48 protein-coding genes (1 of these 48 running past the window's edge) are annotated in these 57671 nt (G+C 70.3%); 20 read left to right on the forward strand and 28 right to left on the reverse strand.

Features of this window, described 5'->3' with window-relative positions; all coding sequences use genetic code 11:
- From JSX79_RS08900 to JSX79_RS08950, 11 genes are all read right to left on the reverse strand, one after another.
- On the reverse strand, positions 1–1017 hold a 1017-nt coding region (locus JSX79_RS08900), incomplete at its 3' end, for a hexose kinase (protein WP_229085920.1).
- A gap of 29 nt (positions 1018–1046) precedes the next feature.
- Complete coding sequence (locus JSX79_RS08905; RefSeq protein WP_070417069.1) at positions 1047–1835, reverse strand: DeoR/GlpR family DNA-binding transcription regulator; 789 nt, start codon at positions 1833–1835, stop codon at positions 1047–1049.
- Positions 1836–2158: 323 nt separating this feature from the next.
- Entirely contained in the window at positions 2159–3097 is a 939-nt protein-coding gene (locus tag JSX79_RS08910; protein ID WP_229085866.1) for a carbohydrate ABC transporter permease, read from the reverse strand.
- A complete protein-coding gene (locus JSX79_RS08915; protein WP_083295087.1) occupies positions 3094–4104 on the reverse strand; it encodes a carbohydrate ABC transporter permease in 1011 nt (336 codons plus the stop codon). Before JSX79_RS08915 ends, JSX79_RS08910 begins: the two co-directional genes overlap by 4 nt.
- A gap of 3 nt (positions 4105–4107) precedes the next feature.
- On the reverse strand, positions 4108–5433 hold the full coding sequence (locus JSX79_RS08920) for a sugar ABC transporter substrate-binding protein (protein ID WP_229085867.1): 1326 nt from the start codon (positions 5431–5433) through the stop codon (positions 4108–4110).
- Positions 5434–5632: 199 nt separating this feature from the next.
- Positions 5633–6187 (reverse strand): DUF2231 domain-containing protein, encoded by a 555-nt coding sequence (locus tag JSX79_RS08925; RefSeq protein ID WP_229085868.1) that lies wholly within the window; start codon positions 6185–6187, stop codon positions 5633–5635.
- A 146-nt stretch (positions 6188–6333) separates the two neighbouring features.
- On the reverse strand, positions 6334–8502 hold the full coding sequence (locus JSX79_RS08930; RefSeq protein ID WP_083403134.1) for an ATP-dependent Clp protease ATP-binding subunit: 2169 nt from the start codon (positions 8500–8502) through the stop codon (positions 6334–6336).
- Positions 8503–8550: 48 nt separating this feature from the next.
- The gene (locus tag JSX79_RS08935; protein WP_071294415.1) at positions 8551–9969 is read right to left on the reverse strand and encodes an MFS transporter; all 1419 of its coding nucleotides are present in this window, start codon (positions 9967–9969) and stop codon (positions 8551–8553) included.
- Positions 9970–10099: 130 nt separating this feature from the next.
- Positions 10100–10375 (reverse strand): twin-arginine translocase TatA/TatE family subunit, encoded by a 276-nt coding sequence (gene tatA / locus JSX79_RS08940; RefSeq protein WP_306577014.1) that lies wholly within the window; start codon positions 10373–10375, stop codon positions 10100–10102.
- 206 nt (positions 10376–10581) lie between these two features.
- Positions 10582–12069, reverse strand: a complete 1488-nt coding sequence (locus JSX79_RS08945) for a sugar transferase (RefSeq protein ID WP_229085869.1) — start codon at positions 12067–12069, stop codon at positions 10582–10584.
- Between the two features lie 107 nt (positions 12070–12176).
- Positions 12177–14924 carry a glycoside hydrolase family 2 protein gene (locus tag JSX79_RS08950; protein WP_229085870.1) on the reverse strand — a complete coding sequence of 916 codons (2748 nt, stop codon included), beginning with the start codon at positions 14922–14924 and terminating at the stop codon, positions 12177–12179.
- Positions 14925–15142: 218 nt separating this feature from the next.
- Between JSX79_RS08950 and JSX79_RS08955 the strand changes: the two genes are divergently transcribed.
- On the forward strand, positions 15143–15541 hold the full coding sequence (locus tag JSX79_RS08955) for a pilus assembly protein CpaE (protein ID WP_070417075.1): 399 nt from the start codon (positions 15143–15145) through the stop codon (positions 15539–15541).
- Positions 15542–15623: 82 nt separating this feature from the next.
- On the forward strand, positions 15624–16454 hold the full coding sequence (locus tag JSX79_RS08960; RefSeq protein ID WP_229085871.1) for an aldo/keto reductase: 831 nt from the start codon (positions 15624–15626) through the stop codon (positions 16452–16454).
- Between the two features lie 77 nt (positions 16455–16531).
- Here the strand turns inward: JSX79_RS08960 and JSX79_RS08965 are convergent, their stop codons facing one another.
- The gene (locus JSX79_RS08965) at positions 16532–18844 is read right to left on the reverse strand and encodes a hypothetical protein (RefSeq protein WP_229085872.1); all 2313 of its coding nucleotides are present in this window, start codon (positions 18842–18844) and stop codon (positions 16532–16534) included.
- A 283-nt stretch (positions 18845–19127) separates the two neighbouring features.
- Between JSX79_RS08965 and dnaK the strand changes: the two genes are divergently transcribed.
- The 5 genes from dnaK (at position 19128) to JSX79_RS08990 (ending at position 24395) form a co-directional block, all read left to right on the forward strand.
- Positions 19128–20990 carry a molecular chaperone DnaK gene (gene dnaK / locus JSX79_RS08970; protein ID WP_070417079.1) on the forward strand — a complete coding sequence of 621 codons (1863 nt, stop codon included), beginning with the start codon at positions 19128–19130 and terminating at the stop codon, positions 20988–20990.
- A gap of 2 nt (positions 20991–20992) precedes the next feature.
- Entirely contained in the window at positions 20993–21652 is a 660-nt protein-coding gene (locus tag JSX79_RS08975) for a nucleotide exchange factor GrpE (protein WP_229085873.1), read from the forward strand.
- 23 nt (positions 21653–21675) lie between these two features.
- Positions 21676–22680, forward strand: a complete 1005-nt coding sequence (locus JSX79_RS08980) for a DnaJ C-terminal domain-containing protein (RefSeq protein ID WP_229085874.1) — start codon at positions 21676–21678, stop codon at positions 22678–22680.
- A 126-nt stretch (positions 22681–22806) separates the two neighbouring features.
- Entirely contained in the window at positions 22807–23217 is a 411-nt protein-coding gene (locus tag JSX79_RS08985) for a heat shock protein transcriptional repressor HspR (protein WP_070419260.1), read from the forward strand.
- Between the two features lie 35 nt (positions 23218–23252).
- Positions 23253–24395, forward strand: coding sequence for a class I SAM-dependent methyltransferase (locus JSX79_RS08990; protein WP_229085875.1), 1143 nt, complete (start codon positions 23253–23255; stop codon positions 24393–24395).
- 6 nt (positions 24396–24401) lie between these two features.
- Here the strand turns inward: JSX79_RS08990 and JSX79_RS08995 are convergent, their stop codons facing one another.
- Positions 24402–25784: a hypothetical protein gene (locus JSX79_RS08995; RefSeq protein WP_229085876.1), complete on the reverse strand. Its 1383-nt coding sequence runs from the start codon at positions 25782–25784 to the stop codon at positions 24402–24404.
- Positions 25781–25996, reverse strand: a complete 216-nt coding sequence (locus tag JSX79_RS18655) for a glycoside hydrolase family 55 protein (protein WP_229085877.1) — start codon at positions 25994–25996, stop codon at positions 25781–25783. Before JSX79_RS18655 ends, JSX79_RS08995 begins: the two co-directional genes overlap by 4 nt.
- Positions 25997–26282: 286 nt before the next feature.
- Here JSX79_RS18655 and JSX79_RS09005 point away from each other — a divergent pair, with 286 nt between their 5' ends.
- The 5 genes from JSX79_RS09005 (at position 26283) to JSX79_RS09025 (ending at position 31793) form a co-directional block, all read left to right on the forward strand.
- Positions 26283–26699 (forward strand): DUF3060 domain-containing protein, encoded by a 417-nt coding sequence (locus JSX79_RS09005; RefSeq protein ID WP_229085878.1) that lies wholly within the window; start codon positions 26283–26285, stop codon positions 26697–26699.
- A 66-nt stretch (positions 26700–26765) separates the two neighbouring features.
- Positions 26766–28073, forward strand: a complete 1308-nt coding sequence (locus tag JSX79_RS09010; protein ID WP_229085879.1) for a hypothetical protein — start codon at positions 26766–26768, stop codon at positions 28071–28073.
- On the forward strand, positions 28070–29335 hold the full coding sequence (locus JSX79_RS09015; protein ID WP_229085880.1) for an oligosaccharide flippase family protein: 1266 nt from the start codon (positions 28070–28072) through the stop codon (positions 29333–29335). The genes JSX79_RS09010 and JSX79_RS09015 overlap by 4 nt, the downstream gene beginning before the upstream one ends.
- Before the next feature lie 55 nt (positions 29336–29390).
- Positions 29391–30845: a polysaccharide biosynthesis tyrosine autokinase gene (locus JSX79_RS09020; protein ID WP_267484245.1), complete on the forward strand. Its 1455-nt coding sequence runs from the start codon at positions 29391–29393 to the stop codon at positions 30843–30845.
- A gap of 51 nt (positions 30846–30896) precedes the next feature.
- The gene (locus tag JSX79_RS09025; RefSeq protein ID WP_229085882.1) at positions 30897–31793 is read left to right on the forward strand and encodes a hypothetical protein; all 897 of its coding nucleotides are present in this window, start codon (positions 30897–30899) and stop codon (positions 31791–31793) included.
- A gap of 62 nt (positions 31794–31855) precedes the next feature.
- Here the strand turns inward: JSX79_RS09025 and JSX79_RS09030 are convergent, their stop codons facing one another.
- The 7 genes from JSX79_RS09030 to JSX79_RS09060 form a co-directional block, all read right to left on the reverse strand.
- Positions 31856–33043 (reverse strand): glycoside hydrolase family 1 protein, encoded by a 1188-nt coding sequence (locus JSX79_RS09030; protein WP_374475186.1) that lies wholly within the window; start codon positions 33041–33043, stop codon positions 31856–31858.
- An 8-nt stretch (positions 33044–33051) separates the two neighbouring features.
- On the reverse strand, positions 33052–33924 hold the full coding sequence (locus JSX79_RS09035; RefSeq protein ID WP_229085883.1) for an alpha/beta fold hydrolase: 873 nt from the start codon (positions 33922–33924) through the stop codon (positions 33052–33054).
- Entirely contained in the window at positions 33921–35705 is a 1785-nt protein-coding gene (locus JSX79_RS09040; protein ID WP_229085884.1) for an ABC transporter ATP-binding protein, read from the reverse strand. The genes JSX79_RS09035 and JSX79_RS09040 overlap by 4 nt, the downstream gene beginning before the upstream one ends.
- Positions 35702–36634: an ABC transporter permease gene (locus JSX79_RS09045; protein ID WP_070417090.1), complete on the reverse strand. Its 933-nt coding sequence runs from the start codon at positions 36632–36634 to the stop codon at positions 35702–35704. Before JSX79_RS09045 ends, JSX79_RS09040 begins: the two co-directional genes overlap by 4 nt.
- Positions 36631–37611 carry an ABC transporter permease gene (locus tag JSX79_RS09050; RefSeq protein WP_070417091.1) on the reverse strand — a complete coding sequence of 327 codons (981 nt, stop codon included), beginning with the start codon at positions 37609–37611 and terminating at the stop codon, positions 36631–36633. The genes JSX79_RS09045 and JSX79_RS09050 overlap by 4 nt, the downstream gene beginning before the upstream one ends.
- Positions 37608–39338: an ABC transporter substrate-binding protein gene (locus tag JSX79_RS09055; RefSeq protein WP_229085885.1), complete on the reverse strand. Its 1731-nt coding sequence runs from the start codon at positions 39336–39338 to the stop codon at positions 37608–37610. Before JSX79_RS09055 ends, JSX79_RS09050 begins: the two co-directional genes overlap by 4 nt.
- Positions 39339–39622: 284 nt before the next feature.
- Positions 39623–40729, reverse strand: coding sequence for a LacI family DNA-binding transcriptional regulator (locus JSX79_RS09060; RefSeq protein ID WP_070417092.1), 1107 nt, complete (start codon positions 40727–40729; stop codon positions 39623–39625).
- Between the two features lie 208 nt (positions 40730–40937).
- Between JSX79_RS09060 and JSX79_RS09065 the strand changes: the two genes are divergently transcribed.
- Positions 40938–41093 (forward strand): hypothetical protein, encoded by a 156-nt coding sequence (locus tag JSX79_RS09065; RefSeq protein ID WP_156794780.1) that lies wholly within the window; start codon positions 40938–40940, stop codon positions 41091–41093.
- Between the two features lie 81 nt (positions 41094–41174).
- Here the strand turns inward: JSX79_RS09065 and JSX79_RS09070 are convergent, their stop codons facing one another.
- Entirely contained in the window at positions 41175–41876 is a 702-nt protein-coding gene (locus JSX79_RS09070; protein ID WP_229085886.1) for a GntR family transcriptional regulator, read from the reverse strand.
- A 107-nt stretch (positions 41877–41983) separates the two neighbouring features.
- Between JSX79_RS09070 and JSX79_RS09075 the strand changes: the two genes are divergently transcribed.
- Complete coding sequence (locus JSX79_RS09075) at positions 41984–43129, forward strand: MFS transporter (protein ID WP_229085922.1); 1146 nt, start codon at positions 41984–41986, stop codon at positions 43127–43129.
- A 68-nt stretch (positions 43130–43197) separates the two neighbouring features.
- Here the strand turns inward: JSX79_RS09075 and JSX79_RS09080 are convergent, their stop codons facing one another.
- Positions 43198–44361: a Vms1/Ankzf1 family peptidyl-tRNA hydrolase gene (locus JSX79_RS09080; protein ID WP_071303435.1), complete on the reverse strand. Its 1164-nt coding sequence runs from the start codon at positions 44359–44361 to the stop codon at positions 43198–43200.
- A 193-nt stretch (positions 44362–44554) separates the two neighbouring features.
- Between JSX79_RS09080 and JSX79_RS09085 the strand changes: the two genes are divergently transcribed.
- The 5 genes from JSX79_RS09085 (at position 44555) to JSX79_RS09105 (ending at position 53011) form a co-directional block, all read left to right on the forward strand.
- A complete protein-coding gene (locus tag JSX79_RS09085; RefSeq protein WP_229085887.1) occupies positions 44555–45919 on the forward strand; it encodes an extracellular solute-binding protein in 1365 nt (454 codons plus the stop codon).
- On the forward strand, positions 45916–47013 hold the full coding sequence (locus tag JSX79_RS09090; RefSeq protein ID WP_071294396.1) for a carbohydrate ABC transporter permease: 1098 nt from the start codon (positions 45916–45918) through the stop codon (positions 47011–47013). The genes JSX79_RS09085 and JSX79_RS09090 overlap by 4 nt, the downstream gene beginning before the upstream one ends.
- On the forward strand, positions 47010–47945 hold the full coding sequence (locus tag JSX79_RS09095) for a carbohydrate ABC transporter permease (RefSeq protein WP_092384698.1): 936 nt from the start codon (positions 47010–47012) through the stop codon (positions 47943–47945). The genes JSX79_RS09090 and JSX79_RS09095 overlap by 4 nt, the downstream gene beginning before the upstream one ends.
- The gene (locus tag JSX79_RS09100) at positions 47942–50956 is read left to right on the forward strand and encodes a glycoside hydrolase family 2 TIM barrel-domain containing protein (RefSeq protein WP_229085888.1); all 3015 of its coding nucleotides are present in this window, start codon (positions 47942–47944) and stop codon (positions 50954–50956) included. The genes JSX79_RS09095 and JSX79_RS09100 overlap by 4 nt, the downstream gene beginning before the upstream one ends.
- A gap of 90 nt (positions 50957–51046) precedes the next feature.
- Positions 51047–53011: an Ig-like domain-containing protein gene (locus tag JSX79_RS09105; protein WP_229085889.1), complete on the forward strand. Its 1965-nt coding sequence runs from the start codon at positions 51047–51049 to the stop codon at positions 53009–53011.
- A gap of 272 nt (positions 53012–53283) precedes the next feature.
- Here the strand turns inward: JSX79_RS09105 and JSX79_RS09110 are convergent, their stop codons facing one another.
- On the reverse strand, positions 53284–53703 hold the full coding sequence (locus JSX79_RS09110) for a DUF3151 domain-containing protein (protein ID WP_071294394.1): 420 nt from the start codon (positions 53701–53703) through the stop codon (positions 53284–53286).
- Positions 53704–53991: 288 nt separating this feature from the next.
- On the opposite strand from JSX79_RS09110, the gene JSX79_RS09115 reads away from it, so the two are divergent.
- Positions 53992–55566 carry an ABC-F family ATP-binding cassette domain-containing protein gene (locus tag JSX79_RS09115; protein ID WP_229085890.1) on the forward strand — a complete coding sequence of 525 codons (1575 nt, stop codon included), beginning with the start codon at positions 53992–53994 and terminating at the stop codon, positions 55564–55566.
- A 90-nt stretch (positions 55567–55656) separates the two neighbouring features.
- Here JSX79_RS09115 and JSX79_RS18235 read toward each other — a convergent pair whose 3' ends face one another.
- The 4 genes from JSX79_RS18235 to JSX79_RS09130 all read right to left on the reverse strand — a co-directional run.
- Complete coding sequence (locus tag JSX79_RS18235; protein WP_267484246.1) at positions 55657–55788, reverse strand: hypothetical protein; 132 nt, start codon at positions 55786–55788, stop codon at positions 55657–55659.
- Positions 55788–56816, reverse strand: a complete 1029-nt coding sequence (locus JSX79_RS09120) for a hypothetical protein (protein WP_229085891.1) — start codon at positions 56814–56816, stop codon at positions 55788–55790. The genes JSX79_RS18235 and JSX79_RS09120 overlap by 1 nt, the downstream gene beginning before the upstream one ends.
- Positions 56817–56885: 69 nt before the next feature.
- Positions 56886–57581 (reverse strand): SDR family oxidoreductase, encoded by a 696-nt coding sequence (locus JSX79_RS09125; RefSeq protein ID WP_071294492.1) that lies wholly within the window; start codon positions 57579–57581, stop codon positions 56886–56888.
- A gap of 10 nt (positions 57582–57591) precedes the next feature.
- A protein-coding gene (locus tag JSX79_RS09130; protein ID WP_229085892.1) for a DedA family protein crosses the window boundary here: on the reverse strand, positions 57592–57671 show its 3' portion. The gene runs 403 nt beyond the window's last position; the window shows 80 of its 483 coding nt (coding positions 404–483); its start codon lies beyond the right edge, outside the window; it ends in the stop codon at positions 57592–57594.

Below are 57671 nucleotides of genomic sequence, written 5' to 3' on the forward strand. Positions count from 1 at the left end.
CCTCATCAGCGTCCAGCTCGTCGGTCTCGACGAGGACCTCGGCGCCACCTCGAGCGCTCGGACCTCGATGCCCGACGGGTCGGTGTGGTCGAGGGCGGGGACGTCGCTGCCGGGGAGGGCGGCGGCTGCCGCTCCGGTGGCGACGGCCTGGGCGAGGCGCTGCTCGGGCGACTGCCCGGCGACCTCGGCGAGCAGGTAGCCGGCGAGGGAGGAGTCCCCCGCGCCGACGGTCGAGCGCGCCACGATCCGGGGTGCTGCGGCCGCGTAGCTCCCGTCCTCCGTCACGAGGACGGCTCCGGCGCTGCCGAGCGTGAGGAGCACGGTGCCGACGTTCTTGTCACGGAGGCGCTGCGCCGCGATCGCTGCCGCGTCGACGTCCCGCTCGAACTCGTCCGGGTCGCCGCCGACGACCTCGGCGAGCTCCTCGGCGTTCGGCTTCACGAGGTCGATCCGCTCGCCCGACTGCAGCAGCGCGGTGAAGGGGACGCCCGAGGAGTCGACCGCGATCCGGACGTCGTCGCCGTGGCGCTGCCGGACGGCTCGGACGAGGACCGCGAGGGCGTCGTCCGGGAGCCCAGGGGGCAGGGAGCCGGCGAGGACCACCCAGCGTGCGACGGGTCCGGTCGCGGTGGCACCGGCGGTGTCGGCGACGAGTGCCGCGAGGTCCTCGAGGCGACCCGCGAGCGATGGACCGGGCTCGTTGAGCTTCGTGGTCGTGCCGGTCGGCTCGGTCACCGTGACGTTCGAGCGGAGCGGTGCACCGATCGGGAGTGCCGCGGTCGGGATCCCGCGCGTCGCGAGGCCGAGCAGCACCGGGTCGAGCTCGTCGCCGGGCAGCACCGCCACGGTGTCGCCGCCGCTCGCGACGACGACCCGGGAGACGTTGACGCCCTTGCCGCCGGGCTCGGCCGTGGAGCGGGTGGCGCGCTGGACGGCGCCGCGCTGGAGTTCGCCGGCGAGCTCGATCGTGCGGTCGAGGCTCGGGTTCGGGGTGACCGTGACGATGCGGGTGCTCATGGCGCTGCGTGTCGTGTTCGTGTTCGTGGTCATGCGACGACCACCTCGACGTCGGCTTCGGCGAGCGCTCCGGCGAGGTCGGCCGGCGGCTCCTGGTCGGTGACGATCGTGTCGATCTCGTCGAGCCGGGCGAACCGCATGAGCGCCTCGACCCCGTGCTTCGCCGCGTCCGCGAGCACCACGCTGCGCCGGGCCGCGAGGACGTACGCCCCCTTCACCGCCGCCTCGTACTCGTCCGGTGTGCTCAGGCCGAAGCCCGCGGACAGGCCGTTCGTCCCGACGAAGGCGATGTCCGGACGCAGCGCGCCGATCTGCTCGACCGTGGCCGTCCCGACGGCGGCGCTCGTCACCCCGCGGACACGGCCGCCGAGCAGGTGCAGCTCGACGTGCTCGCTGTGCTGCAGGGTCGCGGCGATCGGCACCGAGTTCGTGATGACCGTGAGGGTCGCCCCGGCCGTCGCGGGCTCCCACCGGGCGAGCTCGGCGGCGACCGCGGCGCAGGTGGTGCCGGCGTCGAGGGCGATCGAGCCGGTGAAGGTCGGCGGGACCAGACGCATCGCGGCCCGGGCGATGGCGGACTTGGCGGAGTTGTGCTGCCCCTCGCGCTCGGCGACGGAGAGTTCGACGACGCTCGATCGTCCGACCGGGACCGCTCCCCCGTGCACGCGGCGCAGGAGGCCGGCGGACTCGAGGGCGTCGAGGTCACGCCGGACGGTCTCGGTCGTGACGTCGAAGTGCTCGGCGAGGTCGGCCACGGACACGCGGCCGGCGTCCTGCAACGCTGCTGCGATCGCGTCGTGCCGCTCGGTTGCGTACATGCCCGAACTCCTTCGTTCCCGTGGGTTTCGAGAAGAGTACGTCCCGATGCCACACAAACGCAACCGTTCCGTGCCGGAACCAACACGGCCGCAGGTCGGCCCGCCCGCGGCCCGCCCGGGCGCGCCCACGGCCGAGGTCGCACGAACTGCCGCCCGCACGCCCCCCGAACGGCACATCGTGCGACCTCGGCGGAACGCAGACGGCAGGTCGTGCGACCTCGGCGCCGCCCCCATCCCCGCGCGCCCGACACACACCCTGGACACGACGACGCCCCAACCCGCCGAGGCAGGTCGGGGCGCGGTCGTCCCGGACGTCGAGCGCGTCAGCCCTTGACGGCCCCCGCGGTCATCCCGCTCACGAGCCGCCGCTGCACGATGAGGAAGAACACCACCACCGGGATCGAGAACAGCACACTCGCCGCCATGAGCCCGCCGAAGTCCGTCCCCTTGTTCGTCGAGAACCCCGCGAGCCACACCGGCAGCGTGTACATCCCCTGGTCCTTGAGCATCACGTACGCCGTCAGGTAGTCGTTCCACGCAGCGATGAACGCGAACACACTCGTGGCGATGACCCCCGGCATCACCAGCGGGAACAGCACGCTCCACAGGATCCGGAACGTCCCCGCACCGTCGACCTTCGCGGCTTCCTCGATCTCGACCGGCACCGCGACGAAGAACCCGCGCATGACCCAGATCGAGAACGGCAGCACGCTCGCGACGTACGCGAGGATCAGCCCGATGTAGCTGTTGAGCAGCCCGAGCGACTGGAACGACAGGAACAGCGGGATGAGCAGAGCACCCGACGGGATCATCTGCACGAAGAGGATCGCCACGAGGATCGCCCGCCGGCCACGGAACCGGAAGCGCGACAGCGCCGCCGACGCCAGGAACCCGACGACGATCGACAGCAGCACGGCCGCCACGACCACGATCGCGGAGTTCCGCAGGTACACGAGGAACCCGTCCTGCGTCAGCGCCCGCGTGAAGTTCTCGAGCGTCGGCCGCAGCGGCAGCCAGATCGGCGTGAGGGTCGTCACTTCGTCCGACGGCTTGAACGCCGTGTTCACCATCCAGTAGATCGGGAACACCCAGACCAGGCAGAAGACCACCGCGATCGTGTTCGCCACGACCCGCGGCTTGCGTCGGCGCGCGCGCACCGGCGCGATCGGACCAGGCCTGGAGGCGCGCCCCGCCCCCGTCACGTCGGGTTGCGCCTCGGAAGCGGTCGCCCCGGTGACACCGGGCGTGGTCGTCGTCGTCACAGGTCTTCCTCCCCGCTCCGGACCAGCCGGCGGATGTAGTAGCTGGTGAGCGCCCCGAGGATCAGCGTCGAGATGACCGCGATCGCCGCGCCCTGCCCGTACGCGTTCGACACGAAGGACTTCACGAACGTCCAGATGCCGAGGGTGAGCGTGGTGTCCTCGGGCCCGCCCTTGGTGAGCAGCCAGATCTGGTTGAAGACGTTGAAGTCCCAGATCACCGAGAGGATCGTCACGAGCAGCAGCGTCGGCACGAGCGCCGGCAGGGTGATCGAGCGGTACATCGCCCACGCGGACGCCCCGTCGAGCGCCCCCGCCTCGTAGTACTCGGGCGCGATCTGGGACTGCGCGGCGTAGAGCGTCAGGGCGACGAACGGCACCGCCTGCCAGATCACGAGCGAGAGCACGATCGTCAGCGCCTGCCCGGGACTCGACGCCCAGTTGTCCTGCGTGTGGTCGCCGAACACCCCGAGCTGGGTGATGAGCCAGTTGAGCACGCCGTAGAAGGGCTGGAAGAGCCACTGCCAGACCAGGCTCGACGCGACGTTCGGCATCGCCCACGCCAGCACGAGCACGACGCTCACGACCGTGCGCATGACGACACCGAGCCGGGTCAGCAGCTGGGACACCGCCATGCCGATGCCGATGGTCCCGATCACCATCGCGCCCGTGACGAGCACGGTGCGCAGCATGACCGGCCAGAAGCTGGCGTCGGTGAGGACGTTCGTGTAGTTCGTGAAGCCGGCGAAACCGGCCTGCCCGGTGAAGATCGCCCGCAGCCCGTAGTCCTGGAAGGAGATGACCACCAGGCGGACGAGCGGGTAGACGACGAGCGCGAGGAGCAGCAGCGCAGCCGGTGCGAGCAGGACCAGCGGCGCTCGGGACGAGGTGAGCGATCGACGTCCTGCGCGACCGCCCGGGCCGGTGGGACCGCGACGCCCCGTCGACCCACGCCGGGTCCCCGGCTCGGCCTGCGCCGAACCGGGGACCCGCTCCGCAGTGGAGGTCATCGACTACTGCTGCGCGTTGAGCGCGGTCGTGAGGTGCTCCGAGAAGCCCTCGGCTGCCTGCTTCGGCGTCTTCCGACCCGTGGCGACGTCCGCGAACATCGTCTGGAACGTCGAGTCGCCCTCGATCGTCGCCCAGCCCGGGGTCGCCGGCGTCGGACGGCTGGTGGAAGCGGCCTCGAAGTACGGCTTGTGGAGCTCGTCCACGTCACCGGCGACCGCGTCGAGCAGCTGCGTGGAGTTCGGCTCCCAGCCGTCGACCCCGAACACCTGGTCCTGCTGGAACTTCTTCGAGGTGAGGATCTTCGTGTAGTACAGCGCGAGGTCCTGGTTGGCGGACTTCGACGGGATGCCGAGGTCGGAGCCACCGAGGAACACCGGCTGCGTCTTGCCCGCGGTGCTCGACGGCATCGCGAAGGTGCCGATCTGGTCCTTGAGCTCGGGCTTCGCCGTGGTGATCGAACCGATCTCCCACGCGGACCCGAGGATCGCCGAGGTGTTGCCCTGCGCGAAGACGTCGGACTCGGCCGGCTTGTCGGTGTTGATGTCCTGCGTGGACTTCGCCGAGTACGAGTTCTGGAAGTCCTTCCACGCGGTGAGGCCCTTCACAGCGTCGGCGGAGTCGATCGCGCCCTTCCACTTGCCGTCCTTCTCGGTGGCGATCTGCCCACCGGCGTCCCACACCCACTGCAGCCCGCCGTACCAGTACTGCCCCGGCATGTAGAACGCCGAGAAGTCCGCCTGCGGGTTCTTCGCCTTGACCTTGTCGAGGTCGGCCGTGAGCTCGTCGTACGACTTCGGGACGTCGGTCACCCCGGCGTCGGCCCACATCTTCTTGTTGTAGATCACCGCGCGGTTGCCGGCGAAGAGCGGGGCGCCGTACAGCTTGCCGTCCACGGTCGCCGGGCCCTCGAGCCCGGAGAGCCACGTCTGCCCGTCGGCCAGCTCGTCCTTAGACGGCGAGAGGTCCATCAGGCCACCCGTCGCCGCGTACACCGGCACCTGCGTGTTGCCGAGGTCGACCACGTCCGGCGCGTCCTTCTGCGCGAGGGCCGTGGTGAGCTTCGTGGTGATGCCGTCCCACTGCTGGAGCTGCAGCTTCACCTTGGCGCCGGTGGCCTTGGTGAACTGCTTCTCGGCGACGTCGAGGATCTTCGGGCTGAGGTCGCCGTTCATGATCCAGACGGTGAGGGTCTTGCCCTTGCCATCGGGTGTGCCGATGGACTTCGTGCCGCCGTCGGAAGCTCCGTTGCTTCCGGCGGAACACCCGGTGAGGGCGAGCGCGCCTGCGAGGGCGAGCGCACCGAGTGCGGCGAAACGCGTGCGTGTCACGTTGACTCCCTTGGTCCGACCTTTATGAAAGGACGTTGCGTAATGGTGAGTAAAGACCCATCACGCGGGGATGTCAACCACGAATCGGCAGGCTGTGGACAATCGCGATCCGCATGTTTCCGGGGGATCACGGATGTGGAACGGATGATTGACGGCGCTTGACGAACTGGTCATGACCAGGCATGATCAGCACCCACGCTCAGGCGTCGAACGGCACCTCGCCGTGCTGGCTCACACCCGCACGCTGCCGGTAGGCAAGGTGCCCACCGAGGTACCCGCCGACGCCGACGACCGCGAGCCCCGCGAACCCGAGGAGCTTGCCTGCCCCGTGGTTCCCGGACTTCCGTTGCATCCACGACAGCCCGTACAGCGAGATGCCCACCCAGTTCACGGCCTGGTGCACCCAACCGGTGCGGAGTTGCTCACGATCGAGCTCCGACCAGTCGACGTAACCGGCCACCGAGGCGCTGCCCGACGACACGAGCCCCACACCGACGAGGGTCTTCGCCGCCCGCGCGTTCCCCTTCCCGCCGATCAGGTCGAGCACCGCCGCCGAGATCCACGCACCCAGCGGCACCTGCACCATGAGCGGGTGCAGCGGGTGCCCGAACGGCACGCCGTGGAGCAGCTGGCGCAGTGCCTTCGGCTTCGCGAGGGCGTTCACCACGGAACGATCGATGTCGACGGCCTTGTCGAGCACGCTCGCGTGCTCGACGGCGTCGGTGAGGAGACGGAACGCTCGGATCTCAGGCATGCCCTGGACCGTAGGCCGGGCGAGACCGGAGCGTTCACAGCGCGCCAGCGCTGTGCTCCGGTCTCGCCGAGCGAGCCCGCGAGCGAGGCGGTACCGGTCCCAGGAACCGGCACCGCACCTCCAGGTCGTCACGTTCAGTGCGCCGCCTACTCCTCGACGATCTCCGCGAGTTCGAACGGCTCCACCGTCAGCTCGTCGCCGCCTGCTGCGACGTCGACGCGGACGGTGTCCCCGTCACGCACGTCACCGGCGAGGATCGCCCGCGCCAACCGGTCGTCGATCTGCCGCTGCATGAGCCGGCGGAGCGGACGCGCTCCGTACACCGGGTCGTACCCGCGCTCGGCGAGCCAGGCCCGGGCGTCCGGGGTGACGGCCAGCTCCAGTCGGCGGTCGGTCAGCCGGCGTGCGAGCCGGTCGACGTAGAGCGACACGATCTGGCCGAGGTCCTCTTGCGTGAGCGCCTGGAACACCACGATGTCGTCGAGACGGTTGATGAACTCGGGCCGGAAGGCCTGCTGGACGAGCTCGCGGACAGCCTCCTCGCGCTGCACGTCGGTGATCGACTGGTCGGTCATGAACTGCGACCCGAGGTTCGACGTCAGGATGAGGATCGTGTTCCGGAAGTCCACCGTCCGGCCCTGACCGTCGGTCAGGCGGCCGTCGTCGAGGACCTGCAGGAGCACGTCGAAGACCTCGGGGTGGGCCTTCTCGATCTCGTCGAGCAGCACCACGGAGTACGGGCGACGCCGGACGGTCTCGGTGAGCTGCCCGCCCGCCTCGTAGCCGACGTACCCGGGCGGGGCGCCGATGAGCCGCGCGACCGAGTGCTTCTCGCCGTACTCGCTCATGTCGATCCGGACGAGTGCCTTCTCGTCGTCGAACAGGAACTCGGCGAGCGCCTTGGCCAGCTCGGTCTTGCCGACGCCGGTGGGGCCGAGGAACAGGAACGAGCCCGTCGGACGGTCCGGGTCGGAGATGCCCGCGCGGGTGCGACGGACCGCTTCCGACACGGTCGAGACGGCAGAGCGCTGCCCGATGATCCGTCGGCCGAGTTCGTTCTCGAGGTGCAGGAGCTTCTCGGTCTCGCCCTGCAGCAGGCGCCCGAGGGGGATGCCCGTCCACTGCGCGATGACGGCGGCGATGTCCTCGTCGGTGACGCTGTCGTTCACCATCCGGTCGGCCTGCTCAGCTTGTTCGGCGGCGGCGAGCTCGGCCTCGATCCGGGGCTTCTCGCTGTACTCGATGCGCGACACGAGTTCGTAGTCGGCCTCGCGCTGTGCCCGCTGGGAGCGCATGTTGAGGTCGTCGAGCTGCTGCTTGAGTTCACCGATGCGGTTGAGACTGGCGCGTTCGGCCTGCCACCGCTGCTCCAGCTCGCCGAGCAGGGTCTCGCGGCTCGCGAGCTCGGCCCGCAGCGTCTCCAGCCGGGCCTTCGACGCGTCGTCCTTCTCCTGCTTCAGCGCGAACTCCTCGACGCGCAACCGGTCCACCGTGCGCTTGAGCTCGTCGATCTCGACCGGGCTGGAGTCGATCTCCATCCGGAGCCGGCTCGCTGCCTCGTCGATGAGGTCGATCGCCTTGTCGGGCAGCTGCCGCCCGGAGATGTACCGGTTCGACAGGCTCGACGCGGCCACGAGCGCGGAGTCGTTGATCGTGACCTTGTGGTGCGCCTCGTAGCGCTCCTTGAGGCCGCGGAGGATCGCCACGGTGTCCTCGACGCTGGGTTCCCCCACGAAGACCTGCTGGAAGCGCCGTTCGAGGGCCGCGTCCTTCTCGATGTACTCGCGGTACTCGTCGAGCGTCGTCGCGCCGATGAGCCGGAGTTCGCCGCGCGCGAGCATCGGCTTGAGCATGTTCGACGCGGCCACGGAGCCTTCGCCCCCACCGGCGCCCATGAGCGTGTGCAGCTCGTCGATGAACGTGATGACCTGCCCGTCGGAGTCGTTGATCTCCTTGAGCACGGCCTTGAGCCGCTCCTCGAACTCGCCACGGTACTTCGCGCCGGCGATGAGGGCGGACATGTCGAGCGACACGAGCCGCTTGTCCTTGAGGGAGTCGGCGACGTCACCCGCGACGATCCGCTGGGCGAGTCCTTCGACGACGGCCGTCTTGCCGACGCCGGGTTCCCCGATGAGCACGGGGTTGTTCTTGGTGCGACGCGTCAGCACCTGGGAGACGCGCCGGATCTCGGCGTCCCGCCCGATCACCGGGTCGAGCTTGCCGTTGCGGGCGATCGCCGTGAGGTCGACGCCGTACTGCTCGAGGGCGGTCTTCTGTCGCTCTTGCGAGTCAGGAGCGCCCTGGAGGTTCGCCATGCGTTCCGTCCTTTCGTTGCGGTGGTCCTGTAGTTGAGTCTACTCCACTCAACTTGCGTTCGCAGCGGGAGATTCCCGCCGCGGGTTCCGGATGCCGACGGCACTCACGAGTGCGCCGGCGAGGAGCAGCAGCGCCATCACGACCATCGCGCGGTGCAGTCCCTCGACGCTCACGGCACCGCCGAGGACGATCCCGGCGAGCGCGACCATGACGAGCCCGGCGATCCGCGCGATCGCGTTGTTGACGGCCGAGCCTGCACCCGCCTCGGACTGCGGGACCGACCCGAGGACCGCACTCGTCAGCGGCGTCACCATCAACGCGATCCCCGCTCCGACGAGCACCAGACCGGGGAGCACCGACCACCAGTACCCGATCGGCTCGTCACCGGCGAAGAGCAGCAGGAGCGCCCCGACCGCGGCGATCGCGGGACCGGCGGCCATGAACCACCGCGGACCCCAGCGGCCGGCCAGCGACCCGACCGTGGTGGAGAGGAGCAGGAGCATCACGGTCGGGGGCAGCGTCGCGAGGCCGGCGAGCCAGGCCGGGAACCGCCAGACCTCTTGCAGGAACAGCGTCACGACGAAGAACACCATCCCGAGGGCCCCGTAGATCGACAGCGTCGCGAGGTTGCCGACGGTGAAGTTCCGCGCACGGAAGAGCTCGAGCGGGACCAGGGGTGCACCGTGCCTGCGGGTGACGCGGAGCTCCCACGGCACGAACGCCACGAGCGCGGCCCCGCCGAGCACCAGCGCAGCGAGGACGACCGGCGCGCCCCACCCGAGGCGCTCCTGCTCGATCAACCCGAGCACGACACCACCGACGCCCACGACCGCCAGCACCGCGCCGACCACGTCCACGTGCGCCCGCGGCCCCACCCGGACGTCCGCCGAGATCCGTGACACGAGCGGGATCGTCACCGCGATCGGCACGGCCGTCAGCACGAAGATCCACCGCCAGCCGATGCCGTCCACGACGAGGCCGCCGACGACCGGACCGAGGATCGTCGCCGCGCTCGACCATGCCGTCCACGTGCCGATCGCCTTCGCCTGGGCCGCACCGCGGAACGCCGCCACGATGAGCGCGAGGGCACTCGGGGTCACGAGCGCACCACCGACGCCCTGCAGCGCCCGGGCGACGATGAGGACCTCGCCCGTGGGGGCGATCGCACACACGATCGAGGCGATCCCGAAGACCACGAGGCCCCACGTGATGATGCGGACGCGGCCGAACAGGTCGGACAGACTGCCGGCCACGAGGATGAGCGAACCGAGCGTCACGAGGTACGCGTCCACCGTCCACTGCTGCACGACCAGTCCCCCGCCGAGTTCGTCGCGGATGGCAGGGAGCGCCACGTTCACGACGCTCGAGTCGAGTCCCACGACGAAGGACGACAGGATCGCGACGACGAGCACGACACGGCGGTCGTCGCGGAGCGGGGCCGTGGCCGCCGGGGCTGGGGTCGTCATGTGCCCATCCTCCGCCACCGCGCGCGGTCCCGCCTGCCCCTGGGAGGACCTGTGGACAACTCGCCGGACACGACGAAGCCCCCGCGACCGATGGGGTCGCGGGGGCTGCCGACAGGACGGGGCTGGGGTCCTAGTTCCTGGAGTCTGAGTTCGGCTGGACCGACGGGCCGGGGTTGACGACCGGCTGCGGAGCCGGCTCGGCCGCGGTGTTCGTCACGGTCGTGGTCTGCACGCCGGGGTCGGTGCCCTTGGCCTTCTTCTCGTCGTCGCCCATCTCCTTCTTGAAGATGTTGATCGACTGCCCGAGGCCCTTGGCGAGTGCCGGGAGCTTGGTCGCACCGAACAGCAGGATGACGATCCCGAGGATGATCAGCAGGTGTACGCCACCGAGGTTTCCGAGCATCATGACTCCTTGGTATCTGGATCTGGTCGCCGTCTCCGAGTCACCGTCGACGCGTGCGGCGGAAGTCCGTCGTGCACCCATCGTAACTCGCACCGGTCGGGAAACCCAGGCCGGGCACCCGAACGGACACCGTTCGCACAGGCAGCACCCCCGGACTGCCGTTGCAGCCCGGGGGTGCGCGTGCCGGTCGCGGGTCAGGCGCGACCGGGTCAGTAGGCGCCTCGGGAGCGCAGCACGGATGGGATGGTCCGGGCGAGGATGACGACGTCGTGGACGAAGGACCAGTTCTCGACGTAGTGCAGGTCGAGCCGGACACCGTCGGCCCAGTCGAGGTCCGAGCGGCCGCTCACCTGCCAGAGCCCGGTGATGCCCGGGGTCACGAGCAGCCGGCGGTCGGCGAAGTCCTCGTACAGGGCGACCTCGCGCGGGAGGGCGGGTCGGGGGCCCACCAGGCTCATCGAACCGGTCAGGACGTTCCACAGCTGCGGCAGCTCGTCGAGGGACGTCCGACGCAGGAACACACCGACCCGGGTGATGCGCGGATCGTGCTTCATCTTGAAGAGCGGCCCCGCCCCCTCGTTCACCTGCTCGAGCGCGGCCATCCGGGCTTCGGCGTCGACGCACATCGTCCGGAACTTGAGGATCGGGAACTCCCGCCCGTCGCGCCCCACGCGGGTCTGGCGGAAGAACACGGGGCCACGGTCGTCCGCGCGGATGACCAGGGCGATGACGGCGAACACCGGCGCGAGGAGCAGCAGACCGATGCCGGCGCCGACGACGTCGAGCGTCCGCTTGCCGATCCGCCGCCGGTAGTCGGGCGTCTCGACGTGCATGAGCGGCAGGCCGTCGACGGGTCGTTCGTGCACCCGACCGGCGGCGATGTCCGCCAGCGGCGAGGACACCACGAGTTCGACGCCGTGCGCTTCCAGTTGCCATCCGAGCCGCCGGAGTCGCTCGTGCCCGCCCCGGATCGCGCCGGCGACCACCACGGCGGCCACCGGTTCGCTCTGGGCCCGGTCGAGGACGGCGTCGACCCCGTCGATCACCGGGACGCTCGTGTCACCGAGGGGCACCCGGGACCCGGCCCGGACACAGTCGGAGATGACTGCCCGGACGCGGTACCCCGCCGCGGGGGTGGCCGCGATGCGCCGTCCGACGTAGGTCACGTCGTCGAGGTCGCCGACGAGCAGGACGTCCTGCAGCCCCTCGCCCCGGCAGCGACGTCGAGCGAGCACGGTCCGGACGGCCTTCCGACCGATCGCGAGGAGGAGCAGCCCGAGCGGGAACGCGATGGCGACGTAGCCGCGGGCGAGGTCGACCTGGACGGCGTACGCGACCCCGGCCACCGTCGCGACGGTGACGAGGCTCGCGGTGATGAGTCGCCGGAACTCGTCGCCGCCGACGCCGACGATGCGCGGGTCTCGGCTGCGGGACACCGTGAGCAGGACCATCCAGGCCACGATCATCACGGGGGCGACCACGAACTCGGTCCACCCGGCAGCGCTCGAACCCGCGGGGAGCTCACCGGGGAACCGGACCACGTGGGCGACGGCGAACGCGACGAGCAACAACCCCAGGTCGAGCCCGGCCAGGCCGAAGCCCGTCGCACGGCTGCGGCGGGTCCGGCTGCGGGTCGGACGCGCGACGACCTCGACGGAACGGGACACCGCGCTCAGCGGTCGCATCGCGAGTGACATCGGGAGCCCTCCAGTCGGCCACCGGCCGGGGGACCGACCGGGTGCCGCCGTCATCCGGGAGGACGGAACGGCACTCCGATCAGAATATCACGCTGGAGTTCTGCATATCAATGGTCGAGCACGTCCGCGAGGGTCCACGCCACGGGAGCCGCAGTGAGCGCCGGGATGTCCGCCTCGGTCACGCCGCGCAGTCGGTAGGCGACCCGCTCCCCCGGCAGCAGGGTCATGAACCCGCGGTCGACCGTGCCCCCGGGTGCGACCCGGTCTGGCTGGAAGAGGAGGTCTCGCACGAGGCCCTCCGCCTCGACGACGAGGTCGAGGCCGTCGCCGTCGGGAGCCGCGGCGAAGGCGGTCCGGTAGCGTGCCGGCTCCCAGCGCATGTCCTTGTCGGGTCCCGGGGTCCACACCGCCCGTCGCCAGTCCATGTCCGCGACGACGAGCTCGTTCGTCGGGTCGTCCACCACGCCGACCGACTCCGGCAGTGCCACCACGGCGACACCGGCGGCGGAGAGCCGGACGGGGAGCGACACCTCGGCGAGGACCGTCCCCGCGAGGGTGACCCGCCGCACGCGGACGACGCTGTCGTGCCCCGTGCGGGTCGAGCGGACGGCGACCTCGATGGGCGCGTTGCCGAACGACCCGGGCGACACCCCGAGGGAAAGCGTGTCCGCCAGGTCGCCCAGATCGGCCGTCTCACCGACGGAGGCCGACGTGGTCGGGCGATCCGCGCCTCCTGGCTGCCCCGACGGCTCGCCCGCAGAACCGGACGCGCCCGCCGGACCGGACGCAGCAGCCGGAGCGGACCCGCCCGCCGGACCGGACGCGACCGCAGCCGCGACCGAGGACACCGGACGGATCGTCAGCAGCACGTCGTCGTAGAGCCGCCGCAGCTCGTGGGCCAGCGGCTTCAGCCGCCCGGCCGAGTCGATCGCCGACCACGACGAGACCGGCCAGAGGTCGTTCAGCTGCCACACGACGACGCCGGTGTTCCGCGGCCAGTGCGTCCGCCAGTGCTCGACGCCCGTCGCGATGGCGCGCGCCTGCTGCAGCTGCGTGAGGTAGAGCCACCGGTCGAACTCGGCCGGCGCCACGGAGCCGAACCGCGGCTCGAGGCCCCGCGCGAGCTTCCCCATGCCGTCCGCGGCCTTCTGGTGGTGGACGACCCCGGGCGAGTCCACCGCGAGCGGCGAGTCCCGCACCGCGTCGCGCAGCGTGCGCCACGCGGGCGGTGCCTGCCAGCCGAACTCCGAGACGAACCGCGGCACCGAGTCGCGGTAGGCGGTGTCCGGGAGCCGGTTCCAGACGTCCCACGAGTGGTGCGTCTCGTGGTCGACGTCGTTCGCGGGGAGCGACTCGGAGCCCGACCACGGCGAGGCGACCGTGTAGAAGCGCGAGGGGTCGACCGCGTCGACGATCGTCGGCAGGAGGTCGAGGTAGTAGTCCAGACCCCAGCCGCGGCCCTCGAGCGAGGCCTCCCAGCCGTCGACCTCGTGCAGCCAGATGTTCTCGTTGTTGCCGTTCCAGAGCACGAGCGAGGGGTGCCGTGCGAGCCGGGCGACGTTGTCCCGGGCCTCGGCGATGACCTCGCTGCGGATCGGCTCGCCCTCGGGGTAGGCCGAGCAGGCGAACGGGAAGTCCTGCCAGACGAGCAGTCCGAGCTCGTCGCAGACCTCGTAGAAGTCGTTCGACTCGTAGACCCCGCCGCCCCAGACCCGCACGAGGTTGACGTTGAGGTCCGCTGCCGCGCGCAGACGGTCCTCGACCCGGTCGCGCGACACCCGCGAGACGATGACGTCGTCCGGGATCCAGTTCACGCCGCGGACGTCGATGAGCGTGCCGTTGACGTGGACGTTGAACGGCTTGCCGATGCTGTCGGACGTCGTCTCGATGCGCGTCGAGCGGAAACCGGTGCGGAACGTCGAGCGGTCGAGGACCTCGCCGTCGACCGTCTGCAGCTCGACCACGACGTCGTACAGGTCCTGCGCGCCGTAGCCACGCGGCCACCACCGCTGGACCTCCGGCACCCGCACGGTGACCACGGTCTCGTCGTCGCGCGGGGTCAGCTGTGCGCGGGAGCGCTGGCGGGTGGTGCCACCCTCGGCCGTTGCTCCGCTGACCGTCACGACGAGCACGAGGTCGTCGTCCTCGCCGTCCTGGTCGAGGTCGTTCAGCCCGGAGCGCTCGACGGTGATGTGCGCGTCCAGCACGCCCTCGCCCGCCTCGACGTCGACCAGGGGCCGGACGTCGCGCAGCCTGGCTGTGGACCAGCGCTCGATCGCGACCGGTCGCCACGGGCCGCTCGTGACCGCCGTCAGCCCCCAGTCCCACCCGAAGTTCGAGGCCATCTTGCGGATGTACGGGAACGGTTCGTCGTAGGGCCCGGGCATGCTGCCGGCCTTCGCCGCGACGCGTCCGGCCTCGCGGTAGGGCGACTCGAACAGGAGCTCGAGCGTCTTCTCCCCGCGGCCGACGCCGCCGGTGCTGTCTCGAGCGTCGAAGCGGTAGCGGCGGTGCATGTTCCGCGTCGTCCCCACCACGACGCCGTCGAGGCTGAGTTCGGCGACGGTGTCGAGCCCGTCGCACACGAGGTCCACGCGCTCGAAGCCCCGCGGGTCGACGTCGACGGTGCGCTGGTAGGACCAGTCGGCCCGGCCGACCCACTTGGCGCCGTCCTCGTTCCGGTCGAACGTGGGGTCCGCCAGCAGCCCCTCGCGCTCGAGGTCGGTGTGGACCTGCCCCGGCACGGTGGCGCCGATGGTCCGGCCCACGACGTCGGCCGGCGCGCCTGCTGGCGGCGCCTCACCCGCCATGGTCACGGTCCAGCCGTCGCGGAGTTCCTCGCGTTCGAGGGTCATGCGGGTCCTTCTCTTCGGCGGACGGGTTGGTGTCCGCTGCGGTCGGGACGCCGGCCGGGGGCCCGCCTCGTGGCCGGGTTCTCGGCCGGGAGGCGCGGCACCGGTTGCCCGGGCGTCGTCGCGTCGCGCGCGCGGAACGCTGGTGCGGTCGCGCGTCGGGGTGCTCGGCGATGCTAGTACGGCGACCTTGCAGGACTGCGAGTGGCAGGCTGGAAGACGTGATCAGTGTTGCACTCGCCACCGCCCTGCGCGACGCCGGCCTGCGGTGGCACCCGACGACCGGTGACCGGTTCGTGATCGACAAGCCGGGTGTCGACGACGACGTCTACACGGTGTCCGAGATGACCGTGGAGCGGCACGACTACCCCTCGGGGACGGTGCTCGGCTTCAACGGGACGACCGAGTGGGCGCTCGACTCGGTCGACGCCGCGGAGTCCCTCTGGCTCCCGCGCGAGGACCAGCTGCGTGGGCTGCTCGGGCCGGCGTTCGTGTCCCTGTCGGCGGGGTTCACGGTGGTCGCGACCGTCGACGGCGCTGATCGTTCCTTCACGTCCGACGACGCTGCGGAGGCGTACGGGCTGGCCCTGCAGGCGTACATCACGGCGGCGCTGGCGTAGCGGGGTACGCCGGGCGGCGGTGGCTCGCCCGGGCTGAACGTTGCCGGAATGCCTGCTGGGTGGCCTTTGGTTGACTCGGACCATGACCGTTCCGAACATCACCCTGAACGACGGCAAGACCATCCCGCAGCTCGGCTTCGGCGTCTTCCAGATCGACCCCTCCGAGACGAAGGAAGCGACGCTCGCGGCGCTCGAGGTCGGCTACCGCCACATCGACACCGCCGAGATGTACGGCAACGAGAAGGAGGTCGGCGAGGCCATCGCGTCGTCGGGCATCCCGCGCGAGGAGATCTTCGTCACGTCGAAGCTCAACAACGGCTTCCACGACCCCGAGGCAGCCCTGGAGAACGGCAAGAAGTCGGCCGACCTGCTCGGCGGCTACACCGACCTCTTCCTCATCCACTGGCCGCTGCCCACCGTGTCGGACTTCGTGCCGACGTGGAAGGCGATGGAGGAGCTCTACCGCGGCGGCACCGCCCGCTCGATCGGCGTGAGCAACTTCCAGGCCCACCACCTCAACCGCCTCGCCGCCGAGACCACGATCACCCCGGCCGTGAACCAGATCGAGGTGCACCCGTACCTCACGCAGGACGAGCTCCGCGCCTACGACCGCGAGCACGGCATCGCGACCGAGGCCTGGTCGCCCATCGCGCAGGGCCTCGTGCTCGACGACGAGACGATCACCCGCATCGCGGGGAACGTCGGCAAGTCCGCGGCGCAGGTCGTCCTCCGCTGGCACATCCAGCGTGGCGACATCGTCTTCCCGAAGTCGGTCACCCGTGCCCGCGTCGAGGAGAACTTCGCGATCTTCGACTTCGAGCTCTCCGATGAGGACATGACGGCGATCTCGTCGCTCGACAAGGGGCACCGCACCGGTCCGGACCCGGACACGTTCGACTACGTTCCGGCCTGATCTCGTCGTCAACGCAGAAGCGCCCCCGCATGTGCGGGGGCGCTTCTGTTGCAACGTGGACTGCAACCGGTCCGGAATTACGGAGTGATCGAGATGTTCCGCGTCAGGGTCTCGGTGTCCTGACCAGGTGCGGTGTACTCCACGTGCAGCCCGTAACCCAGGTTGGCGTTGTTCAGCTCGCCGACCACCTCGAAGTCGCCGTTTCCGTCGATCGTCGTGGTCGCGATCAGCCGGTCCTTCGTGTGCCAGTTCCAGATCGAGATCTCGGTCCCCGTGGTTCCGGTACCGGCGAACGTGACCTTGTTGTCAGGGGCGATCACTGTGCTGCCCTGGCCCGGGGTCTTCAGGTCGAACGGCTGCTCCGTACGATCTTCAGCCTTGACGGTGATGTTGCGCGTCAGGGTCTGCGTCGACTGTCCGGGGACGGTGTACTCGACGTGCAGCGCGTACCGGGTGTTCTGGTTGTTCAGCGACGCCTCGGGGATCGCCCAGTTGCCCTGGCCGTCAGCCGTCGCCTTGCCGATCACTCGGTCCTTCGACATGTAGTTCCAGATCGTCACCTCGGTGCCGGTCGTGGCGGTGCCGGCCAGGCGGACCGTCTTGTCGGGCGCGATGACGGTTGCGCCCTCGCCCGGCGTGGCCAGGTCGAACGGCCGCTCGGTGCCGTCTTCAGCCTTGACAGTGATGGTGTGCGTCAGAGTCTGCGTCGTCTGCCCCGGAGCGGTGTACTCCACGTGCAGCGCGTACTTGTTGTTCTGATTGTTCAACGACGCCTCGGGAATCACCCAGTCACCGCTCTTGTCCACCGTCGCCGTCCCGATGACACGATCCTTGGACGACCAGTTCCAGATCGTGATCTCAGTCCCCGTGGTGCCCTTCCCCGCAAGACGAACCTTCTTGTCGGGCGCGCCGACCTCCGTGTTGTTCTGCGGCGTCGTGAACGCAAACGGCAGCGACTGTCCCGGATCCGAGTTCTCCACTCGCACCCGGTGCTCACCCTTGACCGACTCACCGTTCACCGGCGTGTAGAGAGTGTCCAAGCGGTAGTTCACGTCGTAGGCCAGGTTCGTCCCCAACGCCGACCACCGACCGTCATCACCAACCGTCGTGTTCACGATCGTGCGCGCCGGCGACGTCTGGGTCAGCACCTGCACCCGCGCACCCCGCTCGCCCGTCCCGGTGAACAGCACCCGGTTCGAATCCGACTGCACCGGGGTCTCGAACGTCGGGTCGTCCGCCGGCGACTCGATCACCAACGGCGCAACACTCGACTCACCCGGATTCACCGTCACGGCACTGGTGGTGGTGTTGGCGCCCTTCGACTTCTGGGTCGCCGTGATCGTCGTCTCGCCCATCGGGAGCGTGACGTCGGCGGACCACTGGCCGTTGCCGTTGACCTCGACCGCGCGCTCGGCACCGTTGTTCAGTCGGACGGTGACGTTCGAGCCGTTCTGGGCGTTGCCGCGGATCTCGTACTGGCCCGAGACGTTCTCGTTGTTGCCCGGAGCGGTGATCGCGACACCGGCGCCGTAGGCAGCGATGACCTTGATCGTCTTCTTGTCCGCGTTGTTCTCGACCAGTGCGACGGTGAGCTCGTCGTCGCCGGCCTTGTCCGGAGCGGGGATCGCGATCGAGTAGTCGCCGTTCGAGTCGGCAGTGTCCGACGCGATCACGGTCGAGCCGCGGCGGATCTCCACCCGGCCGGACGCTTCCGTCGAACCCTTCACCACCGCACGGGTGTCGACACCCGCAGCAAACTCAACCGAACCCGCCAATCGCGAGGAATCGCCGATCGGAGCGCCATTCCACTCCGCCACCAGCGGGGCTTCCCCCTTGGGTACGTTCGGGATGGCGAAATAGTACTCGCCTCCACGCACTTCGCGCACATACGAAAAGGGATTGTCGTAGGACACGATCCGCCCTTCTTCGATGGTGAACAGCTGATTGGTGCTCGTGGCCGAACACTTAGCCGGCAAAACGGCGGAAATACCAGGAATGTTGGTGTTATTGGCGCTCAAACACGACTGCTGATTGCCGGGCGCGCTTCGGATGAGGATGTGCTGCCACTGCCCCGGCTTCGGGAGGGCGAGTTCACTTGTCGAGTTCCGCGCCTGCGACTCCGTCGGATATCCCTTGATCGCGACCGTTGAGTCACCAGCCGCTTTGTAGGGACCTGTTCCCGCCGGGGTCGCAATTGTAAAGAAGCGCCCCCACGCGGTGGGGTCGAGGTCATTTGGGTCGAGGCTTGCCTTTGACTGGCTCATTTCGGTAGATGACAGCGTTGCTGACATCGCCGAGGTGGCACCGAAGGACAGGCCGGAGGCGAGGGTCGCGACAGCGAGCGCCGAAGCACCCAGGCCCTTCGCGATGCGCTTCTTCTTGCTTGACATGGTGAGGTCCCTTTCGAGGGATCGGGCCGCGTGCTCTCGCTCGGGACGATCGGGTCGCCCGCGGCTCGCGGTCATCGTGGTCGCGGGACACCCCGCTGCCGTACCAAAATATCAAACACTGACGTGAAATACAACACTGTGCGATGGGATCACGTTGAGTCATTCGGACGCAACTTCCAGCTCCCAGAGTTGACGCGCCTCCAGTCCTGAGTAGAGTTGAGTCCATCGGACGCAAGTCCAACGACTTCAGCAAGACCCGCACCAACAGAAGGAGCACCCACACATGGGACGTGCAGTAGGCATCGACCTCGGAACCACCAACTCGGTCGTCAGCGTGCTCGAGGGTGGTGAGCCCACGGTCATCGCCAACGCCGAGGGCATGCGCACCACGCCGTCGATCGTCGCCTTCACCAAGGACGGCGAGGTACTGGTCGGCGAGACCGCCAAGCGCCAGGCCGTGACGAACGTGGACCGGACGATCGCGAGTGTCAAGCGCCACATCGGCACCGACTGGACGACGGACATCGACGGCAAGAAGTACACGCCGCAGGAGATCTCGGCCCGCATCCTCGGCAAGCTCAAGCGCGACGCCGAGCAGTACCTCGGTGAAGACGTCACCGACGCGGTCATCACCGTGCCGGCGTACTTCAACGACGCCGAGCGCCAGGCCACCAAGGACGCCGGTGAGATCGCCGGGCTCAACGTCCTCCGCATCATCAACGAGCCGACCGCTGCTGCTCTGGCGTACGGCCTCGACAAGGGCAAGGAAGACGAGCTCATCCTGGTCTTCGACCTCGGTGGTGGCACGTTCGACGTCTCCCTGCTCGAGGTGGGCAAGGACGACGACTTCTCCACGATCCAGGTCCGTGCGACCTCCGGTGACAACCGCCTCGGGGGTGACGACTGGGACCAGCGCATCGTCGACTACCTCGTGAAGAAGTTCAAGGACGAGCACGGCGTCGACCTCTCGACGGACAAGATCGCCAAGCAGCGCCTCAAGGAAGCCGCCGAGCAGGCGAAGAAGGAACTGTCGTCGCAGATGTCGGCGAGCATCCAGCTCCCGTACCTGACGCTGACGGCCGACGGTCCGCTCAACCTCGACGAGACCATCTCGCGCGCCCAGTTCGAGCAGATGACCTCCGACCTGCTCGACCGCACGAAGAAGCCGTTCAACGACGTCATCAAGGAAGCCGGTGTCTCCGTCAACGACATCGCGCACGTGGTGCTCGTCGGTGGCTCGACCCGCATGCCCGCCGTGGCCGAGGTGGTCAAGTCGCTGACCGGCGGCAAGTCCCCGAACCAGGGCGTCAACCCGGACGAGGTCGTGGCCGTCGGCGCCGCGCTGCAGGCCGGTGTCCTGAAGGGCGAGCGCAAGGACGTCCTCCTCATCGACGTTACGCCGCTGTCGCTCGGCATCGAGACCAAGGGCGGCCTGATGACGAAGCTCATCGACCGCAACACCGCGATCCCGACGAAGCGCAGCGAGACCTTCACGACCGCTGACGACAACCAGCCGTCGGTCGCGATCCAGGTCTTCCAGGGCGAGCGCGAGTTCACCCGCGACAACAAGCCGCTCGGCACCTTCGAGCTCACCGGCATCGCGCCGGCTCCCCGTGGCGTCCCGCAGGTCGAGGTCACCTTCGACATCGACGCCAACGGCATCGTGCACGTGTCCGCCAAGGACAAGGGCACGGGCAAGGAGCAGTCGATGGTCATCTCCGGCGGCTCGTCGCTGCCGAAGGAGGACATCGAGCGCATGGTCCGCGAAGCCGAGGAGCACGCGGCCGAGGACAAGGCCCGCCGTGAGGCCAACGAGCGTCGCAACCAGGCCGAGCAGCTCGTCTACTCGATCGAGAAGCTCATCAAGGAGAACGACGAGAAGCTCCCCGCGGACGTCAAGTCCGAGGTGCAGGCCGACGTCGACGCCCTCAAGTCCGCGCTCGCCGGCGAGGACGACGAGGCCGTGAAGACCGCCTTCGACAAGCTCAACGAGTCGCAGGGCAAGCTCGGCCAGGCCATCTACGCCCAGCAGGACGCAGGCGCCCCGGCCGGTGAGCAGCCCACCGCCGACCAGGCAGCACAGGACGACGAGGACATCGTCGACGCCGAGGTCGTGGACGACGAGGACGACAAGGACAAGAAGTAACGATGACGGATCCCAAGGACAACGTGCCGAACGAGGACGAGCCCCAGGTCGAGGGCGACGCCACGAACGCGGCCGAGCCCGAGGACCTCATCGAGGCGGAGGGGCCCGACGTCGAAGTACCGACCGACGGCCCCGCCGCCGGGGGCCCGGCGGCGGACGCGGCGAACGACCTCTCCCCGGAGGACGAGGCGCTCCTCGCCGACGCCGCCCGTGGCATCGCGGAGGACAAGCTCAGCACGGAGGACCGCGACCTGGTCGCCGAGATGCGTGCGGACATGCTCCGTGCGCAGGCCGAGCTGGTGAACTTCCGGAAGCGCGTCGAGCGCGACCGCGAGGCCAACCGCGAGGTCGCCATCGCCGAGGTCGTTCGGGCACTCCTGCCGGCGCTCGACGACCTCACCCGCGCCGAGGCGCACGGTGACCTCGCCGAGGGCCCCATGCAGGTCATCGGGCAGAAGATCCGCGGCGGCTTCGAGAAGTTCAAGCTCGTGCAGATCGGCGAGAAGGGTGAGTTTTTCGACCCGAACATCCACGAGGCGATCGTGCAGCTCCCGACACCGGGCGCCACCGGCCAGACCGTGGCGGACGTCGTCGAGCCGGGCTACAAGCTCGGTGAGCGCGTCCTCCGTGCGGCCAAGGTCGCGGTGGCGGTCCCGGCCTGAGCGCGGGGAGGAGGTAGGGATTCATGGCCAGTCAGGACTGGTTCGACAAGGACTTCTACAAGGTCCTCGGCGTCGACAAGACGGCGAGTGACGCTGAGCTGAAGAAGACCTACCGGAAGCTCGCGCGGCAGTACCACCCGGACTCCAACCCGGGCGACGCCGCCGCCGAGAACCGCTTCAAGGAGATCAGCGAGGCGTACTCGGTGCTCTCCGACAAGGAGCAGCGCCAGGAGTACGACCAGGTCCGCGCCATGGGCTCCGGCGCCCGCTTCACCGCGGGTGGCCCGGGCCAGGGCGGCGGCTTCGAGGACGTCTTCGGCGGCATGTTCGGCCAGGGCGGGGGCGGACAGCGAGTCCGCTTCGGCCAGGGCGGAGCAGGTGGCGCCGGCGGCTTCGAGGACATCCTCGGCGGGATGTTCGGCGGTGGCGGCGGCTTCGGCCAGACCACCGGCGGCTACCGCGGCTTCGGTGGGCCGACGAAGGGCCGCGACGTCACCGCGACGACGACCCTCGACTTCACCACCGCGATCGCCGGCGACACCGTCAAGCTCTCGCAGGGCAACGGCCGTCCGGTGAACGTCCGCATCCCCGCGGGGGTCGCGGACGGGCAGAAGATCCGGCTCCGTGGGCGCGGCGAACCCTCGCCCGACGGCGGGGAGGCCGGTGACCTCGTGGTCACCGTCACCGTCCGCAAGCACCCGGTGTTCGAGCGCGACGGGCAGAACCTGCGGCTGGACGTCCCCGTGACGTTCGTCGAGGCGGCGCTCGGCGCGACGATCGAGGTCCCGACGCTCGGCGGCTCCACCGTCAAGCTGAAGGTCGCACCCGGCACGCCGTCGGGTCGCGTCCTGCGCGTCAAGGGCCGCGGCGTCGCCACCAAGAACGGGACGGGCGACCTGCTCGCGACCGTCCAGGTCGCGGTGCCGTCGCACCTGACGGACAAGCAGCGGGAAGCGGTCGAGGCCCTCGCCGAGGTCCTGCCCGACGAGGACCCCCGTGCGGACCTCCTCACCAAGGCGCGCAGCTAGCTGCGCGCAACACCAGCAGTAAACCCGGCCTGGAGGCGCGGCGCGGCTCCGTCAGGAACGCGCGCCGTGCCTCCAGTCTGGTTTCCAGACCCTGCGAACGACGGAAAGGAACACGCCATGACGGACATGGACGAGAACTCGCCCGTCTTCGCGATCGCGATGGCGGCGGAGCTCGCCGAGATGCACCCGCAGACGCTGCGGCAGTACGACCGCCTCGGCCTGGTCGTGCCCGGCCGCACGCGCGGCGGGTCGCGCCGGTACTCGATGCACGACGTCGCGCAGCTGCGCGAGATCGCACGCCTCGGCTCCGAGGGCGTCTCGCTCGAGGGGATCCGCCGCGTCCTCGAACTCGAGAACGAGAACCGCGCGCTCCGTGCGCGCGTCAGCGAGCTGGAGACGGCCCTCGCCGACCAGCTCATCAGCCGACCGGGCGCCCGCGTGTTCGCGGCGACCACCACCGGCGGAGCAGTGCCGCTCCGTGCCGGCATGCGGCCGCAGCGGAACACGCAGATCGTGCTCTACCGCGGGCCGCGCTGACCCGTCCCCACCGGGACCATCGGTACGCTGGCGCCGTGCCACCGGACTTCGCCGACTTCTTCCGCCGCCGCGACGACGACGCGCCGGACCTCATCGCGATCGACGGCACGGACCGCTTCATCCTCGACGAGGCGCCGCACGTGCACGGCGACGCGCTCCGGCAGCCCGGCGAGGTCGCCGTCGTCGACGATCGGTACGGGGTGCTGACCCTCGGGGCGATCACGGTGCACGGTGCGTCGGACGTCCGGGTCGTGCAGGACTCCCTCGTCGGGGTGCGTGCGCTCGAGGCCAATGCCGGCACCTTCGGACGCCGGGGTTTCCACCACCCCTCGTCGCTCGAGCAGGCGTTCCGGGACGTCCGGCTCGTGCTGCTCCGGCTGTCGAAGTCGAACGACCGGCTCGACGAGCTCGCCCGCGCCGTCGCCCGGTTCGCCGCGCCCGACGTCGTGCTGCTGTGCGGCGGGGTGTCGAAACACATGAACCTCTCGCAGAACGACGTCCTGCGCCGGTACTTCGGCGAGGTGACGGCGTCCCGCGGCCGTGGGAAGTCGCGGCTGCTGATCGCGCAGGACCCGCTCCGCGCCCAGGCGACCCGGGCGGACGCGACGAACCCGTGGCCGCGGTCGGTGCACGTCGACGACCTCGGGATGACGCTCGTCGCGCACGGCGGGGTGTTCGCCGGGACCTCGCTCGACCAGGGCACCCGGGTGCTGCTCGACGCGATGGACGATGCGGTACCCGGCGCTCGGACCGCCGTCGACCTCGGCTGCGGGAACGGGGTGATCGCCACCGCTCTCGCGCGGCGTCGACCGGGCATCCGGGTGATCGCCACGGACGTGTCGCAGATCGCCGTGGCGTCGACGATCGCCACGGCCGAGGCGAACGGCGTGGCGGACCGGGTGCTCGTCGTCCGGAGTGACGCCGGCGACGAACTCGACGAGGGCTCCGCGCAGCTCGTCCTCTGCAACCCGCCGTTCCACGCGGACACGACCGTGACCACGGACGCGGCCGAGGCGATGTTCCGGAACGCGGCCACGATCCTCCAGTCCGGCGGGGAACTGTGGTGCGTCTGGAACTCGCACCTGCGGTACCGGCCCGTGCTGGAGCGGTTCGTGGGGGCGACGCGGCAGGTGGTGCGGACGCCGAAGTTCACGGTGACGGCGTCGCGGCGGGCGTGACGTGAGTCACCTCCGGTCGACCACGCAGTACTCGACGATGTGTGTGTCGGGGCCGGGCTCACATCGATCTGCGCTCTTGAGGATGAACCCGATGTACGCATCCCCGTCGCGCTCCAGCTCTGCGTAGAGCGCGAGCTTCGCCGTGTTCGGCTTGCGCGGCACGAAGAAGACGGCGGGAGCCTTCGCCCTCGGGACAGCGAAGCGGACGCGCACGAGATCGGACGATGCGCGCCTCGCGTGACGCCACCAGACCTCGCCGAGCAGGTCGGCGCCGGCACCGCGCGCGCGCTGTTCGGCCCACCCCACCGAGGTGTTCGTCGGATCCGGAGCGGTCACGCTGGGCGTCGTCCCGTCGACGCCACCAGGAACGCTGATCGAACTCCCGAGGGCGAGTGAGCGCTCCACCCGCACATCCCGGCCGACATCGAGATCCCGCGTCACGGCGAAGCCGCCGTGGTTCGTGTTGGCCCAGTACCGGAGCGAATCCTCGTCGGTGCGGCGATCGATGACCTGTTCAACGCCCTCCTGCGTTCGGAACGAACAACCGAAGACCGTCGCGTCGAATCGGAACGTCTCGTCGATCACGATCCCCGGGGCGACACCGTGGGCGAACCGGACCCCGGTCGCGGTGAACCCCCGCCCGTTGCCCGACACTTCGACCGCTGCCACCCGACCGGTCGAGCCGCTGTGCTGATGGATGTGCCCTCCGAGCAGCGCGACACCGCCCTGCTGATCACGGACGTCGCCGCCCGGGCCGTCCGTGGCAACAGCCCCGGAGGCGATCCGCTGCCGGTACCGCAGGATCGGAACCGGCGCGCCGACGAGCTGTGGGGACACGAACGTCACGGCGCGGACGTTGCCGATGTCGATGAGCGCATCGGTGTTCAGCACGACACCCGGGGTGTCCAAGGTCGACTCGATGTGCAGCCCGACGAAGGTCAGGTTGGACACCCAGTCGCGGCGGAGGTCGTCGCCAGCAGCGATCGCGAGCGCAGTGTTCCCTGACCGCTCGATGGTGAGTGCATCGAACACCGCGAAGTTCGTGGCTCCGTTCGAGGGTGAGGCGATGCGCATCGCCGGGAGCGAGTCGGTGCCGCACAGGTCGACGAACACCGTGTCCCACCGTGCGTTGTTGAGCGACTGGACATCGATCCCGACCCCGCGGAACCGGATCACGCGAACGCGTCGAAGCTCGGCTTCGAATCCACCGACGACGGCGATGCCGGTGCGCGCTGCCCACGACGCCCGATCCGTGGTGGATCCGGGCGTCCGGAAGTTCCGGCCGTCGACGACGATGTCCTCGAGCACGGCCCCGCCGGGGGTGGCTGGACCCGAAAGTGTGATGAGTGGGTCGCGGTTCTCCGTGCCGACCGTCGGGACGATCGTCACGCCCCCGAACGCCCCGCCCTCGGGTAACGCGATGAACCGCCGCCGATGCCGATGAGCCGGACCTGGGGAGGCACGATCAGTGCGTCGACGGCGTAGATGCCGTCGGGGAACACGAGCGCGCGTGGCACCGCCGCCGCGCTCGCCCACTCCAGAGCAGCACGCAGCGCCTCGGTGTCGTCGTGGCCGTCCCCTCGTGCGCCGAAGTCCGTCACTGCTCGGATCGTGTCTCCCGTTCCCGTTCCCGTTCCCGCTCCCGCTCCGCGAGCCGGCGCCGTGTCTGAGACAGAAGACGCGAGCAGTCCCGCGCCCCCGCCGATGAGGAGTGCGCGACGGCTGGTGGTACGGCTTCCGTGCTCGTTCGTCATGGGGCACAGGATGACAGCCGACCGCGCCCTGGACGCAGCGATTCGCATGCATGGCGCAGATTTCACATTGAAATATGCATTTCACGTGTTAGCATCAGAAGGTCAGACCAACCCGACCGACAGGAGTTCCATCGTGAAGAAGATCTTCGCCGCTTCCCTCACCGCCCTCGCTGCCGTGGCACTCTTGGCGGGCTGCACTCCCTCCTCGACCGATGTCGACCCGAAGGCGAGCGCGACACCGAAGCCGGCCGCGAGCAACACCACGAGCCCGGCCAACGTCTGCGAGGACGGCACGCTGACCGTGACGGACGCCGCTTCGGCGAAGCGGGCACTCGCGAAGGGGTGCGACACGGTCTACCTGCTCACCAGCAACGTCGAGCTCGACCTGGGCCCCGTCAAGGTCCTCGGCATCGAGGGCAACGGCAACACCGTCGCGGCCGAGTCGCTCGCGACCGTCTGGGTCATGGGCACGGGGAACACCATCTCGCACGGCGGGGAAGCCCCCGACACGAAGGGCGTGGCAGAGGGCAACACGGTCGCTGCGAAGTGACCCCCGCGAGAGGCCGGTCACCCGAGCCGGCCTCTCACCCATCAGCACCTGATCAGGAGGACGTCCATGCTCGGCTCCGTAGTGCTCGTCGGCATCCTCGCCGTCGCCGCCTGTTCGCTCCGCAGTCTGGCCCTCCCGTGCATCGTGGCGGTGATCGCCTTCGTCGCTGTGCCCGAAGCAGCCGTCTACACGCTGGGCGTCCCCGGTCTCGGTGGTGTCAACCTGGGCGTCCTGGTCGTCATGGCCACCGCGACGGTGCAGGTTCTCTTCCGCGCACCGACGTACCTCGCCGACGTGATGGCGCGGCCGTGGATCTGGATCGTGCTCGCGGTCTGGATCGCCGGCGCCACCATCACGAACTTCGTCGCTACGTCCTCGTCACCGAGCACATGGGCCGAGCTCGTCGTCGCTCCTCCGGCTGCGTACCTCCTCGTCCAGCGACTCGGAGCGGAATCGGCGGCGGGCCGCGCGCTGCTCGCTCGGGCAATCGTGACGGTCGCCGCTCTCGAAGCCGTCCTCGCGCTCGCGATCTGGACCGGGGTCGTCGACCAGCCATTCGCGGAAGCGCACAGCACCTTCACCTACTGGTGGACCCCCGAGTACGCGAGAGCCCTGGGCACGATGGACAGCTCGCTGGTGCTCGCAGGCCTGATGCTCGCTGCGATCGGACTCCTCGCTTCCGTCCGGAGCAACTGGATGGTGATCGCGACCTCGGCGCTCTTCCTCGTGACGATCGCCACTGCTGAATCGAGGGGCGCGCTCGGCCTCGGACTCGTCGTCCTCACCGTGCTGCTCGTCCGGAGGCGCGTGCCGTTCGCCACAGCCCTCGGGCTCGTCTTCGCAGCGGTGATGACCCTGGCCGTGGTGGTGCTCGTGAACCCGGAGCTCACAGACGGGCTGAGTGCGAAACTCGAGGACGACAACGGCTCCGCCAACGCACGGGTGCGCGGGATCGCCGTCGGGGTCCCGGCCGCTCTCGAGACAACGCTGGTCGGCAACGGTCCCAGTTCGTCGTTCTCGATCGCACGATCCCTCGGTCTCGCCACGAGCTTCGAGAACCCGGTCATCATGACGGCGCTCGACTGGGGCCTGCTCCCGGCTCTCGCGTTCGTGACGGCTCAGCTATTCGCGTTGCGTTCCGGCTTCCGAGCACGAGTACGAGTACGAGGCGATGTGCTGGTGCCGGGTGCACTCCTCGCCGCGAGCGCGTACTCCGTCTACCTCCTCACGTTCAGCTCGTACGCCCTCACCAGCGGGATCGCGGTCTTCACCTGGATCGTGCTGGGGCTGACCGCTCCCCCGAATCGCGAACTGCCGAGAACGGAAAGGGCGCTCAACGAGAGCCAGCCTGCCGTGGCTGAGGTGCGTTCGTGAACAAGAATGCATTCGACACCGTGGTGAACCTGTTCGGGAGCGCGATCCCGCCGATCGTCGCCCTTGCCACCGCGCCGATCCTGGCCGGCACACTGGGCACCGCCGGGCGCGGAGAAGTCGCCGCCGCGACCGCACCACTCCTCCTCGCGGTCGCCCTCGCGTCCTTGGGGCTCCCGACCGCGGTCAACCACTGGGTCTCCCGGAGTCCGGCTCACACGCTGCGAGTCTTCACCATCGCTGCCATCGCCACCTCCGTCGTCGGTGCCGGCTTGACCTGGCTGGTCTGCGTCGCCGGACACCTGGCCGCGGGGGGAGACGCGGACCTCGCGCGCCTGATCGGGCTCGCATCGTTGGCGCTGGTACCGAACCTGATGGCTGGACTCCTCCAGGCAGTCGCCGCCGGACACCATGCCTGGCGGCTGGTCGCGCTCGAACGGGGGATCACGCACGGCAGCCGACTCATCGCGCTCGTGACGCTGATGACCGCAGGCACACTGACCGTCGAGACTGCTGTTCTGGTGATCGCGACGTCGCCGGTGATCGGCGCGGCCGCGTACTTCCGGCTCCTCCGCAGACACGGCACCATCCTCCGTCCGGCAGCCGTGGGGCAGGTGCTCTCCTACGGCGGCCGCGTGTGGTTCGGAGCACTTGCCGGGATCGTCCTGACCCGGGTCGACCAGAGCCTCATGGCACCGTTGGCGGGTACCGCTGCCCTCGGGATCTACGCCGTCGCCGTGAGTTTGAGCGACATACCCCTCGTCGTCTCGAGCGCCGTCCGCGATGTCGCCTTCAGCCGGCAGAGCTCCAACGTCGACCGAGACGGCCTCGCGAGAGCCTCCCGCGTGACGACGCTCGCTGTCCTCGCCACCTGCGGGATCACCGCTGCCCTTCTCCCGTGGTTCGTCCCCACCTTCTTCGGCACGGACTTCACTGCGACGATCCCAGTGACGTTGCTCCTCCTCGCCGGTTGCGCACTGAGCGTTCCGGGTTCGCTCGCCGGAGTCGGACTCGCAGCCGACGGCCGTCCCGGACTCCGGAGCACGTCACTCCTCGCTGCTGCCGCGTGCAACCTCGTCCTGCTCATCGCTCTCGCCCCCGAACACGGTGCGATGGGTGCCGCGCTCGCGACGGTGGGCGGGACCATCGTCTCGAACGGGATGAACCTGTTGTTCGCCCGCCGGACACTCGGGCTCTCGGTCGGAGAGCTGACCTTGATCCGGCGCGCGGACTTCGCGAGCCTCGGGCGCCTCAGAAGAGACTGACGCAATAGTCTCACACGTGTTATGCTAGATATCACACATCGTTGATTGGGGTCACATGGATCTGCAGGAGTTCCTCCGAGTCGTCCGAACTCGCTGGCTGAGCGTCGCTGTCATGCTCATCGCCGGAGCTGCCGTCGCGATCGCTGTGACACTGTTGAGCCCGGTGACGTACACCGCCCGGACGACGCTCTACATCTCCGTGCAGGGTGCGACCGGTTCCGCGAGCGAGGTGGGTCAAGGGAACAACGCGGCACAGCAGAAGACCCGGTCGTACGCGAACGTCGTCAAGAGTGCCCGCGTGCTCGATCCGGTCATCGAGGAGCTCGACCTCGACATGACTCCGGCCTCGCTCGGGTCGCGCATCGAAGCGACGTCTCCGCCGAACACGGTGCTGTTGTCGGTCGCGATCGCGCACACGGACCCTGTTCTCGCTGCACGGATCGCGAACGCGATCGGCACGAGTTTCACCGAGGTCGTCTCCGGCAGTCTCGAACAGCCCGTCGGCGGCGGCGCAAGCCTCGTCCGCATCGAGACGACCGACCCCGCGACCGTTCCGACGATGCCATCCGGCCCACGGAAGACCGTGAACCTTGCGATGGGTCTCGCCGGAGGGGCGATCGGCGGCATCGCGCTCGCCCTGCTCCGCAACGGCATCGACACTCGCCTCCGCCGCACGGCTGACGTGGCTGCGATCACGGACGCGCCCATCCTCGGCGAGATCGCGTTCGACACCAAGGCGCAAGCGCAGCCCCTGGTCGTGCACGCGGATCCCCGGAGCACCCTCAGTGAAGCGTTCCGTGGGCTCCGGACGAACCTGCTGTTCGTCGACCCGGACGCCGACCACGGCAAGACGCTCGTCGTCACCTCGGCGATGCAGAGCGAGGGCAAGACCACGACCGTGGCGAACCTCGCGCTCACCTTGGCAGAGAACGGGGCGCGCGTCGCGCTCGTCGATGCCGATCTCCGGCGACCCCGCGTCGCGGAGGTCATGGGCATCGAGGGCGCTGTCGGCCTGAGCGACCTCCTCATCGCCCGTGCCGAGCTCGACGACGTCGTGCAGCCCTGGGGGGACGGAGCGCTCTCCGTCATCCCCGCTGGAGCGACCCCGCCGAACCCGGCCGAACTCCTCGGCTCGCAGGCGATGCGTGCGTTCATCGAGGAACTCGAGTCACGGTTCGACCACGTGCTGATCGACTCCCCGCCCCTGCTCCCGGTGACGGACGCCGCGATCCTCAGCAAGCTCACCGCCGGCGCGATCGTCGCAACTGCGGCCGGACGCTCGCGGCGCCCGCAGTTGCGGCGTGCCCTCGAGGTCCTGTCGGGTCTGGATGCACGCGTCCTCGGTGTGGTCGTGACCATGGTGCAGCGGAAGAACGTCGGGTCGTACGGGTACGGCTACGGGTACGGGTACGGGTACGGGTACGGCAACGCCGACACCTCGGCCGCGGACACTGCCTCGGCGCCGCTCGGCAACTCGGGACGTCGGGCCAAGTCGGCACTGACACGCTGAGCCGACCAGACCGGGCACCGCTCGACTCCGTCGCACCGATACGCTGACACCGTGCGATGGAGTCGAGTGGGCTGGCCCGCCGTCGGGTACGTCTCCCTCGAGGACGTCGACGGCTACCCCGAGCACCTCGCACGCCTGGTGACCGACGCCCCGCCGTCCGTGGCCGCCCTCGCGTCCGTCACGTGGAGCGAGTCCCGCATCCAGAGCTGGCGCATCGAGGAGGCCGGCCGCCACGGTGACGCCGGCGTCGACGCGACACCGACCCACACCGTCCACGCCGTGTTCGTCGTCCGCAACGACGAGGTGCTCGACACCCCGGACGGCCTCTGGCGCCGGTGGAACCACGCGCGGGTGTCCCTCCGCTTCGACCGTGCCGTCCTCGATCCGTCCGACACGGAGGCGCTCGACCTGCTTGCCGGTGACGTTCACGTCTCCCGCGGCGAGATCGCACACGTGGACGCCGACGTCTGGGAACTGCGCCTGCTCGTCTCCCCCACCGGCGAGCTCGCGATCCACTTCCGCGACGTCGTGATCGAGGTGCGACCGGTCGACGAAGAAGACTGGGCAGCGCTCGAGTCACGCCCTGCCCACGGCTGGCACGGCCCGGTCCCGGACGGCTGGGTCGAGTGGGCGACCCCGGCGGTGCGGGCTGCGGCGCACGGAGACGTCGGCGGCCTCTCGCTGGCGCTCGACGGCATCGGTCAGGACCCCGCTGGCATCGACGAGGTCGACCCGCGGTGGGGCTTCGCGCCGCTGCACGCGGCCGTCTGGTTCGACAACCGCGGCACGACCGAGGCACTGCTCGAACGCGGTGCTGACGTCCGGGTCGAGGACGCCGAGGGGCGGACCGCGATGGACATCGCCCATGAGCGCGGCTCACGCCGGGCGGAGGAGATCCTCCTGGCCTGGTTCGACCGGCCGGCGCACGAGCCGACCGAAGCAGACTGACGACGGACGGGAGGCGCGGTGCCAGCTGGCACCGCGCCTCCCGTCCGCCCTCCGGCTGCGTCTCAGACCGTGAGCGCGTTGGCGGCGGCGACCCGCCCGTACCACCGCGCCGAGTCCTTCGGCGTCCGGGCGAACGTCACCGGGTCCCACGACACGAGCCCGAACGTCGGGCGGAAGCCCGACGCCCACTCGTAGTTGTCGAGCAGCGACCAGTGCTGGTAGCCGAGGACCTCGATGCCGTCCTCGATGCAGGCGTGGATCCCCTCGAGGGCACCCTGCGTGTAGGCCACCCGGCGGGAGTCGTCGGCGGTGGCGATCCCGTTCTCGGTGATCATGAGCGGCACGTGCCCGGAGAGCTCCCACGCGCTGCGGAGCCCGTCGGCCGAGGCCTCGGGGTAGAACTCCCACCCGGTCAGGGTCGTCTCGACGTCGTCGGCCACGGGGAGCGGGCCCGACGGTCCGATGAAGGTGCGGGTGTAGGCCTGCACGCCCAGGAAGTCGTCACCGGCGGCGTTCTCGAGGTACCAGTCGTCGCGCGGGTACCCGTACTCGCGGAGCATCTCGTCGGCACCGGGTTCGCCGTTGGACTTGAAGGCCTGCGTCGCGATCGTCCAGCCGGACTGCAGGCCGGACACCTGCGACAGGACCTCCCGCGAGCGCTTGTGCGAGGCGAGCAGGGCGTCGGCGACCCCGAGGTCCGGGTTCGGCAGGCCGTAGGCGACCAGGTTCGCCGCGTCCTCACCGCCGGCGAGCATCGCCGCGATGTTCGGCTCGTTGATCGTGCAGACGTAGCGGACGCCGTCCTGCACGACGGGGAGCGCAGCCTCGGTGTAGCGGGCGAACAGGTCGGCGGCGTCGGGGGCTCGCCAGAAGCCGTCGCGTTCGAACCAGCGCGGCACGGTGAAGTGCATGAGCGTGACGATCGGTTCGATGCCGAACTCGTGGCAGGTCTCGACCATGCGGCGGTAGTGGTCGATCTCGGCCCGGCTGACGAACCCGCGCTCGGGTTCGATCCGCGCCCACTCGATGCTGAACCGGTAGGAGTTCAGCCCGAGGTCGGCCGCGATGCGGATGTCCTCGCGGTACCGGTGGTAGCTGTCGGCGGCGTCACCCGAGGGCTCGACGATGGTGGTGTCGGGCTCGTGCTCGTGCACCCACCAGTTGCTGTTGACGTTGTTGCCCTCGATCTGGTGCGCGGCGGTGGCGGCACCCCAGAGGAAGCCCTTCGGGAACTGCAGCGTGGTGATGATCGTGCCTTTCAGTGCTGTGACAGGAAGCGGTCGAAGGTGTGGAGCGTCGCCGACGGGTTCTCGACCTGCGGGCCGTGGTAGCTCTCGGGGATGACCTCGTAGGCGGCGCCGGTGTCCTCCGCCATCTGCCGCTGCCAGGGGATCGGCCAGGCGCCGTCCCACTCGCCGTGGGTCACGAGCACCGGGAGCCCGGTGGCGCGGAGTGCGGCGGAGGAGTCGGTGTGGTCCTCGAGGATGTGTCCACCGGCGACGACGCTCGCGGGGTCGTGCGCGTCGAAGCGGGCACGGACGAACCGGGGGTCGTCGGGGAGTTCCTCGTCGGGCCGGTACGCCCAGAGCGGGTTGGTGGAGTCGAACAGCTGGCGGAGGTTGCCGCCGGTGTCGTGCAGGATCGTCAGCTCGGCGACCTTGCGGTAGGGCCAGCCGTACGGTCCGGAGCAGAACTGCACCACGTCGCGGAAGGCGCTCGGGTCGGCGATGGCCGCCTCGCGGACGATCACGCCGCCGAGCGAGTGGCCGATGAGGTGCACGGGAGCGCCGTCGTCGAGCAGCCGTGCGACCCGGACGACGTCGGCGGCCTCTTCCGCCAGCGTGTAGCCGGACGGCCCCGATGCCCGCGCCGAATCGGCCTGGCCGCGGCGGCTGATCGCCACCGCGGTCCAGCCGGCGTCCCGGAGGAGCGGCAGGAACGTGCGCCAGTCCTCCTTCGAGCCGGTGTACCCGGGCACGACGAGGACGGTGCCCTTCGACGGCCCGGGAGGCACGACGCGGTAGGCGGTGAGTCGGCCGACGGGGAGGTCGATGCCGACGACGTCGACGCCCTCGGGGGTGGGCAGGTGGCCGAACGGCGGGACGGACGGGAAGTCGCGGAGCGTGCTCATGCCAGCAGCGCCCGTCGTGGGTTCGGTACCGCGTCGAGCAGCGCCACCGTGTAGTCGTCCTGCGGGTGCTGCAGCACCTCGGCCGTGCGGCCCCGTTCGACCACGGCGCCGTCGTGCAGCACCATGATGTCGTCCGTGATGAGCCGCGCACTGAGCAGGTCGTGCGTGATGTAGAGGAGCGAGACGCCCCACTGCTCGCGGAGGTCCTCGAGCAGGGCGAGCACGCCGGCACGGAGCGTCACGTCGAGCATCGAGACCGGCTCGTCGGCGATGATCACCTGCGGGTCGGACGCGAGCGCCCGGGCGATGACCACGCGCTGGCGCTGGCCACCCGAGAGCTGGTGCGGGAGCTTCTGCGCGAACTGCTCCACCGGGGTCAGGCCCACGGTCTCGAGCAGCTCGAGCACGCGCTTCCGGGCATCGCGCCCGCGCAGGTTCGTGTAGTTCGCGACGGGGCGGGACAGCGTGTACTCGACCGTGTGCAGCGGGTTGAGCGCGGCGTACGGGTCCTGGAACACCATCTGCACCTCGGAGCGGAGGTCCTTCAGCCCCCGTCTCCCGAGCTTCGCCACGTCCGTGTCGCCGAACCGGACCGTGCCGGTCGTCGGCTTCTCGACGCCGGTCAGCATCTTCGCGATCGTCGACTTGCCGGATCCGGACTGGCCGACGAGGGCGAGCGACTGCCCGGGTTCGAGGGTGAACGACACGTCGCGCACCGCCTGCACCGGCTGCTCGCCGCGACGGGGTGCCGGGTAGGTCTTCACGAGGTGGTCGACCACGATCGGGTTGCGGGCGGCGCTGCGCTCGCGGGAGCCGACCGTGCTGAACGACGTCGTGGTCTCCTGGCGGGTCGCCGACGGGTCGCGCTGCGACCGGTCCGGGAAGCCCGGCAGGCTCACGACCTCGGCACGCGGGTCGGCGTAGTGCGACAGCAGCATCTGCGTGTACTCGTCCTGCGGGTCGCGGAGGATCTCCTTCGAGCCGCCGTCCTCGACGATGCGGCCCTCGTGCATGACGAGCACGCGTTCGGTCGCCTCGAGGACGATGCCGAGGTCGTGGCTGATCAGGATGGCCGTGAAGCCCTCGGCCTGCTGCAGCTCGATGATCGTGTCCATCACGGCGTGCTGCACGAGGACGTCGAGCGCGGTGGTCGGCTCGTCGAACACCATGAGCTGCGGCTCGAGCGAGAGCGCCAGGGCGATCGACACGCGCTGCCGCATGCCGCCGGACAGCTCTCCCGGGTACCGGGCCAGCATGGCGGTGGGGAGCTTCACCTTCTCGATGAGCTCCTTCATCCGGGCGTCCCAGCGATCACGCGACACGTGGCCGTGGGCTTTGAAGATGTCGATGAAGTGGTTGCGGATGGTCCGCACCGGGTTGAGCGCGTTCATGCCGGACTGCAGCACCATCGCGAACCCGCCCTGGCGCTGCTGCCGGAGGGCTTCCTCGTCGAGGTCGCGGATGTCGTGGCCGCCGAAGAAGATGTTGCCGCCGTTGGTCCGGGCCGGTGGCTTCTGCAGCCGGGTCAGCGCGTAGCCGAGGGTCGACTTGCCGGAACCCGACTCGCCGACCAGGCCGACGAACTCGCCCTTCCGCAGCTGGAAGGACACGTGGTCGACCGCCTGGACGGCCTCCTGGCCGGCCGATTCGTACACGACCGACAGGTCGCGGACGTCGAGCAGCACGTCCTGCGTGGCGCTCGTGGTGTCGGACGGGAGGCGCGTGGCGGTGCCGTCCCGCGCCTCCAGGCCGTCGATCGGTTCGGAACGCGAGCCGCTCATGCGGTGGCCTCCTTGCGCTTGCGACGCGCGCCTTCGCGCAGTCGCGGGTTGGACACGGCGTCGACGCCGAAGTTGATCAGGGTCAGGCTCATCGCGAGGAGTGCGATGCAGAGACCCGGGGCGAACAGCAGGATCCACTGACCGGTCAGCAGGGCGTTCGAGTTCTGCGCCCAGTAGAGGATCGTGCCCCAGCTCACGATGGACGAGTCGCCGAGTCCGAGGAACTCGAGGCCCGCCTCGGCGAGGATCGCGCTCGTGGCCGCGCCGAAGAACGAGCCGACGATGAGGCTCGTCATGTTCGGCAGGATCTCGCGGAACACGATGCGCGTCGCGCCGTCGCCGGAGAACTGGGCCGCGGTCACGAAGTCACGACCGCGGAGGGACTGCGTCTGGCTGCGCAGGACGCGCGCGCCCCAGGCCCAGCCGGTGACCACGATCACCGCGATGATGACCGCGATGCCGCCGTTCTGCAGGTACGCGGCGATGACGATCATGAGCGGCAGGCCGGGGATGACGAGGAAGAGGTTCACGATGAACCCGATGACCTCGGCGATCCAGCCGCGGACGTAGCCCCAGCTCAGGCCGATCGCGACGGCGACGAGCGTGGACAGCAGCCCCGCGACGGCACCGACGAGCACGGAGATCCGGGCGCCGTAGATGATCTGCGACAGGACGTCCTCGCCGGCGGCGGTCGTGCCCATCCAGTGCGCGCCGGTGGCGTCGGCGCTCCGGGCGAACCCGTTCTGGCTCGCGCCGTACGGGGCGAGGAGCGGGGCGAAGATCGCCACGATCACGAAGACGGCGAGGATGATGATGCCGATCCGGGCCTTGGTGTTGCTCCAGACGACGCCGAACTGGCGGGCGGCGGCTCGGAGTTTGCTCGGGGCGGTGGGTTCTTCTGCTTGCGTGCGAACTGCGATCGTGGTCATCGGCGCGTCCTCGGGTCCAGGACGCCGTAGAGGACGTCCACGATGAAGTTGGCGATGAGCACCGACACGGTGATCATCAGGAAGAGGGCCTGCATGAGCGGGTAGTCCTGCCCGATCACGGCGTTGAACAGCAGGTAGCCGATGCCCGGGTAGCCGAACACCTGCTCGACCAGGACCGAACCGCCGACCACACCACCGAGTGCCAGACCGAAGCCGGTCAGGTTCGGCAGGATCGCGTTGCGGGCCGCGTACCGGATCGCCACGGTGCGACCGCGGAGACCGTTCGCCTCGGCGAAGGTCACGTAGTCGTCACCGAGGGTGTTGATCATGGCGTTGCGCATGCCGATGATCCAGCCGCCGAGGCTCGTCACGAGGATCGTGATCGCCGGCAGGACCGCGTGCTGCAGGGCGTCCCCGAGGAACGCACCGTTCAGGCCCGGGGTCGTCGTCGCGGAGTAGGCGCCCGTGGTCGGGAACCAGTGCAGGACGTAGCCGAGGAAGAACAGCAGCAGGAGCGCCGTCCAGAAGTACGGGAACGTCGACATGAACGAGCCCGACAGGGTCGGCAGTGAGTCCAGCCAGGTGCCGCGCTTCCAGGCCGCGCCGACGCCGATGAGGGTGCCGAGCACGAACGCGAGGATCGTCACGACGCCGACGAGGATCAGCGTGTACGGCAGGGCCTGGGCGACGAGGTCCCCGACGGGCTGCGGGTAGAACGTGTAGCTCGTGCCGAAGTCGAGGGTGATGACCTGGTGCAGGTAGCTGACGTACTGGTCCCAGAGGTTGCCGCTCGGGACGCCGAGCTGGGCCTCGATGGCCTTCTTGGTGGCGTCGGTCACCGGGCCGTTCTGGCTGAGCTTCGCGAGGGCGGCGTCGGTCGGGCTGCCGGGCATGAGTCGCGGGAGCACGAAGTTCAGCGTGACCGCGGCCCAGAGGGTCAGGACGAAGAGGACGAGTTTCTGGAGGATGTACTTCACTTCTGGTCCTCTTCGGCCTTGATGATCGCCCGGCCGGCTGCGCTGTCGCGGAGCCGCAGCTTCGAGAAGATGAGCAGCGGTGCCGAGTCGTAGTTCTGCGGCGCCATGTAGGGGTCCTCGGCGCTGGGCCAGCCGACGAACTTGCCGGTGTTGAACAGGCCCCAGAGTCCGCCGTAGTACATGCCGATCACGGGCAGGTCGTCGTACACGATCTCCTGCAGCTGGTTCAGGATCTCCTGCTGCTTCGCGGTGTCCGTCGTCGCCTTGTACTCGTCGAGGAGCTTCTGCGTGTCGGCGTTCTGGTACCGCTCGTAGTTGTTCACCGTCGACTTGCCGACCGGCTGGTAGAAGTCGCTCGAGAGCAGGGAGTTGAACGCCTGGTAGACGTCACCGTTGCCCATGCCGCCCATCGCCATGTCGAACTGTCCGTTGTTGAGGTTCGACTGGTAACCGGCGGGCTGCGGTGCCTGGATCGACACCTTGATGCCGATGGCCGTGAGGTTGCGCTGCACGGTCTGCGCGGCGCGGAGCCAGTCCGAGTAGCCGTTCGCGGTCATGATCGTGATGGACAGCTGCTTGCCGTCCTTCATGATCTTGCCGTCCTGCTCGGTCCAGCCGGACTTCGCGAACGCCTGCTTCGCGGCGTCGACGTCCTGCGCGACCATGCCCTGGTCGGGGATGTCCGGGTTGAGGTACTTCTCCTGGTTCGGAAGGATCAGGCCGGTCTGGCCCGCCGCCGCCAGGTTGCCCTCGGACGCGGTCTCGGCGATGTCGTCGCGGTCCAGGGCGAGGGAGATGCCCTTCCGGACGTTGACGTCGTTGTACGGCGCCTTCGTCAGGTTCGGGATGAGGCCGATGACGCCGCCGGCCGGGAACCACCACGTGTTCGTCTTCGACGCCGCTCCCCAGGTGCCCTTCACGTCGGAGATGAAGGAGTACGCCCAGTCGTAGCCGCGCGTGACGGTGTCGAGCTGCGTGTTCGTCGCCGGGAGGATCAGGTGCTTGATGGCGATCTTGTCGGCCTGCCAGTACTTCGGGTTCTTGTCCATCGAGTACTGCTGGTCGGTGTAGTTGCCGAGCACGAACGGACCGGTCCCGACGGGGTTCGGGTCACGCCAGGTCGTCGGGTCCTTCACGCCGCCGTAGTGCTTCTCACCGAGGATGTACGTCGCGCCGATGATGTTGAGGCTCGGCACGTCGTCGCCCTTGAGGTGGAAGACGACGTGGCCGCCCTTGCTCTCGATGCTGTCGATGTGCTGCCAGGCGCCCTTGACGTCCATCGCCGGGAACTTCTTGAGCAGGTCGAACGTGAAGACGACGTCCTTCGCGCTGAACGGCGAGCCGTCCGACCACTCGACGCCCTTGCGGATCGTCATGTCGATCGTGCGCGCGTCCGGCTGGTCCCAGCTGCTCGCGAGCCACGGGGTGCCCTTGCCGTCGAGGGGGTTGATCTCGATGAGCGGCTCGTACATCCACTTGCTCGCGGTGCGGGCGTTCGCGATGTACGGGTTGAAGTTGCGGTCGAACAGCGGGTTGCCGTGGTCCGCGTTGATGAGCATCGTGTCCTTGCCGATGCTCGGGTCCGGCTGGGACCGGACCTGGATGCTGCAGCCGGTGGCCGCGAGGGCCACGACCGCGATGCCGGCGATGGCCGCGATGAGGCGGCCTCTCCGTCCCCGGCGGGTGCCCGGGGTGCGCGCTGGGACGCGCTGTGGGGGAAGCGTCATTGCTCGGTCGACCTCCGTGTCGAGTCGGTACGGAGACAATGTATGCGCTTACATCGCGTCGCGCAACCGGGCGGGTTGTTTCGCGGGGCGGCACGTGTGCGCGCGGTCCGGACTGCAGTGTGCGAGGTTCCGACCAGCGTGCGGGGGCGCGGGCGTCCCACGGTGCGCGGAACCTCGCACACTGCGGCGACGCGGCGCCGCGGGAGCTCGCACACCGCGGCGACACGGGACCTCGCAGCGGCGACACGGCGCCGCGGGACCGCGCACACCGGCGCAGCCGCCACCTACAGCGCCGGCGGGCAGCTCTCGCGCAGGAGCACCTCGACCGGCAGACGCATCGCCCGCGGCGGCCCCTCGCGGCGCTCCAGCCGGTCCACGATCGCCCGCACCGCCGCTCGCCCGAGCTCCCCCATCGGCTGGTGCACGGTGGTCAGGCGCGGCGACGAGAACCGCCCCGCGTCGATGCCGTCGAAGCCCGTCACGACGAGGTCCTCCGGCACCCGCACACCACGCGCCCCCGCGGCGTCGAGCACCCCGAGCGCCGACTGGTCGTTCGAGCAGACGATCGCCCGCGGGACGGCGTCCCCGTCGAGCAGCTGTGCCGCGAGCTCCCGAGCCCGCGCACGCCCGAAGTCGCCGTGCACGACACGCACCGACGACGCCGGCACCCCGTGGTCCTCGAGCGCCTGGCGGAACCCCGCGGAGCGTTCGATGTCGTCCGGCGAGTCGATCGGCCCCGCCAGGTACACGAGCGACGACCGGATGCCGAGGCGCCCGATCACGTGCGCGCCGAGTGTCCGCATGCCCGCGGCGTTGTCCACGCTCACCGAGTCGAACCCGTGCGAGCGCCGGTCGTCGGCGAGCACCACGACCGGGATCCGTCGGGCGACGTGTTCGAGCAGGTCGTCGGGCACCGTCTGGGCGAGCACCGCGAGACCGTCGACCCGGCCGGCGACGTCGTTCACGATGACGTCCCGCGAGGACCCCCGCCCCGCGGCCACCATCAGCGCCAGACCACGCTGCCACGCCTCGGTCTCGGCGCCGCGCAGGACCTCGTCGAAGTACAGGTTGGACGAGAACGGCTGCGTCACGTGCCGCCGGTCGTCGACGACCCGCACGCCGCCGTCCGTGACGAGGTCGGGGCGTTCGTCCGGCACGACGTCGAACCCGGGCAGCAGCAGTCCGACCACGCCGGTGCGCTTGCCCGCGAGGGCCCGTGCGTTCCCGGAGGGCACGTACCCGAGCGTCCGGATCGCCGCCTGGACCCGGTCGCGCGTGCCCTCGCGGACGGCGTCCGGCGTGCGGAGCACACGGGAGACGGTGGCGATGGAGACGCCCGCCGCGGAGGCCACGTCGTAGACCGTGGGAGGTGCGGTGCGCTGCTCGGCCAAGCCCGTCCCTCCTGTCCGACGTCCGCTGGTGTCGTGCCGCGAGCCGCGCGGCCGGACCATCCTAGACATGGTGCCGGCCGGGACTTTCCCACATATGACGGAAACCCCTTGCGCGATCCGGACAGCGCGCGCGACACTGTCACGACCTCAGCACGTCCCGTGAGGAAGCGCACCAACGACGGTGCCCACACACACAGGAGAAGACGCGATGTCCCAATCGACACGGTCCGGCAGCAAGAGCGCGATCCGGCTCACCACCGACGAGGCCGAGGTGCGCGACGCACTGCTCGACCACTCCGACGGCGGCAACGCCTGGATCTTCGACCAGATCGACGCGGCCGAGGACGCGGCGACGAAACCGTAGCGGCCTTCCCGGAGGCGCGGTGCGGGTCCGCCCCGCACCGCGCCCTCTGCAGGTGGGCGCGTCCACGGCACGGCCGTCGCGTCAGCGCTCGGTGCTGCCCACGATCGCCATGCCGGCGCCCCGCAGACGCCGGCGCTCCTGCGCGATCCACGCCAGCAGCCGGTCGTTCGTGCCGGCGACGTGCGCCGCGAGCAGCTCGGCCGCGCGGTCCGCGTCCCCGGAGCGCACGGCGTCGATGATGGCGCTGTGCTCCTCCCACGCGGCGTCGCGGGCCTCGGGCGTGCGCACCTCGATCCAGCGCGTGCGCTCCAGACGGGTGAGTGCGTCGGCGATGGCGTCGGTGATGAACCGGTTGCCGCCGAGCGCGGCGAGGTCGAGGTGGAACGTCGAGCCCATCCGGATGCCGGCCTGCTGGTCGGGCGTCGGCCGGAGGGAGTCGAGGTGGCCGCGGACCTCGGCGAGCTGTTCCTCGGACGCGCGTGCCGCCGCGAGCCGAGCGGCGGCGGGTTCGAGGACGCCGCGGAGTTCCGCGAGCGAGGCGATCTCGTCGAGGTCGATCGGGGTGACCGTCCACGAGCGACCCTCGTGCAGGATGAGCCCTTCGCGTTCGAGCCGCGACAGGGCTGCGCGCACCGGGGTCCGTGAGGCGTGGAACCGCGCCTCGAGCCCCCGCTCGGAGATGCGCTCCCCCGGGGCGATCTCGAGCGTGAGGATCGCGGCTCGGAGGTTGTCGTAGAGCTGGCTCGTCTGCGACACGGGCGCTGCATCGGTCGTCTCGGTCACGGCGATCCAGCCTAGCGGCGATCCGGGCCGGATGGTATACCGTAATGGTATACCAATCCGTTCCACACTGAAACGATCTCGTGACCACCACCTCCCGCGCCTGGACGATGCTCGGCCTCGGCGTCGCCGCCCAGGCAGCCGGCACCCTCGTGGTGTCCGCCCCCGCGCTGCTCATCCCGTACCTGCACGCCCACGGCACGACGCTCACCCTCGCCGGGCTCTTGGCCGCCGCACCGACGTTCGGCATGGTCCTGACGCTCATCGCCTGGGGTGCGATCACCGACCGCGTCGGCGAGCGCGTCGTCATCGCGGGCGGGCTCGTGCTCACGACCCTCGCGGTCGTCGGGGCCTGGCTGGCAGCGGGCGACCCGGTGCTGCTCGGCCTGGCGTTCCTCGCCGCCGGCATGACGAGCGCCTCGACGAACGCCGCGAGCGGCCGCGTCGTGGTGGGGTGGTTCCCCAAGGAGCGGCGCGGCCTCGCGATGGGCATCCGGCAGATGTCGCAGCCGCTCGGGGTGACGCTCGCGGCCGTCACGGTCCCGCAGCTCGCCGAGGCGGACGGCATCCGCGCGGCCCTCGTCCTGCCCGTCGTCCTGTGCGCCGTGCTCGCCGTGCTGTGCGCGATCGGCATCGCGAACCCGCCCCGACCCGCACGAGCGGACGCCCCGGTGGAGCACGTCGCGAACCCGTACCGGGCGAACGGGTTCCTGTGGCGGATCCACGCGGTGTCGGTCCTGCTCGTCGTGCCGCAGTTCACGCTCTCCACGTACGGCTTGGTGTGGCTCGTCGGCCTCGGCTGGTCGACCCCGGCCGCGGGACTGCTCGTCGGGGCGTCGCAGTTCGTCGGCGCCGTCGGGAGGATCCTCGTCGGCGCCTGGAGCGACCGCGCCGCCTCGCGCGTCGGGCCACTGCGGATCGTCGCGGTGAGCGCCGCCGTGGTGATGGGACTGCTGGCGGTGGTGGACGCCACGCACCTCGCCGCCGCCGCGGTGTTCCTCGTCGTCGCCACGAGCGTCACCGTCGCGGACAACGGGCTCGCGTACACGTCGGTGGCCGAGGCCGCGGGGCCGTTCTGGTCCGGGCGGGCGCTCGGGGCGCAGAACACCGGGCAGTTCATCGCGGCGAGCGCCGTGGGCCCCGGGGTCGGCGCGCTCGTCGGGGCGCTCGGGTTCGCGGCGTCGTTCTCGATCGTGGGGGTGTTGCCGCTGCTGGCGCTGCCGCTGGTGCCCCGGCGCGATCGTTCCCACGACTGACCGCGGGACGGACGGGAGGCGCGGTGCCAGCCGGCACCGCGCCTCCCGTCCGTCAGGTGCTCACCGCATCAGGCGGGCACGGCCGGCCCCACCGGCCACCGCAGCAACGCCGCCGCCGCGACCCCGCCCGGCAGCGACGCCGCGTTGACGAGCACGAGCTCCGCGTCCGTCAGCACCGCCGCACGCACGAGCGCGCACACCGCCGGCACCGCTCCGATGACGGGCGTCCCGGCAGCCTGTTCCGGTGCCGTCGCCACCCACGGGGCACCGGCGAGCGCGAGGAGCGTCCGCTCCCCGACTGCCACGGCGTCGAGCGCGACGACCGACCCCTGCGCCTGCTGCAACGCCCCGACGACGGCCCCGAGCCCGGTCACCGCGAGGTTGTCGCCCCGACCGACGTGGGTGCGGAGCAGGTCCTCGAGGTCGTGGCGTCGGGTGGCGACGACCCGGGCGAGCGCGGTCTCGACGTGCTCGACGAACGCCTGCTTCGACGAGGCGTCGGCGCGGGGGTCGCCCGGGAAGACGGAGGTCAGCGCACGGGTCTCCGACGACAGCGCCTTCACGAGGAGCTCCCGCGCGGTGACGTCCCCGGCGACCACGACCAGTCCGGGTCGGAGTGTCCGGACGGCCTCGTCCACGGCGGCGGCGGTCTCCGACGAGTTCTGCTTCCAGATCTCCTCGGTGTGCTGCTGCCAGTGCGGCTGCTTCCACCCGGTCCCGGCCTTGGCGTAGTGCAGGGTGTCGTTGCGCCCCTGGACCTGCTGCTCACCGCCGGTCGCGTCGAGCGGCGCGTGGCCGAGTCGGTAGGCACGGAAGGCTCCGCCCTCCTTGCCGGCGTGCACCACCAGGAACGGCAGGTCGACGGGCCGGTGGGCGACGAGCGGCACGAGGTCGGGGACGGCACCGACGCCGACCGACTCCGCGCCGTGCAGGTGCCCGGGCAGGACCTCGCTCAGCACGAGCGCACCGTCGTGGACCAGCACGTACCGGGTGACGGGCGAGGGGACGCCGGGTTCCTGCTCGAACTCGCCGGCGACGAGGTCGACCACGTCGTCGGTCGCACCCTGCGCACGCAGGGCCTCCTCGACCACACGCAGCTTCAGTGCCGCCTGCCGTCGGGGGTCCTCCACGTTGCCGGAGACGTCGGCGTACGCCCAGGCCCAGGTCCCACCGCCCTCCAGCCGCTGTCCCAGGATCCCGTGCAGTTCGCTCGTCGCGTTGGTCGACGTCATGGCAGCTCCTCTCGGACGGATGCCGGGGCTGTCACGGACCCCGACGTTTCGTGTTGGCCCACACTCCACCCCGACGGGGCACGGTGTTCCACGTCCGGAGGGAACGTCCAGAGTCTTCGTGAAAGTACAGCTGCGCTCGGTTCTGTGGTTGGGTTGGAGGCATCCCGCTCGACGACGAACCGGAGTCCCGGCAATGACGCCTCCACCGAACCGACGGCCCATCTCCCGACGACAACTGCTGGGCTTCGGCCTCGGCGCGGCCGCGACCGGACTGCTCGCCGGCTGCGCGGTGCCGGGCTCGACCAACGTGAACAAGGCGGCGCTGATCCCCGCCGCCACGAGCGGGCAGAAGGTCGAACTGACCTACTGGGCCTGGCTCAAGGACCTGCAGAAGGTCTGCGACGTCTGGAACACGACGCACCCGGACATCCAGGTGACCGCGAACTGGATCCCGGGCGGCAACAGCGGCGGGTACCAGAAGATGTACTCCGCGCTCGCGGCCGGTGGTGGCCCGGACATCGGTCAGGTCGAGCTCCGGCAGATCCCCGAGTTCATGCTCGCCAACGGTCTCGTCGACCTCGCTCGCTACGGCGCGAAGGACTTCGAGTCGAAGTACGACGACGCCGCGTGGGCGCAGGTGTCCTTCGTGGACGGCATCTACGGCATCCCCCAGGACACCGGCCCCATGGGCTTCTACTACCAGACGGCGCTCCTGGAGCAGGCCGGCGGCGAACCCCCGACGACGTGGGACGAGTGGCGCGACCTCGCCGAGAAGGTCCGGAAGACCGGGGCGCAGAACTACCTCGAGGTCTTCCCGGTCTCGGACGCCTCCCCCTTCGCCGCGTACGCGCAGCAGGCCGGTGCCCGGTGGTTCAAGGTCGACGGCGACGAGTGGGTCGTCGACATGACCGACGAGAAGACCCTGATGGTCGCCGAGTTCTTCGACGGCGTGATCGACGACAAGCTCGTCGACACGAGCGCCGGCGCGTACTCCCCCGGCTGGTACGCCTCGGCCGCGAGCGGCAAGATCGCGGCCGTCACGAGCGCGAGCTGGGGCGACGCCCTCATCGAGTCCGTCCAGGGCGGCGAGGGCAAGTGGAAGGTCGCACCCATGCAGAAGTGGGGCGACACCGGGTTCGGGTCGAGCGCGATCGGCGGTTCGACGGCCGCGGTGCTCGCCAACGCGAAGCACCCGAAGGAAGCGCTCGAGTTCATCACGTGGATGACCACCTCCAAGGAGGGCATCGACGCGATGATCAAGTACTGCGGCATCGGGTGGTCGCCCGCGAAGGACTACATCGGGGCGCAGCGCGAGCAGCCGAGCAAGTGGTTCTCCGGGCAGAACTACAACGAGGACGTCTTCGTCCCCGCCGCCCAGGAGCAGAACGTCGAGTGGTCCTGGTCGCCCGTGACGCAGTCGGCGTTCACGAGTCTGCAGAACCAGTTCCGCCGCAAGCTCACGAGTGGGCTGAAGCTCACCGACGCGGTGGAGCTCGCCCAGAAGGAGATCGTCCAGTCCTTCAAGGACAAGGGCCTCAGCGTGAGGACGGCACGATGACCACGACGCAGCCGAAGAACGGCTTCCGCACGAGCACGAAGGCCACGGTCGCCCAGAAGCGCGCCCCGTGGATCCTGCTCGCACCCTTCCTCGCCCTGTTCGTGCTGACGTTCATCATCCCGATCATCAGCGCGCTGTTCCAGTCGTTCACGACCGTCGACCGCGAGGGGCTGTTCGGCGAGGACGGCGTCGTCGGCAGGTTCGCCGGGTTCGACAACTACGCGATCGCGCTGCAGGACGCCGGCTTCGTCGCCTCGATCGGCCGCATGCTGCTGTTCGGCATCGTGCAGGTCCCGGTGATGATCATCGCTTGCACGATCCTCGCGCTGCTGCTCGAGTCGGCGAGCGCCCGCTGGCCGGGCTTCTTCCGTGCGATCTACTTCATGCCGTACGGCGTCCCCGGCGTCATCGCGACGATCCTGTGGTCGTTCCTGTACGTGCCGGGCCTGTCGCCGATCGTGTCGCTGCTGCAGGGGATCGGGCTCCAACCGGACTTCCTTGGCGCGAACAGCGTGCTCTGGTCGATCGCGAACATCGTCACGTGGACGTACACCGGCTACAACATGCTCATCATCGTGGCGCAGCTGAAGTCCATCCCCGGCGAGGTCTACGAGGCCGCCAAGGTCGACGGCGCGAACGCGTTCCAGGTCGCGTGGCGGATCCAGATCCCCCTCATCGCGCCGGCACTCGTGCTCACGACGGTGTTCTCGATCATCGGCACGCTGCAGCTCTTCGCGGAGCCGCAGATCCTGTCCACGGTCGCCCCCGCGATCGACACCGAGTACACGCCGAACTACGCCGCCTACACGAACGCGTTCGCGTTCAACGAGTACGGCGTCGCGAGTGCGCAGGCGGTCATCATCGCGCTGGCAGCGTTCATCCTGTCGTTCGCGTTCCTCGCGTTGACGAACCGTCCGCCGAAGGACGAGCGGGATCGCCGCAAGCGGGCGAAGCGGGACGGCCAGGAGGCGCGGGTCGCGCTCCAGACGCGCGTCGCGTCGGCCGGGACGGTCACCACCCAGGCCGCACCGCACCTCCAGGGCCGCTCCGGTCCGGACCACGGCACCACCGTCACGAAGGGGGCGGACGCATGAGCAGCGAAGCCATCGAAGCGCCGGCCACCGCGAAGACCGCGGTCCCGGTGGACACCACGTCGATCTCGGCGCACCAGCGCCGCAAGCTCGACCGCTCCGGCAAGTCGCAGATCGTCGTGACGGGCATCCTCGTCATCGTCGCGATCTACTTCCTCGTCCCGCTGTACTGGGTGATCATCGCCGCGACGAAGACCACCGGCGCGCTGTTCGCCACGAACGGGTTCTGGTTCGGCGGCGACTTCGCGCTGTTCAGCAACCTCCAGCAGGTGTTCACGTACGACGGCGGCATCTTCGTCCGCTGGATCGCGAACAGCATCCTGTACTCGGGCGTCGGCGCCGTCCTCGCGACGTACTTCGCCGCGGCGGGTGGCTACGCGCTCGCGAAGTACGAGTTCCGGGGTCGGCAGCTCGTGTTCGGCACGATCCTCGGCGGCGTGCTCGTGCCGGGGACGGCGACGGCCCTGCCGCTGTTCCTGCTGTTCTCGACGCTGGGCCTGACCGACACGTACTGGAGCGTGCTCATCCCGAGCCTCGTCTCGCCGTTCGGCCTGTTCCTCTGCCGGGTGTACGCCGCGGCGTCGGTGGACACGGCGCTCCTCGAGCAGGCACGCATCGACGGGGCCGGCGAGCTCCGGATCTTCCACACGATCGTGCTCCGGCAGATGACGCCGGCGCTCGTCACCGTGTTCCTGTTCCAGGTCGTCGGCATCTGGAACAACTTCTTCCTGCCGCTCATCATGCTGGCCGACCAGAAGCTGTACCCGATCACACTGGGACTCAACAACTGGCGCTCGCAGGTGGACCGGCTGCCGGAGTTCTACCAGCTCACCACCGGCGGGGTGCTCGTCTCGGTCATCCCGCTCGTCATCGCCATCATCGTCCTGCAGCGCTTCTGGCGCGGGGGCCTCACGGAAGGATCGGTCAAGGGTTGACCATCGCCGCACTCTCCTCCACCGCCCCCGGTTCGGACACCCGGCTGGCCCCACGGGCCTGGCTGCACACGGACGCTCCCGCCCTGTCGTTGGACGGGGAGTGGGACTTCCGGTGGTCGCCCGTCGCGGACGTGCCCGAACCGGGGCCGGAGGACGAGTGGGGCACGATCCCGGTGCCGGCGCACTGGGTGCTGCACGGGCACGGCGCGCCGAGCTACACGAACCTGCAGTACCCGTTCCCGATCGACCCGCCGCACCCGCCGGAGGAGAACCCGACCGGCGACTACCGCCGCACCTTCGACGTCCCGTCGTCGTTCGACGCCGCGGCCCGGGTGCTGCTCCGGTTCGACGGTGTGGAGTCGCACTTCCGGGTGTGGGTGAACGGCGTCCTCATCGGATGGTCGACCGGGTCGCGGCTCGCGACGGAGTTCGACGTCACGTCCGTGCTGCGACCGGGGGCGAACGAGGTCCGCGTCCGGGTGCACCAGTGGTCGGCGGCCTCCTACCTCGAGGACCAGGACCAGTGGTGGCTGCCCGGGATCTTCCGCGACGTCACGCTGCTGGCGCGGCCGACCGCCCCGATCGACGACGTGTTCGTGCGCGCCGGGTGGACCGCCGTGCTCGGGAGTGCGGCGAGCGCCGGGACAGCGGCGTCCGGCCGACCGTCGACGGGCACGGGGACGATCTCGTTCCCGACCGTCGATGCTGCGTTCCCGGTGCGCTTCACGGTGCCCGCGCTCGGCGTCGACGTCTCGTGGGCGTCCGCCGACGATGTCGGACCGATCACCGTCGAGGGTGTCGAGCCGTGGAGCGCCGAGCTCCCGACGCTGTACGACGCGACGCTGTCCACCGGGACCGCAGCCGGTGGGAGCGCCGGCGGTGAGACCGTGTCGCTGCGTCTCGGCTTCCGCACCGTGTCGATCGAGGGCGATCGGTTCCTGGTGAACGGCGAGCGCGTGGTGTTCCACGGTGTGAACCGGCACGAGACCCACCCGGTGCGCGGTCGGGTGTTCGACGAGGAGCACGCACGCGCCGACATGGCGCTCATGAAGCGGAACAACGTCAACGCCATCCGGACGTCGCACTACCCGCCCCACCCCCGCGTGCTCGACCTCGCCGACGAGCTGGGCTTCTGGGTGATCCTGGAGTGCGACCTCGAGACGCACGGGTTCATCTTCACCGGCTGGGTCGGCAACCCGTCGGACGACCCGGCCTGGCGCGAGGCGTACCTCGACCGCATCGCGCGGACCGTCGAGCGCGACAAGAACCACGCGTCGATCGTGATGTGGTCGCTCGGCAACGAGTCCGGGACCGGCCGCAACCTCGCCGCGATGTCGCAGTGGGTGCACGACCGCGACGACGAACGTCCGGTCCACTACGAGGGCGACTACACGGGCGCCTACACCGACGTGTACTCGCGCATGTACCCGTCGCTGCAGGAGACCGAGTCGATCGGCGGCGGTCCGGCAACGCCCCTGCTCGGCTGCGGCCCGGCCGAGGCGGCTCGCCAGCGGTCGAAGCCGTTCATCCACTGCGAGTACGTGCACGCGATGGGCAACGGACCCGGCCAGATCGCCGAGTACGAGGCCCTCGTGGACAAGTACCCGCGCCTGCACGGTGGTTTCGTGTGGGAGTGGCGGGACCACGGGCTGCTCGCGCACACCCCCGACGGACGGCCCTACTACGCGTACGGCGGCGACTTCCACGAGGTCGTCCACGACGGCAACTTCGTGATGGACGGCCTGGTGCTGCCCGACGACACCCCGACGCCGGGGCTGGCCGAGTTCGCGGCCGTCGTGGCGCCGATCCGGCTGTCCGCATCGGACACCACCGTGCTCATCGAGAACCGGTACCACTCGGCCTCGACCGCGGGACTGCGGTTCCACTGGACGCTGTCCCGGAACGGCGTGGTGGAGCACGAGGGCCGGTTCACGCCGGGCGTCGTCGCGGCGCGGTCCTCGGCCACGGTGCCGGTGCCGGACGAGGTGCTCGAAGCCGCGACCGCGACGCTCGCCCCCGGTGACGAGCTGTGGTTCGACGTCACGGCGGAACTGGCGGGGCCGACCGCGTGGGCGGACACCGGCCACGTCCTGGCACGCACCCAGACGCTGGTCGCATCGCGCGAGGCGGACGTGCCACGGGCCTCCGGTCAGGGGTGGGACGGCGACCGCCTCGGCGACGGGACGTTCTCGGCCCGCGGTGACCTGGTGTCCTGGAAGGGGCACGAGGTGGCCGGGCCGCGACTCGAGCTGTGGCGCGCACCGACCGACAACGACAGTCTGGCGTCGCAGGGCGGGTACGAGACGGCCGACCCGGTGCTGACGCACGGCGTGGGCGACCCGGACGCTCCCCCGTCGGCCACACGCTGGCGCGAACGTGGTTTGGACCGGCTCACGCACCGGCTCGTGTCGGTGTCGCGGACGGACTCCGGGCTCGAGCAGCGGGTCCGCGTCGCGGCGGCGAACAGCGGGTGGGGCGTCGACGTCACGCACCGCTGGACCCTGACGGACGCCGGGCTGCTGCTGCAGACCGACGCGGTGCCGTTCGGCGCGTGGGACGTCACGTGGCCACGGATCGGGGTGCGGTTCGACCTGCCAGCGTCCCTGGCCGACTCGGACGCGTCGTGGTTCGGCACGGGGCCGCTCGAGTCGTACGCGGACTCGTCGCACGCCGCCCGCGTCGGACGCTTCTCGGCACCGGCGCGGTCGCTCGGCGTCGAGTACTCGATGCCGCAGGAGACCGGGCACCGGCCGTCGCTGCGCGAGCTGTCGGTCGGGCCGTTCACCGTGTCGACCGTCGGCTCGCAACGTGCGGGGTTCACCCTGTCGCCGTGGACCGCGCAGCAGATCGATCGCGCGATGCACCCCTACGAGCTGCCGGTGTCGGAGCACCTGTACCTGTACCTCGACGCCGCGCAGCACGGCCTGGGGTCGCGGGCGTGCGGCCTCGACGTGCTGCCGGAGCACCAGCTCTGGCCGCAGGCGTTCTCGTGGAGCGTCGTCCTCGGCTGAGCACAGCCCGGAAGTCGTATATCTGATACATATTCCTTGCGCCCGTGTCGGGCGTCCGGAAGGGTCTTCTCCACCAGCAGAGAGGACCCCATGCACAGCACTCCCGGGCGCGCCGTCGCGAGCGCCGCCCTGACCGCCCTCGTGGTGGTCGGCGGCGGCCTCGCGACCGCGGTCGCCACGACGTCCCCCGCGCACGCGGTCGCGCCGTTCCCGGTCACCGACCCCTTCGTCGGACTGCCGGTCGGCACGACGATGCCCGCCGGCTGGACCCGGATCGCGACGGACGACGGACAGGCAGCGATCGTCGACCACGGCGCCGCCGGACGGTGGCTGCGGCTGACCGACGACACGAAGCGGGTGAGTTCCGCCGTCTACAACGAGTCGCCCTACGACTCGAGTCACGGGCTCACGGTCGAGTTCGACCAGCGGATGTGGAGCACGACGGACACCGGGTACGCCGACGGGATCGGGTTCTTCCTGCAAGACGCCGCCGTCCCGCTCGACGCGATCGGGCCCGTCGGTGCCGGCCTCGGCTACCACGACGGCACCCGCCCCTGCGAGGAAGGCCTCGACGGCGGGGTCGTCGGGATCGGGTTCGACCGGTTCGGCAACTTCGCGCGTCCCGACGTCGTCCCGAACGCGATCACCGTCCGGGGTCCGGAGCGCGAGTGCTACCCGGTCCTCGCGACCACCGGGGACCTCGGCGACGGGTTCCTCGAAGACCGCGAGACCACGGCCGAGGCGGCCACGCACCGCCACGTGCAGATCGATCTCCTGCCGAGCGACGCCGGCGGGATCCGGGTGCTCGTCGCGATGTCCGAGCCGACCGACCCCGGCGCCGACGCGGGCGAGCTGCGCGAGGTCGTCAGCGCCGACCTCCCCGCCACGGCGCTGCCGGAGCAGGTGCGGTTCGGCTTCAGCGCCTCGACCGGTGGCCGGACGCAGTTCCACGAGATCCGGAACCTGCGGGCGACGCAGCCGACCGACGTCGTCACGACCGCCCACACGCTGACGAACGCGCCGGTCACCCCCGGCGAGGACGTCACGTTCGAGCTGCGGTCGGTGAACGACGGGCCGGCGACGATCGGCGGAGCGGTCGACGCCGTCGCGCGCACGGTGGCGGTGACCGAGGGACTGCCGCTGACGGACGTGCGGTGGACGTGCCGTGCGGAGGCCGGGGCGACGTGCGGCGCCGCTGCGGGACAGGGTGCGGTCGCCGCCGCCTGGTCGGGCCCGCCCGGTGGTGCGGTCACGATCGCGGTGCGGGGGACGGTGCCGGTGACGACCCGCTCCGGCCTCCACACGATGCCCGTCGAGAGCGTCACGGACTTCACGACCGACCGCCTCGACGCAGCCCGCCCCGCGATCGCGCTCGACGGTTCGGTGACCGACGTCGACCTGTCGAACAACGCCGACCGGACCGCGTTCGAGGTCGTCCTGCCCGAGGCCGTCGCGGTCGACGACGAGGGCACGACGAAGCAGGGCGAGCCGGTGACGATCGACGTCCTCGGGAACGACCCGCTCGACGGGAGCTCGGCGGACCCGGACTCGCTGCGCTTGAGCGGCGACGGGATCGAGGGGGCGGAACTCTCGGCGGACGGCAAGCGGCTCAGGGTCCCCGGCGAGGGCGTCTGGACGGTCGAGGGCGTGCAGGTGACGTTCACCCCGGAGTCGTCGTTCTCCGGACCGGCGACGGCGGTGCGGTACCAGGTGACGACGCACGCGGGGCAGACCGTGGTGGCGGTCGTCCGGGTCGTGGTGGAGCCCGTCGAGTCGGTGGTCGTGCCGCCGACACCGGACCCGGGCTCGGGCTCGGGACCGGGGGACGGCTCGGGCGCGGGGGCCGGCTCGGGCGCGGGGCCGGGCGCTGCCTCAGGCGCTGGTGACCGCGGGGCGTCCGACGCCGTGGCCGAGCGGGCGAGCGCGCGGGGAGTGCTGGCGTACACGGGCGTGTCCGGGCCGGCCGTCTTCGTCGCCGGGGCCGTGGCGGCGCTGCTGCTCGCCGTGGGTGCGTGGGTGCTGCTCGCGCGGCGGCGCGCCGTGGCCGCGCGCTAGCCGCCGGCGGCTCGCCGCGAGGCGGCGCGGCTCGCACAACGGAAGTCACCTCGAACCAGGCGGAAGCGTGGTTCGAGGTGACTTTCGTCGTGCGCCAGCCGCGCGCGAGCCAGCCCACTGCGCAGGCAGAGGGAGGTTCCGCGGCGTTCGTGACCGTTCTGGTTCGCGATTCCCGGGTTTCACGAACCAGAACGGTCAGCGAGCCCGAAAGATGCGCGCGCACCGGCGGAGACGAGCGACGAACCGCCTGCGCCTGCGCCTGCGCTCGCGCGCTACGCGCTCAGCGCCGGGATCGCCGCCGGGTCGGACGCATCGAGGAACTCCGTCAGCCGCTCGGGCTCGCCCGGCTCCTCGATCGCCGAAGCCGCCCGCCGCAACGCGAACAGCGCCCGCAGCACGCCCCGGTTCGGCTCGTGCGACCACGGCACCGGCCCGGCACCGCGCCAGCCCGCCTTCCGCAGCGCATCGAGCCCACGGTGGTACCCCACCCGCGCGTAGGCGTAGGACTCGAGAGTCGCCCCACGCTCCCACGCCTCGTCGGCGAGCAGCGCCCACGCCAGGCTCGACGCCGGGTGCGACACCACGACGCTCGCGACGGGAGCATCGGCGGCGAGGGCGGCGGTCACCTCCGGCTCGGCGGGCAGGAGCGTCTCGGGGTTCGCGGTCGGGTTCGGCAGCAGGTTCTCCGGCATGCCCCCAGCCTGTCACGGCTCGAGGGCCTTGCGCGGCGCGAGACTCCCGGCGTACCGTGGGCGGGTCCTCGTCGTCATCGCGAGGCCACCGGTGCGGGACGACCGACCGGCGGTGCGGATGGCGGTCACGCAGGGCTCCCCGACGGAAGTGGACGAATTGCTGTCGATCACCGGATCTGCTCAGCCCTCGCGCTGACACCGTGATCATCGCGCCCCGTCGGGCGCTCCGCCCTCCCGTGGCGGGTCCGGTGTCGTGCGCCCAGCATCGACCACCGGGGAGGCACCCGTATGCCCATCAGTCCGTCCGTCGTCCTGAACGACGTCAGTTTCGCCTGGCCCGACGGCACCGTCGCGCTCAGCCACCTCACCACCGCCTTCGGCCGTGGCCGGACCGGCCTGGTCGGGAGGAACGGTGCCGGCAAGTCGACCCTCGTCCGGCTGGTCACGGGTCGGCTCCACCCCACGTCGGGCACCATCACGACGTCCGGCCCCGTCGACCACCTGCCGCAACGCCTGCAACCGCAGAACGACGACGCGGTCGCCGACCTCCTGCGCATCCGTCCGACCCTGACGGCCCTCCGCGCGATCCTCGGCGGTGACGCCGCTCCGGAGCACTTCGACGCGGTGGGCGACGACTGGGACCTCGAGGAACGTGCGGCTGCGGCGCTCGACGGTATCGGCCTCGGCATCGGCGCCGACCTCGAGCGTCCGGTGAGCACCCTGTCCGGAGGCCAGGCCGTCCTCGTGGCGGTCGCCGGCATCCGGCTGCGGAGGCTCCCGATCGCGTTCCTCGACGAGCCGACGAACAACCTCGACCGTCGTGCGCGGAGCATGTTGCTCGACATGGTCGACGACTGGCCGGGCACCCTCGTCGTCGTCAGCCACGATCGCGAGCTCCTGGAACACGTCGACGAGGTCGCCGAGCTCCGCGCGGGCGGCATGACCGTGTTCGGCGGGACCTTCAGCGCGTTCGAGGAGCACCTCTCGGTGCAGCAGGCCGCCGTCGAACGCGAGGTCCGGGTCGCCGAGCAGCGACACCGCACCGAGAAGCGGCAGCGCATCGAGGCCGAGACGAAGATCGCCCGTCGGGCCCGGTCCGGGGTGAAGGCCGCCGAGGGGATGCCGAAGATCTTCGCGAACGAGATGCGGAAGCGCGGCGAACAGACCGCCGGGCGGCTCCGCACCGGGTACGCCGAGGACGAGGCCGCCGCACTCGCCACCAAGCGCGAGGCGGAGGGACGGTTGCGCGCGGACGAGTCCATCCACGTGACGCTCCCCGACCCGGACGTGCCGGCGTCGCGGCAGATCGCGACCATCACGCTGCGCGGGCGGGCGACGATCGTGCGGGGCCCGGAGCGCATCGCGGTCGCCGGGGACAACGGCGTCGGCAAGACGACGCTGCTCGAGCATCTCGTCGGGGTCCCCGGCGCGCGGGCGCATCCGTTGCCCGACACGACTGCGGTCCCGCACGTCGACCGCATCGGCTACCTGCCGCAGCGGAAGGACTCACTCGACGACGCGCTGTCGGTGCTCGAGAACGTCCGGCGGGATGCCCCGCACGTCCCGCCGGCGGAGGTGCGGAACCGGCTGGCGAAGTTCCTGGTCCGTGGGGACACCGTCGACCGCCCGGCCGGCGCGCTCTCGGGCGGGGAGCGGTTCCGGGTGGCGCTGGCGAGCCTCGTGCTCGCGGATCCCCCGCCGCAGCTGCTGGTGCTCGACGAGCCGACGAACGACCTCGACCTGACGAGTGTCGACCAGCTCGTGGACGCGCTTCGGGCGTACCGCGGGGCCCTCGTGGTGGTCAGTCACGACGAGACGTTCCTCGACCGCCTCGACCTCACCACCCGCATCGAGCTCCGCTGACCAGGGTCGGTCGCGGCACCCCGGGTCGTCCGCACGGAACGGTGGGACGACGAATGCCCCGGCCGACTGGTCGGGGCATTCGTCGGACTGCTACTCCGCGGTCAGGGTGAAGGTGACGTCGTCGACCCCTGCGCTCTTGAGGGTGCGCGTGAAGGTGTCGGCCGTGATGGCGGCGCCGGTGACGTAGGACCACTTGCCCTCCGCATTCGCCGTGACGTCCATCAGCCACTTCGATCCGCTGTGCACACCGATGCGAGCGCCGGCGGGGCGGTGCCTTCCACGAGCTGCTTCGTCCCCTTCGCGAACGTTGCGGTCGACACCGTCAGCCCGGCAGCGTCGACCTTCTCGGCAGTGAGGACGAAGGTGACGTCGTCCTGCCCCGCGGTCTTCAGCGTTCGGGAGAAGGTGTCGGTCATGATCGCGGAACCGGTCGTGTACGACCAGGCACCGTTCTGGTCGGCCGTGACGTCCATCAGCCGCTTGGTCCCGCTGTAGACATCGACCCGTGCGCCAGCGGGAGCAGTGCCTTCGATCACCTGCTTCTGGCCCGCGACGAAGCTGGTCGTGGACACCGTCAGCGGAGTCACCTCGGCCTCTGCCTCGGCGGAGACGGCGGTGGCGGTCACCTTCTGCGACCCGAGGTGGAAGGTCACGTCGAAGCGCTCGAGCTGCGTGGACAGGGTGATCCCACCGGCGTGGAAGCGACCGTCGGCACCCGCCCGGACACCGACGAGGGCGACCGGCGTCCCCTGAGCGGCGTCCTGGGGGACACCCGTGATCACCAGATCGGCGTTCGGAGCGGCCGTGCCCGTGAGGACGAGCTTCCCGCCCGGCGTGAAACGGATCGGGTCGACGACGATCGGTACCTCGTCACCCGCCTCGTGGGTCGGGAGCAGGGTGACCCGGGCGCTGTGCTGGCCGTCACCGACCACCACGGAGAACCGCCCCTGAGCAGCGCCGGGGCTCGTCAGGGACCAGGCACCAGTGGCGTCGGCCGTTGCGGTCTCGACACCGGAGCCGCCGGGCAGGTTCATGACGTGGATCTCTTCGCCTGCGGCAGCGGTCCCGGAGATGGTCACGCGTTCGCCGGAGACGAAGGACTGGACCGCATCCACCGCGAACTGCGCTTCGGTGGCGTGCTGGGACGCCGAGGACGGCGCAGCAGAGGCGGCGGACGAGAACCCGACCGGGGCGAGGAGCGCCGCGCAGAGCGCTGACGCGACGGCAGTGCGTTTGACGAAGCTGTTCATGATCATCCTTCCGCGCGACGATCGCGCACTGAAATACGATACATGAACATTTCAGCTTGTCCCTGGGTGTCAGCGCCGCCGCGTCGGCCGGATCGCCAGCGACTCGATCGTGCCCCGCTCCGGCAGGTCGACGACGGTCCGGACGGCGTCGGCCACGTCCGAGGGCGCGAGGTAGTAGTCGGTGTCGTAGTCCTCGCCGAGCTTCTCGGTCAGCGCCCGCTGCATGTCCGAGTCCGTCCGGCCCGGGTGCACGCTCGACACCCGGACGCCGTTCGCCCGTTCCTCTTCCCGCAGGGCATCGGCGAACGCCCGCAGCGCGAACTTCGACGCCGCGTACACGCCACCTCCGGGGCCGGAGTGGAACCCGGACCCGCTGTTGATCGGCACGACGATGCCGTGCGCCGCGCGGAGGGCCGGGAGCGCGAGCCGCGTCAGCTCGGCGACCGCGAACACGTTCGTGGCGAAGACCTGCTCCCACACCTCGCGCGGGGTGTCCGCGACGGTCGTGCCCTGCTCGACCCCGGCGGAGTGCACGAGGACGTCGAGACGCTCCGGCAGCGGCGGGAACTCGCCCGCGCCGAGGTCGCCCACGAACGGCGACGCGCTGGGCAGCTCGGCGACGAGCGCGTCCACGGCGGCGGCGGTCCGGCCGCCGACGAGCACGTGGTGCGTGCGTCCCAGGTCGAGCGCGATGGCCCGGCCGATCCCACGGGTCGCGCCCGTGACGAGTGCGGTCGGACGGACGGGAGGCGCGGTGTCGGTCATGCGCACCACCCTACGGAAGCCGCGGTGCGGCCCGGCGACGACGTCGGGCCGTCCACACGGCGACCGCGGCGGCCGCCGCCAGCACGACGA

The organism is Curtobacterium sp. GD1, assembly GCF_020882855.1.
In the GTDB taxonomy this organism is placed as follows: domain Bacteria; phylum Actinomycetota; class Actinomycetes; order Actinomycetales; family Microbacteriaceae; genus Curtobacterium.

What these genes read in the sequence shown, in the direction of transcription:
- JSX79_RS09125 (WP_071294492.1), bottom strand. Translation starts at nt 57,581, where the DNA reads ATGACCGACACCGCGCCTCCCGTCCGTCCGACCGCACTCGTCACGGGC.
- JSX79_RS09090 (WP_071294396.1), top strand. Translation starts at nt 45,916, where the DNA reads ATGACCACGACGCAGCCGAAGAACGGCTTCCGCACGAGCACGAAGGCC.
- JSX79_RS09055 (WP_229085885.1), bottom strand. Translation starts at nt 39,338, where the DNA reads ATGACGCTTCCCCCACAGCGCGTCCCAGCGCGCACCCCGGGCACCCGC.
- JSX79_RS09075 (WP_229085922.1), top strand. Translation starts at nt 41,984, where the DNA reads ATGCTCGGCCTCGGCGTCGCCGCCCAGGCAGCCGGCACCCTCGTGGTG.
- JSX79_RS09105 (WP_229085889.1), top strand. Translation starts at nt 51,047, where the DNA reads ATGCACAGCACTCCCGGGCGCGCCGTCGCGAGCGCCGCCCTGACCGCC.
- JSX79_RS08915 (WP_083295087.1), bottom strand. Translation starts at nt 4,104, where the DNA reads ATGACCTCCACTGCGGAGCGGGTCCCCGGTTCGGCGCAGGCCGAGCCG.
- JSX79_RS08965 (WP_229085872.1), bottom strand. Translation starts at nt 18,844, where the DNA reads ATGTCAAGCAAGAAGAAGCGCATCGCGAAGGGCCTGGGTGCTTCGGCG.
- JSX79_RS09010 (WP_229085879.1), top strand. Translation starts at nt 26,766, where the DNA reads ATGCTCGGCTCCGTAGTGCTCGTCGGCATCCTCGCCGTCGCCGCCTGT.
- JSX79_RS09085 (WP_229085887.1), top strand. Translation starts at nt 44,555, where the DNA reads ATGACGCCTCCACCGAACCGACGGCCCATCTCCCGACGACAACTGCTG.
- JSX79_RS08930 (WP_083403134.1), bottom strand. Translation starts at nt 8,502, where the DNA reads ATGGCGAACCTCCAGGGCGCTCCTGACTCGCAAGAGCGACAGAAGACC.
- JSX79_RS09040 (WP_229085884.1), bottom strand. Translation starts at nt 35,705, where the DNA reads ATGAGCGGCTCGCGTTCCGAACCGATCGACGGCCTGGAGGCGCGGGAC.
- JSX79_RS09080 (WP_071303435.1), bottom strand. Translation starts at nt 44,361, where the DNA reads ATGACGTCGACCAACGCGACGAGCGAACTGCACGGGATCCTGGGACAG.
- JSX79_RS09035 (WP_229085883.1), bottom strand. Translation starts at nt 33,924, where the DNA reads ATGAGCACGCTCCGCGACTTCCCGTCCGTCCCGCCGTTCGGCCACCTG.
- JSX79_RS09115 (WP_229085890.1), top strand. Translation starts at nt 53,992, where the DNA reads ATGCCCATCAGTCCGTCCGTCGTCCTGAACGACGTCAGTTTCGCCTGG.
- dnaK (WP_070417079.1), top strand. Translation starts at nt 19,128, where the DNA reads ATGGGACGTGCAGTAGGCATCGACCTCGGAACCACCAACTCGGTCGTC.
- JSX79_RS08925 (WP_229085868.1), bottom strand. Translation starts at nt 6,187, where the DNA reads ATGCCTGAGATCCGAGCGTTCCGTCTCCTCACCGACGCCGTCGAGCAC.
- JSX79_RS09120 (WP_229085891.1), bottom strand. Translation starts at nt 56,816, where the DNA reads ATGAACAGCTTCGTCAAACGCACTGCCGTCGCGTCAGCGCTCTGCGCG.
- JSX79_RS09110 (WP_071294394.1), bottom strand. Translation starts at nt 53,703, where the DNA reads ATGCCGGAGAACCTGCTGCCGAACCCGACCGCGAACCCCGAGACGCTC.
- JSX79_RS09020 (WP_267484245.1), top strand. Translation starts at nt 29,391, where the DNA reads ATGGATCTGCAGGAGTTCCTCCGAGTCGTCCGAACTCGCTGGCTGAGC.
- JSX79_RS08975 (WP_229085873.1), top strand. Translation starts at nt 20,993, where the DNA reads ATGACGGATCCCAAGGACAACGTGCCGAACGAGGACGAGCCCCAGGTC.
- tatA (WP_306577014.1), bottom strand. Translation starts at nt 10,375, where the DNA reads ATGATGCTCGGAAACCTCGGTGGCGTACACCTGCTGATCATCCTCGGG.
- JSX79_RS09095 (WP_092384698.1), top strand. Translation starts at nt 47,010, where the DNA reads ATGAGCAGCGAAGCCATCGAAGCGCCGGCCACCGCGAAGACCGCGGTC.
- JSX79_RS18235 (WP_267484246.1), bottom strand. Translation starts at nt 55,788, where the DNA reads ATGGACGTCACGGCGAATGCGGAGGGCAAGTGGTCCTACGTCACCGGC.
- JSX79_RS08905 (WP_070417069.1), bottom strand. Translation starts at nt 1,835, where the DNA reads ATGTACGCAACCGAGCGGCACGACGCGATCGCAGCAGCGTTGCAGGAC.
- JSX79_RS09065 (WP_156794780.1), top strand. Translation starts at nt 40,938, where the DNA reads ATGTCCCAATCGACACGGTCCGGCAGCAAGAGCGCGATCCGGCTCACC.
- JSX79_RS09045 (WP_070417090.1), bottom strand. Translation starts at nt 36,634, where the DNA reads ATGACCACGATCGCAGTTCGCACGCAAGCAGAAGAACCCACCGCCCCG.
- JSX79_RS08935 (WP_071294415.1), bottom strand. Translation starts at nt 9,969, where the DNA reads ATGACGACCCCAGCCCCGGCGGCCACGGCCCCGCTCCGCGACGACCGC.
- JSX79_RS08950 (WP_229085870.1), bottom strand. Translation starts at nt 14,924, where the DNA reads ATGACCCTCGAACGCGAGGAACTCCGCGACGGCTGGACCGTGACCATG.
- JSX79_RS08980 (WP_229085874.1), top strand. Translation starts at nt 21,676, where the DNA reads ATGGCCAGTCAGGACTGGTTCGACAAGGACTTCTACAAGGTCCTCGGC.
- JSX79_RS08945 (WP_229085869.1), bottom strand. Translation starts at nt 12,069, where the DNA reads ATGTCACTCGCGATGCGACCGCTGAGCGCGGTGTCCCGTTCCGTCGAG.
- JSX79_RS08960 (WP_229085871.1), top strand. Translation starts at nt 15,624, where the DNA reads ATGACCGTTCCGAACATCACCCTGAACGACGGCAAGACCATCCCGCAG.
- JSX79_RS08985 (WP_070419260.1), top strand. Translation starts at nt 22,807, where the DNA reads ATGGACGAGAACTCGCCCGTCTTCGCGATCGCGATGGCGGCGGAGCTC.